Origin of the sequence: Pseudarthrobacter sp. NCCP-2145 (assembly GCF_023708005.1) — a bacterium.
GTDB classification, from domain to species: Bacteria; Actinomycetota; Actinomycetes; order Actinomycetales; family Micrococcaceae; genus Arthrobacter; species Arthrobacter oxydans.
Map to the genome: position 1 here is coordinate 1 of NZ_BRCG01000014.1, position 55,424 is coordinate 55,424.

Sequence of the window (55,424 nt, forward strand, 5' to 3'; positions counted from 1 at the left end):
AATCTTCGGACCCGTCGCCCCCGTCACCACGTTCAGCACCGAAGACGAGGCCATTAAACTGGCCAACGCCAGCGAATACGGCCTCGCGTCCTACCTCTACAGCCGCGACTTCAACCGGCTCCTCCGCGTGGCAGAACAAATCGAATTCGGTATGGTCGGCTTCAACGCCGGCGTCATCTCCAACGCCGCCGCCCCCTTCGGCGGAGTCAAGCAATCAGGGCTCGGCCGCGAAGGCGGCACCGAAGGCATCGCCGAATACACCACCACCCAATACATCGGCATCGCCGACCCCTACGCCGGCTGATACCAGCCGCCCGGCGTGACATCCCGCTAAGCCCGCCTCGCGGGACGCTCCCTGCAGTGAAGAATAAAGAAATGTTCAGCATATTAGCCACCAGCCAGTATAGTGAACGAATGACTTCCACAATCACCCTTGCGATCGCTGTACCGCTCGAAGCAGAGCTGGTGGAACAGATCCGCGCCGTCGATCCGTCAGTTACTGTCCTCTACGAGCCCGAACTCCTGCCGCCCGAGCGTTACCCGGCCGATCACTCCGGCGACCCGGCGTTCAAGCGCACTCCAGCCCAGGAAGAGCGCTACTGGGCCATGCTCAACAGCGCACAGGTGCTGTATGGATTCCCCAACGAAAGCCCCGCCGGCCTGGCCCGCATCGCCCGCGAAAATCCCCGCCTGCAGTGGATCCATGCAATGGCCGCCGGGGCGGGCGGAGCCGCCAAGGCCTCCGGCCTTGACCAGGACATCCTGCAAAAGTTCAAGATCACCACATCGGCCGGCGTCCACGCCCTCCCCCTCGCCGAGTTTGCGGCGCTGGGGATCCTCAACGGCTTCAAACGGAGCGCAGAACTGGCGCAGGACCAGGCTGCCAAAACATGGCCTGAACTCCGGATTCCCACCCGCCTGGTCAACGGCTCCACACTGGTGGTCACGGGCCTAGGTGAGATCGGGCTGGAGACTGCACGGATTGCCACGGCACTGGGAATGAAGGTCAGCGGGACCAAGCGGTCCGTGGAACACATCGACGGCATCGAGGAGGTGGTGGACAACACCGGCCTTCCGGCCCTGCTGGCCACGGCTGATGCGGTGGTGAACACGTTGCCCGGCACCGCCTTCACGGAGAACCTTTTCAACCACGAAACCTTCGCCGCCATGAAGCCCGGGACGGTGTTCATCAACGTGGGACGCGGCACCGTTGTTGACGAAGAAGCCCTGCTGGAAGCCCTCAACAACGGGCAGGTCAGCTACGCCTGCCTGGACGTCTTCGCCGTGGAACCCCTCCCGCAGGACAGCCCTCTCTGGGACCACCCCAGGGTCATGGTCTCCCCGCACACATCGGCCCTCAGCGCAGCCGAGAACCGCCTCATTACCGAGCGCTTCTGCAGCAACCTCCGGACCTTCCTCGACGGCGGCGACCTTCCCCACCTCGTGGATACCGTCCACTTCTACTAAGCCCCGGGGGCACGATCAGGAGACCCATGCGCATCGCAAGAATCAAGACAGCAGAGGGCGCCCGGCACGCGGTGGAACGGAGCGGGACATGGCACCACATTGCCGACCCCTTCGAGGAACCCCTCAGCTACACGGGGCACACCACCCCGGACGCCGACGCCGTGTTCCTTGCCCCGGTCCGGCCTGCGGTGGTGCTCGGCATCGGACACAACAGGACGCTGAACGACCATCCGCTCCCTATCCAGGCATGGCATAAATCCGTGCACACCCTCGCCAATCCCGGCGATCAGGTGGTGGCCGTCCGGGACCGCGGCACGGTCAACGTGGAAGGCGAACTCGCGGTGGTGATCGGGAAACAGGCGAGGGAACTGACGGCGGAGAACGCCCTGGAGCATATCCTCGGGTACACCTGCGTCAACGACGTGACCAACGTGGACCAGGGCCTGGTGGATGAACGGAATTTCCAGGGCAAGGCCGGCGTCAACTACACGCCCCTTGGCCCCTGGATAGAAACCGACCTGCCGGATCCGGACCTTGTGGCAATCGACGTCATCGTCAACGGAGTGGCCCAGGCGAACTCCGGGACATCCAACCTGCCCTCCTCCGTAGTGGAGTGCCTCGTCTACGTCACTTCCTGGCTGACGCTGGAACCCGGAGACGTGCTGATGACCGGGGCTCCCGGCACCGCCGTGGCAGTCCTGCCGGGCGACCAGGTGGACATCGTGATCGAGGGAATCGGAACCCTTAGCAATAGCGTCGCCTGAGCTCCCCTTCAGGAGTACGCCTGGCATAGGGGGCGCGATGTCGCGCGCCCCCTATGATGGATGGTGTTCAGTCAAATGAACACCAGCTCGTCCCGCCGCGGCAACCCGAAGGAGAATCATGGCCGATTCCCGCAACTCAGGTCCTCAACCAGACAACCAGGGCAACGCCTCTCCCGCCCCCGCCGTCACGCGGGCGGCTGCCGTCCTGGATGCGCTGGCTTCCTCCGCCACCGGCCGCCTCACCCTCAGCGACCTCTCGCGGGAAGTAGGCATTCCCAAGTCATCCACGTCGAACCTGCTGCTGGCGCTGGAGGAAGCACGGCTCATCAACCGGCAGGGCAGTGAATTTACCCTTGGCCGCAAACTCGTGGAGCTGGGCGCCGCCTACCTTGGCCGGCTGGATGAAGTGCAGGAGTTCTACCGCTACTGTGAGCAGGCTCCCGTCCTGTCCGGCGAAACGGTTCGCATCGCCATGCTCGACGGCGTGAATGTGATCTACCTCGCCCGCTACGAGGGCCATCCTGCCGTGCGCCTGACATCGAACATCGGCGACAAGATGCCGGTTTCACTCTGTGCGGTGGGCAAAGCGCTGATAGCAAGGCTCCACGACCATGACATCGAGGAGCTTTTCCCTGATGATGCCGAGCTGCCGGTGCTGACGCCGAAGTCGCTGCGCACGGGTGCCGAATTCAAGGCGCAGCTCCAGACCATTCGCGAACAGGGCTACGCCTTTGAGGATGAGGAATCCACCACAGGCGTGGTCTGCCTGGCCGTTGCCGTACCAACCCGGGGAGCCCACGGCCCCAGCCTGGGACTTTCCGTGACGGCCCTCAAGGCCACCTACACGCCCGAGCAGGGTGCCCAGATGGTCAAGGAACTCCAGGAACTCGCCCATTCCCTGGGCAACCCCATGGGTTAGGCGGCGGCACCTCCTTCACAAACGCATTCCCCCTTGTCGTCTGTTCAACTTGCTGTATTGTGTTCAGCATAGTGATCGGCGCAACAGGCGTCTCGCTATCCCACCAGGCCAACGAGGGTCTGGAGTGCGTTTAAGGGAGTTACTGTGACAACTCGTACTAAATCACCGCAGACTGACAGGAACGGCGATGTCGTCGAACCGGAGCAGCTGCGAAGGGCAACGCTTGCCAGCTCTGTGGGATCGGCCCTCGAGTACTACGACTTTTACATTTATGGCCTCGCGTCAGCACTGATCTTTGGTCCACTGTTCTTTTCCCCCCTGGGTGAAAGCGGTGCAGTCATCGCCTCGTTTGCCACGTACGGCGTCGGCTTTGCCGCAAGGCCCTTCGGTGGAGTGGTCTTTGGCTACATCGGAGACCGCTTCGGCCGGAAGATGGTGCTGATCCTCACCATCGGCCTGATGGGAATGGCGAGCTTCGCCATCGGCCTCCTGCCCACCTTTGAACAGGCCGGAATGCTCGGCGCCGTTCTGCTGGTGGCACTCCGCATCCTCCAGGGCCTCGGCGCCGGCGCCGAACAGGCCGGGGCAACCACGCTGATTTCGGAGGTGGCCCCGCGAAGCCGCCGCGGATTCTTCGCCTCCCTGCCCTTCGTGGGCATCCAGCTGGGCACCCTGCTCGGAGCGGGCACGTTCGCCCTGATGGCCCTCGCGGACAGGGATGTCCTGCTGGGCTGGCTGTGGCGGGTACCCTTCCTGGCCAGCGTCATCCTCATTGTCATTGCCGTCTTTATCCGGCTCCGGCTGAAGGAAACTCCGGTCTTCCAGGAGCTTGAGAAGCACAAAGCCGTGGTCAAGAACCCGGTTGGCCAAATTTGGAAGCACTCCAAGAAGAACGTGCTCGTCGGGATCGGCCTGCGCATGGGCGAGAACGGCAACTCGTCGGTTTACTCCGCGCTTCTGGTCTCATTCATCAGCCTTCCGGCCGGCGTCTTTCCGGGCGACAAGTTCATTGGCCCAACAGGCCTGCTGATCGCCGCAGGCTGCGCAGCAGTCATGGTGGTCGTCTTCGGCGCCCTCTCCGACCGGTTCGGCCGGGTTCCCGTGTACCGCTACGGGGCACTTTTCCAGGCCCTCATCGCGCTGCCCGCGTTCTACCTGGTTACGCTGGGCAACGTCACGCTGGTCTGGGCAGTGATGGCGGTGGGCATCGCCCTGGGCGTGCAGTCCATGCTGGGTCCGCAGTGCGCCCTGCTGCCCGAACTCTTCGGCTCGCAGCACCGGTTCACCGGTGTGGCCCTCAGCCGTGAACTCTCGGCAGTCCTCGCCGGCGGTTTCGCACCCATGATCGGCGTTGCCCTGCTCGCAGCAACCAACCACTCCTGGCTGGTTCCCGCGCTGTACTCACTGGTCCTGGCCGCAATCTCCTTTGTCACCACGTTCTTCACTCCCGAACCCAACGGCCGCGACCTGTTGCTCGTGGAGGACGCCAAATAGATGTCCCGGAACCTTGGGGGCGGCCCCTTGCGGGGCCGCCCCCGGGTTCGTTCGCAGCCCAGCACCCCAAGCCCCGCCTGTCCCCCAAAGGTTGAACATGAACAACGCCACCACCTCCGCCGTTCCACCCTCCGGCGCCGAACATACCCGTCCGCGGGCCGGGTTTGTCGGGCTGGGGCTGATGGGCGCACCCATGGCCGCCAACCTGCTGCGGGCGGGATGGTCCGTCACGGGATGGAACCGCTCCCCCGCCGCTGTTGAAGACCTGCTGCGGCTGGGCGGGAGCGGCGCAGCCACGGTGGCAGACCTGAGGGACGAGCCGGTCATCATTTTTATGCTCCCCGATCTTTCCTTCATTGAAGATGCCGCGGCAGGGCTCCTCGACGCATGGCGGTCCTCGCCGCCTGGACCGGGAACGCTCGTTGTGGTCATGAGCAGCGTTTCACCCGTGGGCGTCCAAGACTTCGGCCGCGCGGTTATCGAGGCAAGCGGCGGGAACGCCACGGTGCTGGACGCGCCCGTCAGCGGCGGCACGCACGGCGCACGGCAAGGAACGCTGGCCATCATGGCAGGCGGCCCGGAAGAGGACTTCGCGCGGATCCTGCCGGTACTGCAGGCCATGGGGGCAACAGTCCGGCGGCTCGGCGGCCTCGGGGCGGGCTCCCTGGCCAAAGCATGCAACCAGTTGGTTGTTGGCACCACGACGGCGGCCCTCGCCGAAGCAGCCGAACTTGCGGAACGCTCCGGCCTGGACGTCACAGCCCTCTTCGACGTGCTCTCCGGGGGGCTCGCTGCAAGCCGCGTACTCGAAATCGTGGGCCCCCGCCTGGCAACAAAGGACTACACTCCCACAGGACCGGCCAAGTTCATGCACAAGGACCTGTCCTTTGTTGTGGAGAGCGCACGAAGCGTCGGTGCCGCTGCGCCGATGGCGTCCGCCGGGACTGAACTCTATGCGCAGTTGCTCGCCCAAGGCCTGGGGGACCTCGACCTGGCTGTGGTGCGTCAGACCATTGCGAACCTCAGCACCACAGACGCTTCCCACAGGGAAACCGAAACGGCCAAGGAGGCTGCACAATGACTTCACTTTTCGACCTGACCGGGCGTACGGCCCTTATTACCGGTTCCAGCCGGGGAATCGGCAACGCTCTTGCCCGGGCCTTGGCGGACGCCGGCGCAACGGTGGTGTTGAACGGGATGGATGCGGACCGCCTCAAGGCTGCAGAAACCTCCATGTCCGCCGATTTTCCACCCCGCCGCATCCAAAGCTGCGCCTTCGACGTGACCAAGGACGCAGAAGTGGGCCGTGCGGTGGCGTGGATTGAGGAGAACGTCGGCCCGCTGGAGATCCTGGTCAACAATGCCGGAATCCAGCACCGCGTGGCGATGCTTGACCTGGACGTCGAGGACTGGGAAAGGGTCATCACCACCGACCTCACCAGTGCTTTCCTCGTGGGCCGGGCAGCCGCGCGCTTTATGCTCCCCCGCGGCCGCGGCAAGATCATCAACATCTGCTCCGTCCAGGCCGACCTTGCGCGGCCCACCATCGCCCCCTACATCGCTGCCAAGGGCGGCCTGCGAAACCTCACCCGCGCCATGACGGCGGAATGGGCGGCTTCGGGCCTGCAGATCAATGCCATCGCCCCTGGTTACATCCACACCGAAATGACGCAGAACCTGGTGGACGATGAGCAGTTCAACTCCTGGATCCTGGGGAGAACCCCCGCGCACCGCTGGGGCACCGTCCAGGACCTCGCCGGACCGGCAGTCTGGTTGGCCTCCAGCGGTTCGGATTTTGTCAACGGACAGACCATCTTCATCGATGGCGGAATGACGGTGGTGGTCTGATGCATGGCGCTCCTGATGCTCCTGGAGCCGGCCGGCGCTACCCGTCCGGACTTCCCGCGGCCAGTCCCGCCGTCGTCGCCCATGCTGCAGGCGACCTGCGCATTGAAAGCATTCCGCTCCCGGCACCCCTGCCCCACCAGGCCGTGGTGGAGATTGCCTACGGCGGAATCTGCGGCTCCGACCTGCACTACTGGCTGCACGGTGCCGCCGGGGAATCGGTCCTGAAGGCCCCCATGGTGCTTGGCCACGAGATCGTGGGGACTGTCATCCGCGCGGCAGCGGACGGGTCGGGACCGGCTGAGGGCGCACAGGTCGCCGTGCATCCGGCCACGCCCGGGCCGGGAGAGGGTCCGGACTATGCCAGGTATCCCGAAGACCGGCCCAACCTGTCCCCAGGCTGCACCTATCTTGGGAGTGCCGCACGGTTCCCGCATACGGACGGCGCCTTCAGCAGGTACGTCAACCTGCCGTCGCGGATGCTGCGGGTCCTGCCGCCTGGCCTGGATCTGAGGACAGCGGCGCTGATTGAACCGGCCAGCGTTGCCTGGCACGCCGTGGCCCGCGCCGGTGATATCAGGGGCAAGACCGCCTTGGTGGTGGGGTGCGGTCCCATCGGGGCGCTGGCCGTCGCCGTGCTTAAGCGCGCTGGCGCAGCCCGCCTTGTTGCCACCGATCTGCACCGCAAACCCCTTGAGACAGCCCAGGCACTCGGCGCTGACGACGTGCTGGAAGCAACAGACAGCCAAGCACTGGCAGAAGTCCACGCCGATGTGGTGATCGAGTCCTCCGGCTCCCACCATGGGCTGGCTACGGCCATCAAGGGAACGGTTCGTGGGGGCAAAGTGGTGATGGTGGGTTTGCTGCCGTCCGGACCCCAGCCTGTACTTATTTCGCTGGCCATCACGCGGGAACTCGAACTTCTGGGATCATTCAGGTTCAACGACGAGATCGATGACGTCATTTCCGCACTGGACGACGGGTCACTTTTCGTGGACCCGGTTATCACGCACGTGTTCCCGCTGGAACGCGGGCTCGAGGCCTTTGAGACCGCCAGGAACTCGGCAGAGTCCGGCAAGGTCCTGCTGGACTTCGCTCCGGTCCGCCACTCCTGACGGGGCGAGGAGCTGACGCCGGTTCCAGGCTGTTCCCTCCACGTCAAGGGCCCTGCGCCCAAACACAAGAGGCCCGGACCGGGCGTACAGCACACTGGGAAGCAACCCGCCAGGCCAACCGGCCGGCGTCCTTGCCTACTCGAAGTGGAGTACACCATGGAAACCTACGATGCGCTTCTGGCGTCCGTCTCAGCCGCACCCGGTACCGGCCGGACCATCCTGGACCCCGCCACGGGAGAGCCCGTAGGCGAAGCCCCCGTCCACAGCCTCGAGTACCTCGAGGCGGCAGTCTCCGCCGCACAGGAAGCGCAGCCGGCGTGGGCTGCGCTGGGCCACAGCGGGAGGTCGGCCGCGCTCCTGAAAGCAGCCGACGCCGTCGAACGTTCCGCCGAGGAACTGGCCCAGCTGCTCTCCCGCGAGCAGGGCAAGCCCCTGAACGGCCCCAATGCCCGGTTCGAAGTGGGCGCGTGCGTGGCCTGGCTGCGCGCCACAGCCAACCTCCCGCTTGAGCCTGAAACGATCGTGGACGACGGCCAGACCCGCGCCGAGCTGCACTACAAGCCCATCGGGGTCGTGGCCGCGATCGGCCCGTGGAACTGGCCCATGATGATCGCCATCTGGCAGATTGCCCCCGCCCTGCGCATGGGCAACGCCGTGGTGGTCAAGCCCTCCGGCAACACCCCGCTTTCCGTCCTGGCGCTGGCCACTGTACTGAATGAGGAACTCCCCGAAGGCATCCTCTCCGTGGTCTCCTGCGGCCGGGAAGTAGGTGCCCGGCTCACGGACCACCCCGCCATCGGAAAGATCATGTTCACCGGCTCCACCGCGGCCGGCCGCGCCATCATCAAATCCTCCGCGGACACCATCAAGCGGCTCACCCTGGAACTTGGCGGGAACGACGCCGGGATCGTCCTGCCCGACGCCGACCCCAAGGCCATCGCCGAAGATATTTTCTGGGGCGCCTTCCTGAACACCGGCCAGACCTGCGCGGCCCTCAAGCGCCTCTACGTCCACGATGACATCTACGACGCCGTCTGCGAAGAACTCACCGCCGTCGCCGCCGCGATGCCCATGGGCAACGGCCTCGACGAGGACAACGTCCTGGGGCCCCTGCAGAACAAGGCACAGTACGACGTCGTTGCAGGCCTCGTGGAGGCAGCGAAGGCTTCCGGCGCACGCGTCCTGCTGGGCGGAAACCCGGAGCCGGACCAGCCCGGCTACTTCTACCCCACCACCCTGGTCGCGGACATCGACAACGACAACCCTCTCGTGGCCGAGGAACAGTTCGGCCCCGCCCTGCCCATCATCCGCTACAGCACCATCGATGAAGCCGTGGAAAAGGCCAACGGACTCGACGTCGGACTCGGCGCCTCCGTCTGGTCTTCGGATGTTTCAGCAGCCCGCGGGGTCGCAAGCCGGATCCAGGCCGGCACCGTCTGGATCAACAGGCACGGCGCCGTAGACCCGCGCATCCCCTTCGGCGGCGCCAAACAATCCGGCTACGGACTGGAATTCGGCGTCGAGGGCCTCAAAGCCCTCGGTGTACCGCAGGTCATCAACGGCTGAAACCTGACAACGCAAGAGGGGCACTGCACGCCGACGCGCGCGCAGTGCCCCTCTTGCGTTTGCCCGCAATGGCGGGGATCAGCCAGCCTAAAGGCCCGTTCCGGGTCCAGTTTGGTTACGCGAGGGAAAGGAAGAGCTTCTCCAGCTCTTTCCGGTCCATGGTGCTGTCCTCGCGGACAATGCACTGCTCGAGGCCGCTGGCGATGATCGCGAAGCCAGCCCTGTCCAGCGCCTTGGATACGGCGGCGAGCTGCGTGACGATGTCTTTGCAGTCCCTGCCCTCCTCCAGCATCCGCGTCACAGCGGCGAGCTGGCCCTGGGCGCGCTTGAGGCGGTTGACCACTGGGGCCAGTTCAGTCGAGTCGAGTTCCATGAGGTCTCCGTAAGTGGGGTTCTTGAGTCCAACTATATACCCCTCGGGGTGTTTTGACTACCCCCGGGGGTATCTGTAATACTCGGTGGGGTATTCACCTTCCCCCAACGAGAGGCCAGCAATGACTTCCCCTTCCACCGCACCGGCCGTTACCGCCCTTGCTCCCGAGACCCTGCGCAGCTGGATCGAACAGCACCAGGACCTCGTCGTCATCGACGTGCGCTCCGCCGCAGAATTCGAGTCCATGCACATCCGCGGCTCCTACAACGTGCCCCTGCCGCTGCTGTCCGAGCACACTGACGAGCTCGCCGCCCGCCTGGGCTCCCGCGTGGTCCTGGTCTGCCAGTCCGGAGCCCGCGCCGAGCAGGCACGCCAGCGGCTGGGCAAGTCCGGGATCGACGGCGCCTACGTCCTGACCGGCGGGGCACCGGGCTTCGCCGCCGCCGGCGGGGACGTCGTCAAGGGCAAGAACCGCTGGGACCTGGAGCGCCAGGTCCGCCTCGTGGCCGGATCCCTGGTGGTCCTGGGCCTGGCCGGCGGCAAGTTCGTCTCCCCGAAGATCCGGACGCTTGCCGGGGTGATCGGCACCGGACTGACCTTCTCCGCAGCCACCAACACCTGCGCCATGGGCCAGGCCATCTCGGCCATGCCGTGGAACAAGGCTGCCAAGGAGCCCACCCGCGAAAGCGCCATCCTGACCCTTCCCATCGCTGACGCCCCGGCCCTTGACACCCTGGAGGAGGCCAAAGCCTCATGACCGCCACCCTCATCGTGGTCCTTGCCCTGTCGGTAGTCATCGGACTCTCGCTCGGTGTCCTGGGCGGCGGCGGATCGATCCTGACAGTCCCGATCCTGGTCTACGTGGCCGGATTCGAGGCCAAGGAAGCCATCGCAGCCTCCCTGTTCGTCGTCGGCGTCACCTCCGCGGTGAGCGTGTTCAGCCACGCCCGCGGCGGCAGGGTGATGTGGCGGACCGGCCTGATCTTCGGCGCGGCCGGCATGGCGGGCGCGTTCGTCGGCGGCCTCCTGGGCGGGCATATCCCCGGCCAGATCCTGCTCATCGCCTTCGCGGTGATGATGGTGGCCACCTCGGTGGCCATGCTTCGCGGCCGGAAGAAAAAGTCCGACGGCGGCGCACCGCCGGTCAAGCACGAACTTCCCCTTGGGAGGGTGCTGCTTGACGGCGCCGTGGTCGGGCTCGTGACCGGCCTGGTGGGCGCGGGTGGCGGATTCCTGGTGGTCCCGGCCCTTGCACTCCTGGGCGGCCTGCCGATGTCCGTTGCCGTGGGCACCTCCCTGGTGGTCATCGCCATGAAGTCCTTCGCCGGGCTCGCCGGATACCTCACCACCGTCCAGCTCGACTGGGGCATCACCCTCGGCGTTACCGCAGCTGCCATCGTTGGCACTCTTGCCGGGTCCAAACTGGCCGGCCGCATCCCGGAAGCCGCCTTGCGCAAGGCGTTCGGCTGGTTCGTCCTGGCCATGGGGTCCTTCGTCCTCATCCAGCAGGCCCCCGCCGACCTCCGCTGGTTCATCGCCGCCGGAGTCGCAGCCCTTACCGCAGCCACCGCCGGCATCTGCTGGTTCTTCATCAGCTCCTGCCCCCTGCGCAACCGCACCGGCCGGCGCAGCAACGTCCCCTCACCCGCCTGACCCCGCCACCAGCAGCCAAGGAGAACACCATGGGTTTCATCAGCTCCCTGAAAAATGCCTTCAGCAAGCCCTATAAAACGGTTTCAGTCGCGGAGGCGAAGGACCTCCTGGCCTCAGGTGCGGCGCTGATCGATGTCCGTTCCGCCGAGGAATGGCGTTCCGGACGGGCGCCCCAGGCGAGGCACATTCCGTTGGACCGGCTGCAATCCGGCTTCGCCGGAACCAACACAACCGGAATCAATAAGAACAAGCCCGTGATCGCCGTCTGCGCGTCCGGGGTCCGCTCCGCTTCAGCGGCACGGCTCCTGGCCTCCCAGGGGTACCAGGCGTACTCCCTGCGCGGCGGCATGGGCGCCTGGCGCGCCGCCGGCGAGCCCGTCCGCTAACACCAGCCCACCATCTTTCGAAGGAGAAACACCATGGCTGAAATCACCATCACCGAAGCCGACCAGCGGCGCACTACCGCCCGCATCCTCGATGTCCGCGAGGACTTCGAGGTCGAGGAAGGCATGATCCCGGGCGCCCTGCACATCCCCATGGGCCAGCTGCAGGCACGCCTGTCCGAACTGGACCCCACCGTCCCCGTCATTGCGGTCTGCCGCAGCGGCAACCGTTCAGCCCGCGTGGCCGACGCCCTCAACGGGGCCGGCTTCACCGCGGACACCATGGCCGGCGGAATGATCGCCTGGACCCGCGCCGGCCTCCCCACCGCCTGAGCCCGCAGTTCCTCCACCCTTCACCCCAAACCACGCCCGAAAGGACACGAAAGACGATGGCAACCATCGACGTCACCGAACAGAGCTTCGCCAAGACCCTGGAGAACAGCGAGATCGTCTTCGTTGACTTCTGGGCAGCCTGGTGCGGCCCGTGCCGCATGTTCGCCCCCACCTATGGGAAGGCCGCCGAACGGCACCCGGACATCACCTTCGCCAAGGTGGACACCGAAGCCGAACAGGCCCTCGCCGCCGCCGCGAACATCACCGCCATCCCCACCCTCATGGCCTTCAAGGACAAAACGCTGGTCTTCTCCCAGCCCGGAGCCCTCAACGCCACAGGCCTGGAAGAAGTCATCCAGGACGTAAAGAAGCTGGACATGGACAAGCTCCGGGCTGATGCAGCCCGGCAGCCCGCCTGACCCAGGCACGGATTGCCCGGCGCATACCCCTCGTTGCGGCATACCCCCCGGGGTATTATACTAAAATTAAAGACCTCCCCGAAACACCTACTCCACGAAGGAGAGCACCAGATGCTTATCGAGCGTATTTACGATGAAGACCTCGCCCAGGCCAGCTACCTGATTGGCTGCCAGGCCAAGGGTGAAGCCATAGTGGTGGACGGCCGCCGCGACATCGCCGTGTACCAGGAGCTTGCCGCGAAGAACGGCATGAAGATCGTGGCCGTCACCGAAACCCACATCCACGCCGACTACCTTTCCGGCACCCGCGAACTGGCCGCTGCCACCGGCGCGAAGATCTACGTCTCCGGCGAGGGCGGACCGGACTGGCAGTACGAATTCGACGGCGAACGCCTCTACGACGGCGACGCCATCACCCTGGGCAACATCACCATCAAAGCCCTCCACACCCCGGGCCACACCCCCGAGCACCTGTCCTTCCTGGTGACCGACGGCGCGTTCAGCGACCAGCCCGGCTACCTGCTCTCGGGCGACTTCGTCTTCTCCGGCGACCTGGGCCGGCCGGACCTGCTAGACGAGGCAGCCGGCGGCATCGACACCCGCTTCGAAGGGGCCAAGCAGCTCTTCACCAGCCTGCGGGACAAGTTCCTCATCCTTCCCGACTACGTCCAGGTCCACCCCGCCCACGGTGCCGGCAGCGCCTGCGGCAAAGCCCTCGGCGCCATCCCCTCCTCAACCGTGGGCTACGAGCGCCTCTACGCCTGGTGGGGCCCCTACCTCGCCGCCAACGACGAGCACGGTTTCATCAACGAACTCCTCGACGGCCAGCCCGACGCCCACGCCTACTTCGGCCGGATGAAGCGCGAGAACCGTGAAGGCCCGGCCATCATGGGCGAACGCACCCCGCTGCCCGAGCTCGCACCCGGCATCGTCGCTGCCGGCCTGGCGGAGGACACCCTGACCTTCATCGACACCCGCTCCAACAGCGAGGTCCACGAAGGCACGGTAGCCCGCTCCCTGAACGTGCCGGCAGGCAAATCCGTAGCCAGCTACGGCGCCTGGGTAGTCAGCCCCGAGACGGACAAGAACCCGCTGGTACTGCTGGCACCGGACCAGGAAGCCGCCATGGACATGTGGGACCACCTGGTCCGCGTCGGCATCGACAACGTGGCCGGCTACCTCACCAGCATCGACGGGCTCCCCATGGCAACCCCTAAGCTCATCCAGCCGGAGGAACTCGACGGCTTTGACGCCGCCATGGTCCTGGACGTCCGCAACAAAACCGAGCACACCGCCGGGCACATCCCCGGCTCCCACCAGCTCAGCGGCGGCCGCGTTATGTGGCACCTGGACGAACTCCCCGCCAACGGCACCATCGTCACCTACTGCCAGTCCGGCGTCCGGAACTCCGTAGCAGCCAGCGCCCTGCGCCGGGCCGGGTACGACGTCGTCGAGCTGGACGGCAGCTACGCCGGCTGGAACGCCTGGCAGCAGACGCGACAGAACGCCGTCTCAGCTAAGTAACCCCCCAGACCGCCCGGGCTGGTCCCCCCTCCGGCCCGGGCAGTCCGGGTGCGCGCCCCCGCGCGCACCCGGGCAACCTTATATCCCCCCGAATTCTGTCCCCACGACGAACGGAGCACTCCGTATGCACGGCAGCACACTCCCGCGCCGTGGCCGGGGACCAGCCGGTACCGTGCTGGGGCTTCGGCAAAACCTGGCCCAGTTCATGCTCCTGGTGGCAGTCAACGCCCTGGTGGGCGGCACGCTGGGCCAGGAGCGCACCGTGCTGCCGCTGCTTGCGGACCAGGTCTTTGGCCTGGGCCAGTACACGGCCGCCCTGACGTACATCGTTGCGTTCGGTGTGGCCAAAGCCGCCACCAACTACTTCGCCGGAACACTCTCGGACCGCTACGGCCGGAAACCGGTGCTTGTGGCGGGCTGGCTCGTCGCCCTCCCGGTCCCGTTCCTGCTGATCTTCGGTGATTCCTGGGGCCTGATCGTCGCTGCCAACGTGGTGCTGGGCATCAGTCAGGGCCTCACCTGGTCCACCACCGTGATGATGAAGATGGACCTCGTGGGCCCCGAACGCCGGGGACTGGCCATGGGACTGAACGAAGCCGCCGGCTACCTCGGCGTTGCCGGCACGGCACTGGCCACCGGCTACATCGCCTCAAGCTTCGGCCTGCGCCCGTGGCCGTTCCTGCTCGGCGCAGCCTTCATCGCCATCGGCCTGGGGCTGTCCGTGCTGACCGTGCGCGAGACACACCACCACGCCAAGGCCGAGGCCGCTGGCCATGTCTCCGTCCATGCGGGAGCAGGGGCCGGCCTGCGCACCCGGGAGGTCTTTACACTCACCAGCTTCCGGGACAGGTCCTTGTCCTCCATCAGCCAGGCCGGCCTGGTGAACAACCTCAACGACGGCCTGGCCTGGGGACTGTTTCCTGTCCTCTTCGCCGCGGCGGGGCTGGGCATTGAACGCATCGGCATCCTTGCCGCGGCCTACCCGGCCGTGTGGGGTGCGGGGCAAATGGTCACGGGCCCCCTCTCGGACCGCATCGGCCGCAAACCGCTCATCGCCGGAGGCATGCTGGTCCAGGCCGCGGCACTGGCCATGGTCGCCGTCGGACAGGATTCCGGAACCTGGCTCGCCGCGCTGGTCCTGCTCGGCGCCGGCACGGCCATGGTTTATCCCACGCTCCTCGCGGCGATCGGCGACGTAGCCCATCCGCTCTGGCGGGCACGTTCCGTGGGGATCTACCGGCTATGGCGGGACGGCGGCTTCGCTGTGGGGGCCCTGCTTTCCGGGGTACTGGCTGACGCTTACGGCATCCCGGCGGCTGTGCTTGCGGTTGCTGCCATCACCGCAGCATCCGGCCTCCTGGTGGCCGTTCGGATGCGCCGGACCGACCACCACCGGCGCCACTGAGTTCAGTGCAGTTCATCCGCAGGCGCCGTCACAGCGCGGCAAGGATTCCGGCGATGTCGTCCATCACGCCGGGCACCAGCGAGTAGTAAGCCCAGGTGCCGCGCTTTTCCCGGTGCAAAATGCCGGCCTCCACCAGGATCTTCAGGTGGTGGGAAACGGTGGGCTGCCCAAGGTCCAGCGGCTCCGTCAGATCGCAGACGCAGGACTCCCCCGAGTCCTCCGCCTTGACGATGGACAGCAGGCGCAGGCGGTTGGGATCGGCCAGGGCTTTGAAGACCAGGGCTTTGCGCTGGGCCTCTTCGATGCCCAGCACCGGCTTGTCCGAGGGAACGCAGCAGGAAGCGTCGACGGCGGTACCAGCAGTATGGAGGAGGTTCATGACACCCATTATGCACATAGATTGACATTCATCGATATAGATGGCAATACTTCCTATATCGACTTTCATCAATCTATTACAGAGCAGCGCAGGAGACCCGTGAGCACCCGGACCGAGACACCGCCCACCCGAGGGGACGAGGCCGTCGTCGGCAAACTCTCCACCCTTGACCGCTTCCTCCCTGTATGGATCATTGCCGCAATGGCCTTGGGCCTCCTGCTCGGAAACCTGGTCCCCGGCCTCAACACAGCCCTGGAAGCCGTCAAGGTGGGCGAAGTGTCACTGCCCATCGCCGTCGGCCTGCTGGTCATGATGTACCCGGTCCTGGCGAAGGTCCGCTACGACCAGACCCGCCGCGTGATCGGCGACAGGAAGCTCATGATCTCGTCCCTGGTGATCAACTGGCTGTTGGCCCCGGCGTTTATGTTCGTCTTGGCCTGGCTCTTCCTCGCGGACCTCCCCGAGTACCGGACCGGCCTGATCATCGTGGGCCTTGCCCGCTGCATCGCCATGGTGATGATCTGGAACGACCTCGCCTGCGGGGACAGGGAATCCGCCGCGGTCCTGGTGGCCATCAACTCCGTTTTCCAGGTGGTGGCCTTCGGTGCACTGGGCTGGTTCTACCTGCAGCTCCTGCCGTCCTGGCTTGGCCTGCCCACCACCAGCGCGGACTTCTCCTTCTGGGCCATCACCCTCTCGGCGCTGATCTTCCTGGGCATCCCGCTGCTCGCCGGGTTCCTCACTCGCACCCTCGGCGAAAAAGCCAAGGGCCGCGACTGGTACGAGGGCACGTTCCTTCCCAGGCTCGGCCCGTGGGCGCTTTACGGACTGCTGTTCACCATCACCCTCCTCTTCGCCCTGCAGGGCGAAACCATCGCGGCCCGCCCGCTGGACGTCGCCCGGATCGCACTTCCGCTGCTGGTCTACTTCGTGGTGGTGTTCGGCGCCGGCATGGTGATCGGCAAATGGCTGGACCTCGGCTACGCCAAAACCACCACGCTCGCCTTCACTGCCGCGGGCAACAACTTCGAGCTGGCCATCGCTGTGGCGATTGGCACCTTCGGCGTGACGTCCGGGCAAGCCCTGGCCGGCGTCGTCGGCCCCTTGATTGAAGTGCCGACGCTTGTTGCACTTGTATACGCCGCACTGTGGGCGCGAAAGCGTTTCTTCACCCCCGCCACCGCTTCCTTCTGACCACCGCCACACCCCGGGAGAACACCATGACCACCGAAACCGCCAAGAAGCCCTCCGTCCTGTTCGTCTGCGTCCACAACGCCGGCCGCTCCCAGATGGCCGCCGCCTTCCTCACCAGCCTCTCCAAGGGCGCCATCGAGGTGCGCTCCGCAGGCTCCCAGCCTGCGGACAAGATCAACCCTTCTGCCGTCGAGGCGATGGCGGAGGTGGGCATCGACATGTCCGCGGAGGTCCCCAAGGTCCTGACCACGGAGGCGGTGAAGGAATCCGACGTCGTCATCACCATGGGCTGCGGCGATGAATGCCCGTATTTCCCCGGCAAGCGCTACGAGGACTGGGTCCTGGAGGACCCGGCCGGCAAGGGCGTGGAGTCGGTCCGCCCCATCCGCGACGAGATCAGGGGCCGGATCGAGGACCTGATCGCGTCCCTGACCCCAGCCGCCAAGTAGACCCCCAAGATTCCGACCCCCAGGAGATTCCCGTGAGCGAGACCGCGAACGCAGAGAGCGTAAAGACAGAACAGCTGATCATCATCGGTTCCGGCCCTGCCGGCTACACCGCCGCCATCTACGCCGCCCGCGCCGGGCTGGAGCCCCTGGTCCTGGCCGGCTCGGTCACCGCCGGCGGGGCACTGATGAACACCACGGAAGTAGAGAACTTCCCCGGCTTCCCGGGCGGTATCCAGGGCCCCGAACTGATGGACGGGCTGCAGCAGCAGGCGGAAAAGTTCGGCGCCAAGGTAGTGTTCGACGACGTCACGGAGGTTGCGCTGTCGGGCCACCTCAAGCGTGTGGTCACCGGCGGCGGCGACGTGCACGAGGCCCCCGCCGTCATCCTCGCCACGGGGTCCGCCTACAAGGAGCTCGGACTGCCGGAGGAGAAGAAGCTCAGCGGCCACGGCGTGTCCTGGTGCGCCACCTGCGACGGGTTCTTCTTCCGCGAGCAGGACATCATCGTGGTGGGCGGCGGGGATTCGGCCATGGAGGAGGCGATGTTCCTGACCCGGTTCGGCAAGTCCGTCACCGTCGTCGTCCGCAAGGGTGAACTGCGCGCCTCCCGCATCATGGCGCAGCGGGCCAAGGACAACCCCAAGATCAGCTTCGCGTGGAACTCGGCCATCACCGCCATCCACGGTGACAGCAAAGTCACCGGCGTCACGCTCACCGACACCCGCACCGGGGAAACCCGCGAACAGGCCGCCACCGGCATCTTCGTCGCGATCGGCCACGTGCCCCGCACCGAACTGGTGGCCGGGCAGGTGGACCTGGACGAGGAGGGCTACATCAAGGTGGACTCCCCCACCACCGTCACCAGCCTCTCAGGCGTCTTTGCCTGCGGGGATGCCGTGGATCACCGTTACCGGCAGGCCATCACCGCCGCCGGCACCGGCTGTGCCGCAGCCCTCGACGCGGAACGCTACCTCGCAGCCCTCGAGGACGCGGACAGCATCGCTACCGCCCTGGTGGAAGAACCAACCCACGCCTAGAAGCACTCTCAAGGGAGGGGGTGAGCTGAATGGGTACAGGATGCTGCGGCGACTCCGGCTGCTGCGACGACGATTCCTGCACTGACCAGGACTGCTGCTAAACCAGCCCCTCCCCCAACTAGGTAGCAGCAGGTGTCGTTATGGGCCCTCAAAACGACACTTACTGCTACCTAGTTGGGCCGCCTACCGCACAAGACCTACGGATGAAACAGAGGACAGCATGGATTCAGCGAAGAACCTTCCCGTTGCCGTGATCGGCGCCGGCCCTGTGGGCCTGGCCGCGGCGGCCCACCTGCTGGAGCGCGGCCTTGAGCCGCTCATCCTCGAGGCAGGCACGACGGCGGGAGCGGCCATTGACCAGTGGCGGCACATCCGCCTGTTCTCGCCTTGGCGGTTCAACCTCGATGCCGCCGCGGTGCGCCTGCTGGAATCCGCCGGATGGGAGGCCCCCCGCCCCACCGCACTGCCTTACGGCGGGGAACTCGTGGACAACTACCTCGCACCGCTGGCTGCGCTGCCGGAGATTGCATCCCGGCTGCAGACCGGAGCCCGCGTGGTCGCCGTGACCCGGGCGGGGATGGACAAGACCCACACCCGCAACCGGGACACCACACCCTTCACCGTCCGGGTGGAGCACGCGGACGGCGAAACACGTGACCACACCGTTGCCGCCGTCATCGACGCGTCTGGAACCTGGTCCCGCCGCAACCCGTTGGGCACCTCCGGCCTTCCCGCCATCGGCGAGGACACCGCAGCGGAACGCATCTCCGCTCCGCTGCCGGACGTTACAGGCCGGGACCGGGCGGCGTTTGCCGGACGCCGTGTCCTGGTAGTGGGCGCCGGCCACTCCGCCGCCAACACGCTGACCAGCCTGGCCGACCTCGCCAGGGAAGAGCCGGAGACCCGGATCCTTTGGGCCGTCCGCGGCGCCTCGGCGGCGAAAGTCTACGGCGGCGGCGACGCCGACGGCCTTCCTGCCCGTGGACAGCTCGGCGGCCGCGTGCGGCGCCTGGTGGAGGCAGGAAAAATCGAGCTCCACACCGGCTTCGGCATCAGCTCGCTGAAGTCCCTCGACTCCCATGTGACGGTGGAAGCCGCAGATGGCCGGACCCTTGATGCCGACATCGTGGTCCCCTGCACCGGTTTCCGGCCCGACCTGGACATCCTCCGCGAAATCCGGCTGGAACTCGATCCCGCCGTTGAGGCTCCCCGTGAGCTCGGCCCCCTTATCGACCCGGAATTCCACTCCTGCGGCACCGTCCCTCCGCACGGTGCCAGGCTCCTCGCCCACCCGGACAAGGACTTCTATATCGTGGGCATGAAGTCCTACGGCCGGGCACCCACCTTCCTCCTCGCCACCGGGTACGAGCAGGTCCGCTCGGTGGTGGCCGCCCTGGCCGGGGACCACGAGGCCGCCGACACCGTCCAGCTGGAACTTCCCGAAACCGGCGTCTGCTCCACGGACGCGGGCACCAGCTGCGACGTCCCGGCCGCAGCAACAGCAGCCGGGCCCGATTCCGGCTGCTGCGCAGCCCCCGAGCCCGTCCTGGTGGGCTTTCCCACCGGACTTTCCCACGGCCGCTCCGGCGGCAACTAGATCCCTGAACATCGACCTCCGGAGCACCGCCATGTCCAACCCGAGCCACCAGGCCCCCGCCCCCAACACACCAGCCGTCCTCTTTGTCTGCAGCAAGAACGGCGGCAAATCCCAGCTCGCCGCCGGCCTGATGAACCAGGTGGCCAACGGGAGGGTCACCGTGTACTCGGCCGGCACCAAACCGGGAAAGTCCCTGAACCCCCAGGCCGTGGAGTCGCTCACCGAGCTGGGCATCGACATCAGCGGCGAACACCCCAAGCCTGTTACCGGGGACGTCCTGGACGCCGTGGACGCGGTGATCGTGCTGGGGACGGAAGCGAAACTGGAGCCACGGGAGGGAACGCGTTTCGAAGTGTGGGAAACCGACGAGCCCTCGGAGCGCGGCATCGAGGGGATGGAGCGCATGCGCCTGGTGCGCGACGACATCAAGTCGCGCGTCCGGAAGCTCTATGAAGAGCTGACAGCCGGCTAGGAACAGGACTTCGCCCGCCGCACAGGGGCCCGAGCCGCTGCAGCCTTCCGCGCTACCCCATCGCGGGGGCGGCGGCGGTCCGTCCGGCGAACTGGCGGCGTGCCCAGCGGGCCAGCTTCTTGCCCTTGCCCTTCCACCAGTTGTCCTCGTCCTTGTCGTGGTGCAGGCGGAAGATGATGGCCACCAGCACGAACATGCCCATGACCACGTCGATCCAGGACCACAGCACCAGGGCGATGAGAACCGTCAGCCCGTTGACGATGATGGACGGAATCGCGAGGGTACGGAAGACCGTGCTGGCCAGGTAGCGCCGGTGGGACCTGGGGACGGACAGTGCGCGCACCATGTCAAAGCAGACACACACCACCACCACCGTCTGTCCGATGGCCAGCAGCATCTGGCCGGGAAGCGAGCCGCTGAACGCTGCCACCGACTCCATCCCCGGGCTCATCGGTGCCCCTCAAATGCAGGGCGGCAAGAATCGAAACCACACATGGAAAAACCCCCAGAAACTTTGGAACACTGCTGCTGATCCAGCAGTGGTTCCATTGAAGTTTCCGGGGGCTCCGGTGGTCACGAGTAGTGGGTACTCTAATTCCCGCCCGTACCCGTGGGGTGGTACTTACCTGCCGATGGCACGCGGCCGCCACAGCACCACGGCCTGCGACCGCGGGCGCGGACGCTGGCCACGCGCCAGGCTCACCACGTCGCCCGCAGCGCCCGCTGCGAAGATCCGGGCGTCCAGTGGCTGCCGGCGCCGGCCAAGTTCCTCGGTCAGTTCCGAAACCCTGCTCTGCAGGGCTGCCACCTGGTTCTCCAGCTCCAGGATCCGTTTGATCCCCTCCAGCGATACGCCCTCCTGGGACAACCGCTGGACCTCACGGAGCATGTTGATGTCCCGCTGCGAGTAGCGGCGGGACTTCCCTGGAGCGCGGCTGGGCGAGACGATGCCCAGGCGGTCGTACTGCCGGAGCGTCTGGGGGTGCATGTCCGCGAGTTCAGCCGCGACCGAGATCACGAAGATAGGCTGGTCAGCACTGACGTCCACAGCACACCTCCCCTGCTACAACCGGGCCTTGGCGGCCAGGCCCTCACGGACATCGGCTCCGGCCGTGGCTTCGGCAAACGCCTTGACCGCGGCTTCGGCTTCCTTGTTCAGGTTCTTGGGAACGGCGACGTCGATGGTCACCAGCAGGTCGCCGGTTCCCTTGGACGTCTTCACGCCTTTGCCTTTGACCCGCAAGGTGCGGCCCGACGGCGTACCGGCCGGCACACGGACCCGCACCTTTTCGCCGTCGATGGTGGGCACCTCGATGTCCGCTCCCAAAGCAGCCTCGGGGAAGGTGACGGGGACGTGGATGCGGAGGTTGTCGCCGTCGCGCGTGTAGAACGCATGCGGCTGGACGGCGACGGACACCACCAGGTCTCCATAGCCGGCGGCACCGGGCTGGCCCTTCCCCCGGACGCGGACCTTCTGGCCGTCCTTGATGCCGGCGGGCACGCGGACGTCGATCACTTCGCCGCTGGGTTCCCGCAGGCCGATGGTGGTGCCGCGGATGGCACCGGCGAAGGAAATGCTTGTGGAGGCTGTGCGGTCCGCACCCTTCTGCGGGGTGCGCTGGAATCCGGTCTGGCCGAAGCCGCCGCCGAACAGGTCAGCGAACTCCGGCGGGATGCCGCCCGCGGAGGGGTTGAACCCGCCCGCGTGCCGGCCGGTGTTGCCCGTGAACAGGCCACCGAACATGTCCTCGAACCCGGCGCTGCCAGCCCCGGCGCCGCCGGGGGCGAACCGTGCGCCGCTGCCCATGGCCCGGATGGCGTCATACTGCTGGCGCTCATCGGGATCCGAGAGCACGGAATAGGCCTCGGAGATATCCTTGAACTTCTTCTCCGAAGCAGCATTCCCCGCGTTGGTGTCCGGGTGGTGCTGTCTGGCGAGCTTCCGGTATGCCTTCTTGATGTCGGCGTCGGAAGCGTCCTTGGCGATACCAAGGATCGCGTAAAAGTCCTTGTCCACCCAATCCTGGCTAGCCAATGGCGTTTCCTTTCAAAAAGTTATGAGTCGGTGGTTGAGCCAACCGGAAATCGGCCGGCTCAACCACCGAAGGTAATGCTACGCAGGTACCGCGACGATGACCTGGGCTGCGCGGAGGACGCGTTCTCCTGACTTGTAGCCGGAACGGAGCACCTGGCTGACGGTGTCAACCTCGATGTCCTCGCCGGGCTGCTGGATCAGGGCCTCGTGGATCGTGGGATCGAACTCCACACCGGTCTCGTCGATGCGGACCAGGCCGTACGTCTTCAGCGCGTTCTCCAGCTTGGCGGCGATCGCGGCAAACGGTCCGTCGGCCAGGTCGCCGTGCTGGCGGGCTGCGTCGACGTCGTCCAGGACCGGAAGCAGGGAGTTCAGGACGCCGATGACGGCCATTTCCCCTGCCACGGCGCGGTCGCGTTCAACGCGCTTGCGGTAGTTGACGTACTCGGCCTGCAGCCGGAGGAGGTCGTTCCGCAGCTCGGCCGCCTCAGCGTTGGCCGAACCCGTTCCAGCAGCACCCTGCGCGACGGATTCTTCCGCCGGCACCTCGACGCCATTGAGGATCTCCTCAGCCTGGGCCAGGGCGTCGCCGTCGGAATCCGTGCCGGAAGCCGGACCTGCACCGTGGGAGCTGGTGCCCCCTTCAGGGTGCCGGGCCTGACCGGTCACCGGGTCGACCTTGCGGTTGTCCCGGATGACCGGTTCATGGCTGTCGCCCTGCTGGCCTGCGCGATCGTGGCCGGTGGAAGTGTGCTCTTCCTCGTTACCGTGATGGGGCATGGCTACTTCTTCGCTTCGTCTTCGTCGATGATCTCGGCGTCAACGATGTCCTCGTCGCCAGCTTTGTCACCCGGAGCTGATCCCGCAGCGCCTTCAGCACCTGCAGCGCCGGTGGCACCGTCCGGTGACCCGGCCTGGGCGTAGATGGCTTCGCCCAGCTTGCCCTGGGAAGCCTGCAGCTTCTCGAAGGCGGACTTCACGGCGGCGTCGTCGGTTCCCTCGAGTGCCTTCTTGAGGTTGTCGACGTCGGCCTGGACCTCGGTCTTGACCTCTTCAGGCAGCTTGTCGGCGTTGTCCGCAATCAGCTTGTCCACGGAGTAGGCCAGCTGCTCGGCCGTGTTGCGGGTGTCGGTTGCCTCGCGGCGGGCCTTGTCCTCGGCTGCGTGCTCCTCGGCGTCCCGGACCATGCGGTCGATGTCTTCCTTGGAGAGGCTGGAACCGCCGGTGATGGTCATGGACTGTTCCTTGCCCGTGCCCTTGTCCTTGGCGGACACGTGGACAATGCCGTTGGCGTCGATGTCGAAGGTGACCTCGATCTGCGGAATGCCGCGCGGAGCCGGCGCAATACCGGTCAGCTCGAACGTGCCCAGCGGTTTGTTGTCGCGGGTGAACTCGCGCTCGCCCTGGAAGACCTGGATTGCCACGGACGGCTGGTTGTCGTCGGCCGTGGTGAAGGTCTCGGACCGCTTGGTGGGGATGGCCGTGTTGCGCTCGATCAGGTGCGTCATCACACCGCCCTTGGTTTCGATGCCGAGGGACAGCGGGGTGACGTCGATCAGCAGGACGTCCTTGCGCTCACCCTTCAGGACACCGGCCTGCAGTGCTGCGCCAACAGCCACAACCTCGTCCGGGTTCACGCCCTTGTTCGGTTCCTTGCCGCCGGCGAGTTCCTTGACCAGGTCGTACACGGCGGGCATACGGGTGGAACCGCCCACCAGCACGATGTGGTCGATGTCGGAGAGCTTGATGCCGGCTTCCTTGATGACGTCGTGGAACGGCTTCTTGGTGCGCTCCAGCAGGTCCTTGGTGAGGTCCTGGAACTTGGCGCGGGTCAGCTGCTCGTCCAGGTGGACCGGGCCGTCGGGGGTGACGGACAGGTACTGGAGGGAAACGTTGGTGCTGGTGGAGGAGGAGAGTTCCTTCTTGGCCTGCTCAGCGGCTTCGCGGAGGCGCTGGAGGGCGATCTTGTCCTTGGACAGGTCCATGCCCTTGACCTTGAGTTGGTTGAGCAGGTAGTCGACGACGCGCTGGTCCCAGTCGTCGCCGCCCAGGCGGTTGTCACCGGCGGTGGCGCGGACCTGGATGGTGGAGAAGTTGTCTTCGTCCTTGCCGACTTCCAGCAGCGAGACGTCGAAGGTTCCGCCGCCGAGGTCGAAGACCAGGATGAGTTCGTCTTCCTTGCCCTTGTCCAGGCCGTAGGCCAGGGCTGCGGCAGTGGGCTCGTTGACGATGCGCAGGACGTTCAGGCCTGCAATCTCGCCGGCTTCCTTGGTTGCCTGGCGCTCGGCGTCGTTGAAGTACGCCGGAACGGTGATCACAGCGTCGGTGACCTTTTCACCCAGGTAGGACTCGGCGTCGTTCTTCAGCTTCATGAGGATACGCGCGGAGATTTCCTGCGGGGTGTACTTCTTCTCGTCAATGTTGACGGTCCAGTCCGTGCCCATGTGGCGCTTGACCGAGGCGATGGTGCGCTCGATGTTGTTGACGGCCTGGCGCTTGGCGATTTCGCCCACCAGGACTTCGCCGGACTTGGAGAATGCAACGACGGACGGCGTGGTGCGGCCACCCTCGGCGTTGGCAATAACGGTGGGCTCGCCACCTTCGAGAACGGAGACGACGGAGTTGGTGGTTCCGAGGTCAATACCTACTGCACGTGACATGTGTTGCTTCCTTCTTTCCTTGGCAACTGGTTGGCGCCCTCGTATTGAGCGTTCTGCACTCAACTTTACTCAGCACACGATTGATGTCAATACGAAGTTGAGTGATGTGCGCTCAACTTTGCCTGCCTGCAGCTTCAGGGATCCGCCAGGCTGCCAGCAATCACGCGGCTAACGCCGCTTAAACGCGGACGACGGCGGATCTCCGTTTTCGCTGTTGGAGAACCCGCCGCCGTGCTGCTGCGTGTTGCGGAGCTGCTTTCGCGGCCTCGCTACCTGTCGCTGTCCCGGCCGCCGTGCAGGGGACCGCCTTCCTCCGAGGTGGTGTTCACCTGGCCGTCCGTGACCCCGTCCCGGACTGCATCGGCTTCCCGGGCTGTACCGGACGTCCCGGCGTCGCCGTAGTCCCCGTCCGGGTACTCGCCGTCCTCAAGGTTCCCGGCGGGCTCTCCCACAGTCCCGGCATCACCGTAGTCACCGTCCACGTACTGCCCGCCCTCGCCTTCCAGCCCGGGGGCGGTGCTTCCCTTGCGGGGCTGCTCGGCCGGGGATTCCTGGTTCTCGGTCATGGTGCATCTCTCCTTTGAGTTCCGCGTCCATGCGGGCGCATGTGCAGTCTATCCAGCAGGCGTTTTGGCCAACAGGGCCTCATCCCGGTCCGGGCGTTCCTCAACCTCCTGCCGCCCCAGCTTGCTGGGCCACCAGATGCCGGGGCCGATGTCGTACGCCAGGGCGGGCACCAGCAGGGACCTCACCAGCACGGTGTCCAGCAGCACACCGAAGGCCACAATGAACGCCAGCTGCACCAGGAACATGATGGGGATGACGCCCAGGGCGGCGAAGGTGGCAGCCAGGACCACGCCGGCGGACGTAATCACCCCGCCGGTGACGCCCAGGCCGCGAAGAATGCCCGGACGGGTGCCGTGCTTCAGCGATTCCTCACGGACCCGGCTCATGAGGAAGATGTTGTAATCCACACCGAGTGCCACCAGGAACACGAAACCGAACAGCGGAACAGTGGCATCAGCGCCCGGGAAACCGAGGATGTTGTTGAACACAACGGCCGAAACACCCATTGCTGCCGCGTAGGAGAGCACCACCGAGAGCACCAGCAGCACCGGCGCCAGGACGGAGCGAAGCAGCAGCATCAGGATGAAGAGGATGACCACCAGGACCACGGGGATAATGATCACCAGGTCACGCTGGGCGGTGGTGTTCGTATCCAGCGCCGTCGCGGTCACGCCGCCCACCAGGGCGTCCGGGTCCACGGCCTTCACGTCCTCGCGCAGGGCCTTCACCGCTTCCTCGGCCTCCAGGGAGTCCGCTGCGGAATTCAGGGTGGCGTTGATAAGCACCTTGCCGTCGCGGACGTCGGGAGCGCTGGGAGCGCCGGGAGCCCCGGTGATGGGCACGCTGCCCTGGGCCAGCAGGTAGGCGTCCCCTACGCCGTCGGCCGCCTTCACCGTGTCAAGCACCTCCTGCGCCTTGCCCTGGTCCGCAACCACGACGGCGGGGCTGCCGCTGCCGGCGTCGAAGTGGCGCGCCAGGGCGTCCTGGCCGTCCACGGCGTTGGAGGCGGTGAGGATGACGTCTGTCTGCGGGACGCCGTTGGCTTTGAGCTGCAGGACGCCGGCCGAGGCTACCAGCAACAGCAGGACGGAGGCGATCCACACCGTACGCGGGCGCCGGGAGACCAGGGATCCGGTGGCCCGCCACAGTCCCTTCTGGCCCTCCAGCCCCGTCACCAGTTCGGGTTCGCGGTCTTCCGCCGGGACCAGCTTGGGGCGGAACGGCCAGAATGCCGCCCGGCCCAGGAGCGCCATCAGCGCCGGCAGCAGCGTGAGGGCTGCGAACAGGGAGCAAAGAATGCCGGCAGCAGCCACGGGGCCAAGGGCCTTGTTGGAGTTCAGGTCGGAGAAGAGCAGGCACAGCAGGGCGATGATCACGGTGGCGCCGGAGGCCAGGATCGGCTCGAAGGATGCCTTCCAGGCGGTGATGACGGCTGCGGTGCGGTTGGCGGTGTGGGTCAGGGCCTCGCGGAACCGTGCCACGTAGAGCAGTGCGTAGTCCGTTGCCGCGCCGATGACCAGGATGGACAGGATGCCCTGGCTTTGGCCGTTCAGCTGGATCCACCCGGCCTTGGCCATGCCGAAGACCAGCAGGATGGCCGCGCACAACGCAAAGACGGAGGTCAGGAGCACCATGATGGGCAACAGCAGTGAGCGGTAAACGATCAGGAGGATCACGAACACCGCGGCCAGGGCCACCAGGAGGAGGATTCCGTCAATTCCGGCGAAGGCCGCTGTGAGGTCCGCCGCGAGTCCGGCCGGGCCGGTCACAAAGGTCTGCATTCCTTCCGGCGCAGACTCTGCCACGGTGTCCCGCAGCTCCTGGACGGCCTCCTTGACTTCCACGGACGAATCGATCGGCGCGATGAACTGGACCGCCTTGCCATCCTCGGAAGGAATCGGGCCCACCACTGCGCTGCCAAGCTGCAGCCCTTCCAGCTCCGCCTTGAGGCCTGCCACTTCCCCGAGCTGGGCCGGGGTGAAGGCCTCATCGCTCTCGATCACGATTACGCCGGGCACTTCGTCAGAGTCCCGGAACTTCGCCTGCCAGTCCTGGGCGGCCGTGGCCTCGGCGCTGGCGGGCAGGAAGGAAGCCTGGTCGTTGGATGAAACCTCTTCGAGACGGCCAAAAGTGGGACCCCCGACGCCGGCGAGCGCCAGCCACGTCAGGACCAGGATGACGGGGAGCAGCCAGCGCAGCCAGAACGGGACGCGTTCCGTTCCTGCGGATTTGTGTTTCATGATGCCTTCCGGACGACGGGCGGGGAGTAGAGTTGGTTCCATACTAGAGTATCTCCATCATAGAGATAAGCGGCTGGCTAGCTTTTTATTGATTCCACCGATAGCCAGGGGCCCCAGCCGCTGAAGTAATATCCGTCAGTACGCAACGCGCGGTTGCACTGCGACCAGCCAGGCAAAGAGACAACCGGGAGGTGGACATGGCAGAAGGCACCGGCCCGGCACCGCAGGGCGGCCCTCCCGGGACTGCGGGCGGGCCCCACCCCCTGGTCCGCCTCCTGCAGGAATTCACGCTCGAAGCCAACCGCTACGTGGATACAGCAGGCGGCCGCAAGGACATGCACCGGACAGACCTCAACGCGCTGGCCGTCATCATGCGCCACACCGCCAAGGGGAATGTGGTCACGCCGGGGCTCCTGCGCAAGGAGCTGCACCTCAGCTCCCCCGCCACCACCGCCCTCATTGACCGGCTGGACCATTCCGGACACGTGACACGTGAGCGGCACAGTTCGGACCGCCGTCAGGTCCAGCTCAGGATGACCCCTAAGGCCTTCCAGGAGGGCGGCGCCATCTTCGCTCCGCTGGCCCGCCAGATGGGCAGCGCCATGGCCGGGTTCTCGGCTGACGAGCTGGAGACTGTCACCCGGTTCATGACCGCCATGGTGGAGGCCACGATTGCTGCGCGCGAAGAGTCTTCCGCCGGCCGGCCGGACACCCCCGCCCCACCCAACTAGGTAGCAGCACATGTCGTTTTGAGGGTCAAAAGGACACGTGCTGCTACCTGGTTGGGGGTAGCGTTTGGTTATGAGTGCGCAGCAGCCTGAAGACGACGTTTACACGCACGGCCACCACGAATCCGTGGTCCGCGCCCATGCCGCCCGGACCGCCGAGAATTCGGCAGCGTTCGTCCTGCCGCACCTCACACCCGGAGCCAGCGTGCTCGACGTCGGCTGCGGCCCGGGCACCATTACCTGCGACTTCGCCGTCCTGGTGGCGCCGGGCAAGGTCACGGGCCTGGACCGGTCACCGGACATCATCGCCCAGGCAAAGGCGCTCGCCATGGAACGAGAAGTTTCCAACGTGGAGTTCGTGGCCGGCAATATCTACGACCTGGACTTTGATGATGAGACGTTCGACGTCGTCCACGCCCACCAGGTGCTCCAGCACCTTACGGACCCGGTGGAGGCGCTGCGTGAGATGCGGCGGGTCGCCAAGCCCGGCGGCATCGTTGCCGTGCGCGACGCCGATTTCCACGGCATGAGCTGGTACCCCGCCATTCCGGAACTGGACGAGTGGATGGAGCTCTACCAGCGCATCGCGCGGCGCAACGGGGCGGAACCCGACGCCGGCCGCCGGCTGGTCAGCTGGGCGCAGGCGGCCGGCTTTAGCGACGTGGCACCCTCCAGCAGCAACTGGCTTTATGCCACAAGCCAGCAGCGGCGGTGGCAGGCGCGCGTGTGGGGGGAACGCGTGCTTCATTCCGCCTTCGCGGAGCAGGCGCTGGAATACGGCTTCGCCAATCCCGCTGACCTGGCCCGGATCTCGGCCGGGTGGCACCGCTGGGGTTCCACCGACGACGGCTGGTTCCTGATCCCTAACGGTGAGGTCATCGCCCGGGCTTGAGCCGGTACTTGTCCAGGCGGCCGCACTCGCAGCACGGCAGTTATGGCCCGCAAGCAGGGCAAACAGGTCATGAGGCGGCGTCAACGGCCACTAAACTTGGATGGTGCAATTCTCCCTGTGGCTCGCCCTGGTGGGCGCCGGAACACTGATCAGCTTCACGCCCGGCGCCGGAGCCATCAACACCATGAGCAATTCCCTGAATGCCGGGTTCCGCCGGTCCATCTGGGGCATCCTGGGACAACAGGCAGCACTGGTGATCCACGTGGTGATCGTGGCGCTCGGCGTGGGCGTCCTGGTGGCAAGCTCTCCCGTCGCCTTCAACGTCATCCGCTTTGCCGGCGCCGCCTACCTGGTATACCTGGGCATCAGGCAGTTCCTGAGCAAGCCGAATGTCGAAGAGCAGCAATCCGCCGCCCTCCGGAACGAACCTGCCTGGTCCATCTTCCGCCGGGGGTTGTGGGTAAACCTGCTCAACCCCAAGGCCATCATTTTCTTCCTGGCGTTCATGCCCCAGTTCATCAGGCCTGAACAGCCGCTCCTCGCCCAGTACGCCGTGCTGACGGCCACGATTATCGGCATCGACATCCTGGTGATGTGGTTCTTCTTCGCGGCAGCCGCCCGGTCCTTCCAGCGGTTTACGCATTCGGCGCGTGGACAAATGGTCCTCAGCAAGGTCTTTGGGGTGCTCTTTGTCGGCGTCGGCATCCTCCTGGCCGTAATGCACTAGGGCCCCGTTCAAGTACCTACCGTGACGGAATTAGAAAACCTATTTACAAATCCGTCACGCAATATGAATGTGATCTCTGGCCAATCCGGCCGATAGCGCGCATGCTTAGTTTCATGAACTCAGCGTCGAGCCCATACCGCGTCATCGCCGTCTGCACCGGCAACATCTGCCGGTCCCCAATGGCTGAGCTCATGCTCGCCGCGGCCCTTGAACGCGAGGGGCTGGACGGTTTAGTAAGGGTGGACTCGGCAGGAACCACGGGCTATGAGGCCGGACGCCCCATTGACCCCCGGGCCGCCCGCAGGCTCGCGGCCACCCAGCTTGGATCAGAGCAACACATCGCCCGCGAATGGGAGCTGGACTGGTTCCAGTCCAGGGACCTGATCCTTGCGCTGGATATCGACCACTACGCCTGGCTCAGCCAAGCCGCTCCGGACCAGGAGTCACTGGAAAAGATCCGCATGCTCCGCAGCTTCGATCCCGCCATGGCCGGCCTGGACCTCCTGGACCAGGGCATCGAGGACCCCTGGTACGGCGGACACGCGGACTTCGACGCCGTCTGGCACCAGATCCATGCAGCACTCCCCGGAATCGTGGACCACATCAAGTCCACAGTCCTGGGCAGGGCGGAACTGCAGCGGCAGGACCGCTGACCCAAAGTCCGGCACACGACCTTGGTTTGTAATTGAGAATGATTCTCAACTAGTCTGGGCGCATGGAGCTCATCGTTGTCACTTCCCTGGATGCCCTTTGCCGCCAGCAGGCCTGCGAGGACCTGGCGGCTGCCCGCCCCGGAAGCATCGTGGTCCTTCACGACCTGCTGGAAAACGGGACGGTGGTCCGGCGGACTTTTACCGGGGCCGGCGAGATTGAACGCGGGGAGTCCTTCCTGGAGCACGGATGCCTGAGCTGCGCCGTCCGTCTGGACCTGGTGCCCGGCATTGAACGCCGCATCCAGGACAGCCCGGGCAAGGGAACCCCTGGTCCCATCATCATCGGGCTGGCACCGGCCACCCCTGCGCACGCCGCCATCACTGCGCTCAACGAAAACCTCGCGGACCGTGCCACCGTCTCTTCTGTGATCCTCGCGCTGGCTCCGGATGCCCTGGAGGACCACATCTGGGACGCCCATACCCTGTACGAATCCGGCTTCACGCCGATGGTGGAGGATGAGCGGACGCCCGGCGAATGCCTCATCGGCGAACTGGCCTTTGCGGACACCGTCCTGGTGACCGAACCGGAGATCGTGCCACCGGACCCGGAGGGCCGGGAGCGGGGCCTGCACCTGGTCCGACAGCTTGCGCCCCACGCGGACCTGGCGGCCAGCGCAGGTGAGGTCCGCCCGGGACGTCACCACTACCTGGGCTCACTGGCCCGGACTGCCCCCGGAACAGCGCCCTCCGATACAGTGCCCTCCGGAACGGTGCCTGGGACGGACGCAGAACGGACCGGGGGCGCAGGAACCCGGGATGCTTCGCCGTTCACGACGGTTGTCCAGCGCGTCGAACGGCCTCTGCACCCCGGACGTTTCCGGCAGGCCCTGGCAACCCTGGCAGAAGGCTGCTGCGTGGTGCGCGGCCACCTCTGGATTGCCTCGGCGCCGGAATGCCGCATTGCCATCCAGGGCGTCGGCCCCCGTATCTGGCTCGAGAATACCGGGGCGTGGGACGACGTTCCCGCCACGCGAGTTCCGGCCGGCAACGGAATGCCGGCACCTGCCGGCACGGTTATCACGGCCACCGGCGAGGACCTCGACGCGGCGGAATTCGGGCACCTCCTCACTTCCTGCCAGCTCACGGACGAGGAACTGGCATCAGGCAAGAACCTGCACGACCCCTTCGGCCTTGAACAGGCCGGCTGAGCTCCATTTCCCCAACCAGTACCAACAATCCAACCAACCCACCAGGAGCACATCATGAAAGTCCGCAACTCACTTCGCGCATTGAAGAAGATCCCGGGAGCCCAGATCGTCCGGCGCCGCGGCCGTACGTTCGTGATTAACAAGAAGAACCCGCGGATGAAAGCCCGGCAGGGATAAAGGTACGCTCTACTCCATGAGCCCAGCCCCCGTCATCATCGCCATTGACGGACGTTCCGGCGCTGGGAAGACGACGCTCGCCGTCGAACTGGCCGCCAGGCTGCGCGCCCACCACAAGGTGTCCCTGTTTCATCTCGAGGACATATACCCCGGCTGGAATGGACTCGCGGCAGGCATCGAGAGGTATGTTTCCACGGTGCTCGCGCCCCTGAGCCGCGGGGAGGCCGCCTCCTGGGTCTGCTGGGACTGGGAGAACCATGACGACGGCGAACCCAGGGTGACGCTTCCGGCAGAGATCGTCATTGTGGAGGGCGTGGGGGCGGCGGCAGCCGCAGCCCGCCCCCTGCTGAGCGCGGTGATCTGGGCCGAGGCTCCGGACGACGTGCGCCGGACCCGTGCGCTGGACCGGGATGGCGAAACCTATGAGCCGTTCTGGGACCAGTGGGCGGCGCAGGAAGAGGAATGGCTCGCGGCGGACAAGGTCCCCCTTGATGCCGAAGTCCGCGTGCTGAACCCCGCCGACGGCTCGGCACCGGCTGACGTGCTGCAGGTCCTCCCCTACCTTCCCTCGCTGGCGCCTGCCCTGGCGCCAGAGCTGTCAGCGCGCCGGGGACTGCGCCTCCGCGCGGAACGGCTGAACGTCCGTCCGGACGCCGCGGGACTCTTCGGTTCCCTGTATGGCCGTTCGGCCAACGCCGTCTGGCTGGACTCCTCAAACGCGGGTGCCCCGGACACGGAGGCCGGGGAGGCTGCGGAGCGCAGCCGGTTCAGCATCATGGCTGACGACGGCGGCACGTTCGGCCAGTCGGTAACGCACCGTTCAGGCCACAGCCTGCTGAGCGCGGGGTGCGCCACCGCCACCGTGCAGGGCCCCTTCTTCCGTTGGCTGGACACCGTGTGGGGGCTCTCCGCCGTTGAGATTCCCGAGGCGTACCCCGGCGGCTTCGCGCTCGGCTGGCTCGGCTGCCTGGGCTACGAACTCAAGCGCGAGACCGGCGGCACCGACCTTCCCGCCCCCACCCCCGATGCCGCGCTCATCTTCGCCGGCAGGGCCGTGGTCCTGGACCATGCGGAAGGAGCCGCCTGGCTCCTGGCACTTGACGCCCCCGACGCCGATGACTGGCTGGTCCAGGCGCGGGCCGCCGTGGAAACCGCCGGGCGGGCCGCCGTGGAAACCGCCGGGGCGGCAGCGCAAGCCGGCGGCAGCACCGGCGTCGTGCTCCCGGCGGCGGCGGCGTTCCGCAGCCGGGACACCCGCGCGGAGTACCTGGCCAAAATCTCCGCGGCGCAGCACCAGATCGGCGAGGGGAACTCCTACGAGGTCTGCCTGACCACTGCCCTGTCGGCGGACATTCCGGCAGATGCCCTGGATCCATGGCCCACGTACCTGGCGCTGCGCCGCAGGAATCCCGCACCCTTTGCCAGTTACCTGCGCCTGGGCAGCCTCACGGTGGCCAGCACCTCGCCCGAGCGTTTCCTGAAGATCGCGGCCGACGGCGGGATGCGCGCCGAGCCCATCAAGGGAACCCGCCGCCGGGCTGCCGACCCCGCGGAGGACGCCCGGCTGCGCACGGACCTTGCCACAGCGTTGAAGGACCGCGCCGAAAACATCATGATCGTGGACCTGCTCCGCAATGACCTCAGCCACTTCGCCATCCCCGGCTCGGTGACCGTCAGCAGGCTCTGCGCCATTGAAAGCTACGCCACCGTCCACCAGATGGTGAGCACCATTGACGCGCAGCTGAAGCCCGGTTCCTCCCGGGCCGAGGCCGTGGCCGCCTGCTTCCCCGCCGGATCCATGACCGGCGCACCCAAGATCAGCACCATGGCCATCCTGGACGGCCTGGAAGGCGCCGCCCGCGGGGTTTACTCGGGAGCGATCGGCTACTTTTCGTTGAATGGAGCCACGGACCTCGCCGTTGCGATCCGGACCCTGGTGATCAACGCCCGGGGCGACGGAACGGCGGAACTGACGCTCGGCGTCGGCGGTGCCATCACCGCGGATTCAGATCCGGAGGACGAGTACCAGGAAATCCGCACCAAGGCGTTCGGCGTCCTCTCCACCCTGGGAGCGGACTTCCCGGATGCCTGACCACAGGAGTTCTTACTGGACGGTGGCGGTCAGCCTGGCCACGTTGTCCACGTAGCGGGCCGCCAGGGGCCGGTTGATCCAGTCCGTCAGCTTGAGCTCGTGGGAGATGTCCCGGTACGTGTCCTCCACGGCCCGCATCTTGGTGACGATGTCCTCGCCCAGCAGCATCACGGACACTTCCATGTTCAGGGAGAAGGAGCGCATGTCCATGTTGCTGGAGCCGAGGACCGCCACCTCGTCGTCGATGGTGAAATGCTTGGCATGGAGCACAAACGGGGCCTTGTAGAGGTAGATCCGGACGCCGGCCTCCAGCAGGGCCTCGTAGTAGGACCGCTGGGCGTGGTGCACCAGGAACTGGTCACCCTTCTCGGACACGAACAGCTCCACCTCCACGCCGCGCTGGGCAGCTGTGGTGATGGCATAGAGCAGGGAGTCGTCCGGCACAAAGTAGGGGCTGCAGATGGAAATCCGGTGCTGGGCCGAGTAGATCAGGGTGTTGAACAGGCGCAGGTTGTTCTCGGTGATGAACCCCGGGCCGCTGGGAACCACCTGGGCGGTGACGTTCCCCGGCTCCGGGTTGGCCGGGAGCTGCAGCTGGTGCTCCAGCGATTCGTCCGTTTCGCTGAGCCAGTCGGTGGCAAAAACAACGTTCAGCGTGGTGACGATGGGCCCGCGCAGGCAGGCCATCAGCTCCACCCATTCCCGGCCTGCCTTGCGGTGCCGGGGGTTGTTATAGGAAGGCTCAATCAGGTTTTGCGACCCCGTGAAGGCAATTTCGCCGTCGATCACCATGATCTTCCGGTGGTTGCGGAGGTCCGGCCGGCGCCACTGGCCATGGATGGGCAGCAGCGGCAGCATCCGCTTCCACTGGATCTTGCCGGCGCGCAGCCGCTTCAGCAGTTTCCTGTAGCCCTGCACCCTGAGCGTGCCGATGTGGTCGAACAGCACGCGGACTTCCACGCCCCGTTCCGCTGCTTCCTCCATGGCCGTCAGGAGCTCGTCGGTTATATGGTCCGTGCTCATGATGTAAAACTCGGCGTTGACGAACTTCTTCGCCTTGCGGACGGCGTTGGTCATTTCCAGGATGGAATCCGGATAGCCAGGGATGAGGTCCACCGAGTTGCCGTCCACCATGGGGAGGGACCCCAGCCTGCGGTTCAGTTCCCCGGCGGACTTGACCCACTCGGGGCCCGGGTAGTCGCTTTCGACGTCGGCAAGGGACGAGATCCCGGCCCGCACCCTTTCGTTGACCTGCTGCTGCTGCTCCCGCCGGCGGCTGGACAGTTTGAAGTTGCCGAACAGGAGGAACAGGATGATGCCCACGAACGGGACGAAGAAGATGCCCAGCAGCCAGGCCATGGCCGTGGTGGGCCGCCTGTTGCCTGGAATGATGCCCACAGCCAGCACCCTGATCACCAGGTCGGCGATACCCAGCACCACAACCACCCACCCTGGAGCGGTGCCGGCAAGCGAAAATGGCCACAACACGTGAGATTACCCCCGGAAAAATGAGCTCCGGCGGACGGTTTCCGGCCGGGGCACTCCGCCCAGCTTATCGGTGGGGTGCCGCACTAAGCTGGACCCATGACCTCTCCTGTGCCCGTGGTTCTCGTTTTCCTGGATCCCGCCTTCCCCGGCGGCCGGCTGGCTGACGCCTCGCAGCCGCAGCTGATGGTGACAGACCAGGGGGCCACCCGGGGCGACGGCGTCTTCGAGACCATGCTGGCGGTGGGCGGCAACGTCCGGAAAATCCAGGCCCACCTGGACCGCCTGGCCGGCTCCGCAGACGCGCTTGACCTTGCCATTCCGGGGCAGGACGAGTGGCGCCGCGCCATTGCCACCGCGCTGTCCGAGCACCGGGTCCAGAACCCTGCCCCGGCCGGGTACGAACTGGTGGTAAAACTCGTGGTGACCCGCGGCGCGGAGGGCGCAACCGCCCCCAACTGCTGGGTCCAGGTCTCGCCTGTGGGCGCAGGCGCCCGCCGGCAGCGCGAAACCGGGATCGACGTGATCCTCCTGGACCGCGGCTACGACAGCGACGCCGCCGAGCGTGCACCCTGGCTGCTGCTGGGCGCCAAGACACTCTCCTATGCCGTCAACATGGCCGCCCTGCGCCACGCCCGCAAGCAGGGCGCGGACGACGTCATCTTCATCTCCTCGGACGGCAGGGTCCTGGAGGGCCCCACGTCCACCGTGCTGCTGGCCCACGTGGAAAAGGCCGACGACGGCACGTCAGTGAAGCGCCTGATCACGCCCCAGCTGGACAGCGGGATCCTCCCCGGAACGTCGCAGGGGGCGCTGTTCACCGCAGCCAAGGCAGCCGGCTGGGAACTTGGATACGGCCCGCTGGAGCCCCAGGACCTGCTGGACGCCGACGCTGTGTGGCTGATCTCCAGTGTCCGCCTGCTGGCGCCGGTCAACCACATCGACGGCAAGCCGGTCGGCACTCCGTCCGTGCAGAAGGAGCTCACGGCGGAACTGAACGAGCTGTTCGCGGGCATCCAGTAGGCCGGCCCGTGATTCGGGCCGTTGCACTCTAGGTTCCGCAGGGACAGTGGCCGTAAGGTGTGGTTCATGGACTCGCAGACGCAGCCGGATGGCACCCTGACCTTTGACGAATGCTGGGAACTCCTGGCCAATGACACAGTCGGCCGCCTTGCCGTGGTGGTTGACGGCCACCCCGAGATCTTCCCGATCAACTACGTGGTGCACCGCCGAAGCATCGCCTTCCGGACAGCCGGCGTCACCAAATTGTGGAGCGCCCTGTCCGAACGCCCTGCAGCCCTGGAAATCGACGGCTACGATCCCCACACCGAAGAGGCGTGGAGCGTGGTGCTGCGCGGGGACACCCAGGTCATCGAGGACCAGGCGGACAAGGACGCCGTGGACAGCCTGGGCCTTGAGCCGTGGCAGCCGGGCGAAAAAGCGAACTACATCCGGCTCTCAGCCCGCGCGCTGACGGGCCGCCGCTTCAAGGTGAACCGCCCGGATGTCTGGGCCACCCGCGCGCAGGACAAGCGCCGCGCTTCCTTTGAATAGGTGCTTCCAAGGCTTTCCGGCGGCAGGAAATTTTGCGGCGCCGGATGGGCAGTTGCGGACGGTGGCTGACGGTTGGGGATGGATAATCCAGACGCTTGCTAGATTGGTTGTCTACGGGTAAAGTCTACGTTGTAGATGCGGCAGTGACACCTTCATCCACACTCCATTGCCCCGTGCACGGCATTGAGGTTAGCTGCTGTAGCCGAACGGCAGTACCACCGCACTTAGCGAAGGGAAGCCGTCTTGGCACATTCGCAGTTCGACCTCTTTCTCAAAGAAGCCACCTACCTCGACCAGGCCTCGGAATCCACGCTGGACCGCGACCGCCTGTACGGCCTGTACACAAGCTGGTGCTTCATCAACCAGCAGAAGCCCGGACCGGAATCCGAGTTCTGGGCCGCCATGAGCCACCGCAGGATTGCTACCGGCCACAACGGGCTGCGCATGAAGGGCCCCGCTGCCGCCGATTACATCCTGGCCAGCTACCCCGGGCTCGTGTAAGAAGCCGCAGTAGGCAGGTCACGGCGTGGACCACGTGCTTTCGGGCACGGGGTCCACGCCGCTCCTGTATCCGGGGACTCTGCGGGCCTCTACCTGCCGCCGGATGCCGGGTAGGCCGCGTCCACCTCCACTTCCACGAGCCATCCGTTGACCGGCAGGTTCTCGATTTCCAGGGCAAAGCGTGAGGGCCTTGCAGGGTTCACCACAAAAGGCTCTGCTGGCGCCGCGGAGCCCAGCGGAACCTTCACGGCAGAACCGTCGGCGAGGCTGGTGTTCGCAAAGTACTGCCGGTACGCCCGGTTCCAGCCGTCAAAGTCGGCCTTTTCCGCACCGGCGGGGTTCTGGAGGAAAACGCGCATGGTGATGACGTCGTCGTAATCCAATCCTGCCTGTGCAAGGTTCTCGCCGATCCGGCGGAGGGCGTTGATGCCCTGCGCTTCGGTAATGGTGACGCCGGGCGGAAGGACACCTCCCGGGAACACGCCCGTGTCCACGTAGCGCTGCTCACTGCCGGCGGGGGCGGCTGTGTTCAAGGCAGACGGCCCCAGCCCGCTGCTCTTGTAGATGGCGGTGTTCGCACCGATGGCCACGCCGCTGGCGATCATCGGGTTGTCCTGGCCGGCTGGGAGGTTGGACACTGTGGTTCCGGGTTTTGGTGCGGTGAGGTCCTGGAACACTGCAGGAGCCGCGAAAGCGGCGGTTGCGGTGAGGCTTATGCCGGCGATGCCGGCACCGATCAGGGCGAGTCTGCGGCGGAGCATGGGCTTCTTTTCTGTCGAGGTGCGGGTACTGGCGGGGGTTGCGGCGCTCATCCGGCCACCATTGCCGCTGCCCGGGTGTGCAGGGCGGTGACGGCTGCACGGGCGGAGGTCATGGCACCGTGCTGCCAGGCGATGGCGTGGCTGAGGTGGTCGCCGGCGAAGTAGATGTTGCCGGACGGCTCCAGCAGCCTGGCGTATTTGGCATCGGTCTGTGAGGGCCAGCCCACCCAGGCACCTTCGGAAAAGGCGGTGCTGCCCCAGTCCACCGAGAACGACGCCGCAACGTCCTTCCGGTACACGTCACCATGGATCCGTGCCCCTTGGTCGAGGGCGCGGCCCAGGCGCTTCTCCGGGCTGAGTTCCTTGTAGACGCGCGCGCTGGCACCTGTGTTGTAGTAGCCCACCATGGTGCCGCGCTGCCCGTGGAACCCGGTGGACGGGTACCACATGTTGCCGAGGTCGATGTTGGTGTTGGTGATGCCGCCGTAGATCCGGTGGTCCTCCTCCCACCAGCGGCGTGAGTACTCGATGCCGATCTTGCCGGCGTCGCTGGGGCTGGCAAATTTCAGGGCGTCGATGACGTCCGCGGGGAGGTTGCCCGGGTTGGTGTACTCCACCGAAACGCCGGCTGCAGTGTTGTTCATGGAGAGGACCTGGGCTCCGTACACGAATTTGTCCTTGCCGATGGCTGACTCGAACGCGTACGGGATGCGGTCCATGCCGCCCACGGGCTGGAACATCATCATGGCCTGGTCCCAGCCGAATTCGAAAGAGAAGTAGTTGCCCACACCGCTGGCGAAAACGTCGGACAGGGCATCCGGCGCCAGGGGCGTGCCCGCTTCCAGGCCGGCCCCCGGAGCCACGGAGTATCCCTTGCGGCCGGTGCCGGTGTACTTGAAGCTCGCCGCGGCATCTCCTGGCACTTTATTGCCAATGGCACCGAAGCTCTTCAGGAAGGAGATCAGGTTCTCCTTGTCCGCTGCGCTCATGTAGCTGTCCAGGGCACCCTGGTCGGTGGCTTTGGCCAGCAGCTCGGAGACGTACCCGTAAACGTCAGCCTTGGCAGCGCGGTGCCGGATGGGGGTGTTGGAGAGCTTGCTGCTGCCTCCACGGAAAAGGTAGCCGTCCGCATTCTGGTTGGTGAAGGGCTCGATGGCCACCCCGAGTTCCTTGCAGTAGTCCAAGGTGATGTGGTGCTGCGGGATGCGGCCCGGCCCGGCGTTCATGTACTGGTCCTTCGAGAAGGTGGCCCGCTGCGTGATTCCGCGCAGATCCGTCTCTTCGGTCCCGCCGCGCACTGTCCAGTTGCGCCCGCCCGGACGCATCCGTGCCTCAAGGATCGTGACCTTGTAGCCGGCCTTGCCCAGTTCGTACGCCGTGGTCAGGCCTGCGATTCCCCCGCCCAGGATCACCACGCTCTTGCCCTTGCCCTGCAGGTCGTCGGCGCGGGGCGCGGCGAACGCAGGAGCTGCAGGATCCGGGGCAAGGCCCATGGCCGCCATCGTCTGGTACATCACCCCGGCTCCCCCCACCATTCCCACATAGCGGAGGAAGTTCCTGCGAGTAGCATCTGTCATGTTGTTCCCTTTCACCGGAGTGTTACACGGTGAGCGTAGGGATGAAATGTTTCGTCAAATGCTGTGACGGTATGGGTGTTGTGGCATTTGCATTTCAGTCACGTCAACGCTGCTCCTGCCCAGGGAGCACCTGCCCTGAAAGGTGCCTGGTACATGGCTGGCAGCAGCGCCTACCTGCGCGAAGGACTCCTCATGCGGTTACTCGAAGACTCGGATGCGGCCGCCCTGGCCCGGGCCTATCAGCGCAATCGGGGGCTCCTGGCGCCGTGGGAGCCGAAACGCACTGACAGCTTCTTCACCAGCGGGCACCAGGCGGACACCATCCGCGCCAAGCTCGCCCAGCACGCGTTGGGCACCGAAGTCCCTTGGGTCCTGGTCCAAGAAGAGGACGACGGCGGAGGCAGAGTGCGCGCAGGCCAGCGAACCGGGCGCGTGGTGGGGGCAGTGACGCTGACGGGAATCGTCCGCGGCCCCTTCCTCAGCGCCAACCTGGGCTACTGGGTGGACCACGAACTCACCGGGCAAGGGATCGGCACTGCCGCCGTTCTCCACGCAGCCAGCTACGCCCGGACGGCGCTTGGACTGCACCGAATCCAGGCGGCAACCCTGCTCCACAACACAGCGTCGCGGCGGATCCTGCAGCGGGCAGGGTTCCGGGAGATCGGGGTTGCTCCGGACTACCTGAAGATCGCAGGGCAGTGGCAGGACCACCTGCTCCACCAGCTGATCCTGCCGCACTCCTGAGCACCGCGCGTCAGCCCCCGGCAGGAGCGCACGGGCTGCGGTGGCCGGGGCATCCTCAGGTAGGGATGATCCTGAAGAGAAACCGCGTGCGCACCATCGCCCAGAGGAGTCCCAGCACCACGGCGTAGGCCAGGGTGTTGATGAGGATGTTATCTTGCTGGAGGGCCGGGATGTTGGCGATGACGGCGATGAGAACCACATGCATGATGAACACATAGAGGGTGGCGCGGCCCAACGGGACCAGGAACCAGCCCAGGGCGCGCTGTACCGGTTTCCAGTACGCGGTGAGGAAGGCATAGGCCGCCACCACCAGGACCAGGACGTTGAGCAGCCGGCCCGGGGCAAGGTAGGTGCGCCCGAAGAAGAGGTCGTACATGGCCCGGTATGCGGTGTCCGGAATGATGGCAAGGCGGACGTCATACCCGTTGGCGAGGTACGGGTTGCCCCAGGATACGAAGGCGAACGCGAAGGCCAGGGCGGTGCAGGCCACCACCACCCAGGTGTGCGCTGAAAGCCAGGCCACGATGCTCCGCCGGTGGAACCCGGCCGCCAAGCCGATGACGAACAGCACCTGCCACACCAGCAAGGGGAAGGAATCCTCGAACTGTGACGGCAGGAGCCGGAAACGCGTCACCGTACCCACCGCGTATACGGCCAGCGATGCCGCCAGCACCCAGACAGCCTTGCCGCGGTTGAGGGCGGCCAGGATCAGCGGGCTGGCCAGCAGCAGCACCACATAGAGGCCCATCACGTTGAACTGCCAAGGCCCGAACTGGAGCAGCAGGATGGCGGGAAGCACCTGCGCCGGAACGGGAAACTGGAACAGCGTTTCCATACCCGCGTAAAGGTCGTAGGTGCGTCCTGCCCCTTCGTGCCCCGCTCCGCCGGTGCCCTGGTCCACGAAGGTTGTGAGCGCGTCGGTCCGGAAGGCCGGCAGCAGCGACAGCAGGAAGACGCCCACCAGCACCACCAGCGCCGTTACGTAGAGCTTGCCTGCCCGGCGCGAGGTGAGGTCCACCACCGTTCCAAAATCGTCCTTCGCCCTGGGCCCATACACCATGCCCACCACCAGGCCGGAGAACAGAACGAACAGCTCGGCACCCGAAACGAAGCCCACCGCTTCCTGGGTCAGGAGCTGGAACAGCGACACCATGCCCAGGTGGTTCACCACCACGAACACGATGGCCAGGCCACGGAGCAGGTCCACGCGTGAGTCCCTGCTGGAAGGGTCGCTGTAGCCCCACGCCGTGACCGCACCCAGCCTGGCGGGGAGTTGCCACAGCGCCACCAGGAGGATGATGAGCGCGGCCCCAACGGTCCAGGCGGCAGCAGCCGAAAGCGTGTTGGACCTGACAAACCCGGGACCCGAACTGACATCGGTAACAGGCCCCGTCACGATGGGCGCTTCCTCAAGCCGGCTGTGGGCAGCGTCCGCGATGCCGGCGTTTCCGGTGAGCCGCCAGTCGATGCTGGCCACGCCGGTGTCCCGTGTGCTGGTGCGTTCGTCCCAGACCACTGCCCCGGTCAGTGCGAAGTCGGCTGATCCGGCAACGCCCAGGACCTGGTCCCACCAGCCGTTCTTGATCTCCGCTTCCGCGGCGCCTCCGGAGGACGGGCTGTAGAAGGCCGACGTCTGCAGCATGAAGGGCTTGTCCCGCCCCGCGGCATATGTCCCGTAGAAGCTCTCCCCGCCGGAGGCCGTCAGCATCTCCTGCAGCTCACCGGTTCGGGGCACGGTGTTGACGGCGCCGCCCCCTGCGGTGTCATCGTGGTAGGCAGTCAGGCCCACCCAGTCCACGGCGTCGTCCCCCGGATAGTAGGGTTCATAGGCCTTGTCGGAGCCATTCCAGGTGCCGTCGCCATTGGTATCCAACAGGTTGAAGCCTTCGCTGCCGGGCCCGGGCGCATTCCGGTTCCGGTCAAAGGGGTAGTCCTTGCCCAGATACGGTTCCCACACCATGACAAAGCTGCCACGGGCACCACCATCCCGAAACGCCGCCGCCACCGCCTGGAATGCCTCCCGGTAGCCGCCAGGCTGTTGCCCCCACTCCACCCAGCTGGTATTCATGTCCGGCGCAAAGCGGATAAGCAACTGGCCCTTGAAATCCCCCTGCATCCGGCGCACTTCCCCCGCAAAGGCTGCGGCAGCGCCAGCGGTGACCTGGTCCAGCGGGACGGCAGGCCTCACCGTGAGCATCGCATGGGCACCCTGCCCGGCGGACTGCTCCAGGAACTCGCGGATATCGTTCTCCTCCGAGGCACGGAACGGGAAGGCGATGTCGTGTCCGAAGATTGCGGGGGATGCCCCGAGCCTTTCGGAGAAGCCGCCGGCGGTGTCCTCTCCCCATTCGAGGACTGCGCCCAGCAGCGGCTTGCCTTCCTCCGTGAAGTTTCGGGCGGCCTGCGCTGAGCCGGCGGGCACCACCACCGCCAGGACGGCCATCATCACGGCGGCGAGGAGCGCGGCCACCCTGTGGAGGGGCTGCAGCCGGCGGCTCCGGGCGGGACGTGTGGGCGCGGCGGCGGATGGCGTGATGATGAAGACCCCCAGGGACTGATTTCTCCAGTAGCGGGGCGGCGGCCCCTGCAGAAACTTTATCGGCCCGACCCGGGCGACAGGCACCTGGCGCCCGGGCACCCCAAGTGGTGTCGCCGTCGTCCGTTCCAGGGAGGTGGCGGACGCATCTTCGGCGCGGCGCCTCCGCGCTGCATCCTTCAGTTACGCAACATGACGACGGCGGCGGTGCGGCGCCGGGCGGCAAGTGTTACGTTTTTGGGGAGTAATGAGTACCGGCGCCAAGCCCTGACTGGCCGGTCGGCAACCCTCCTTCCACGGCGGGGTGCCTCAGGTGAATACTCGGCATATCGACCATTCGAGCTGCAAGCGTGAGAGAAGGAGATCCGTCGTGTCTGACGCACCTGCCCCTGAAGAAAAACTGTCCTATCGCCTCATCAGCGGCCCGGACGACCGTGCATTCTGTGAGCGCATCTCGGCCGCCCTGGCGGAGGGCTATGTGCTGCACGGCAGCCCGGCGGCAACCTTCAACGGCAGCAGTGTCATCGTGGCCCAGGCCTTGGTTCTTCCGGCGGCGATCGCTTCCGCGGACGCCGCAGTGGCGGACGCCGTGGACAACCTCGAGTCCGCAGGCGACGACCTTGAGTTCGACGGCGAGGGCCACGCATGAGCTACGCAGGGGACCTGACGCCGCAGGAGGCCTGGGACAAGCTGGAACAGGGCGCCATCCTGGTGGATGTACGCACCGAGGGCGAGTGGGCCCACATTGGTATTCCCGACACCAAGGCAACCGAGAACGATCCGCTGTTCATCCAGTGGACTTTCCCCGGCGGCATCCCCAACCCTGACTTCATCAACGACCTCAGCCAGCAGGCGCCCGAGGACCGTTCAACCGAACTGGTGTTCCTGTGCCGCTCCGGCCAGCGGTCCATCGCGGCAGCCATAGCGGCCACCCAGGCCGGCTTCACCTCCTACAACGTGCTGGAGGGCTTTGAAGGCGACCCGGACCGCTTCGGCGAACGCACCGTCAACGGCTGGAAGAACCGCGGCCTGCCAACCAACCTGGGAAAGATCTAAGTGACCTTCAACGAAGACGCCGCCGGCTGGAGCCCCGACACCCAGGCCGTGCGCGGCGGGCTGGACCGCACCAACTTCCAGGAAACCAGCGAAGCCATCTTCCTGAACTCGGGCTTTGTCTACGAATCCGCCGCTGCCGCCGAGCGCGCGTTCACGGGCGAGGACGAGCGCTTTGTGTACTCCCGCTACGGCAACCCCTCCGTGGCCACGTTCCAGGAACGTCTCCGCCTGCTGGAAGGAACCGAGGCGTGCTTTGCGACGGCGTCCGGGATGTCCGCGGTGTTCACCGCGCTGGGTGCCCTGCTGGCCGCCGGCGACCGCGTGGTTGCTGCCCGCTCGCTGTTCGGGTCCTGCTTTGTGATCCTCAACGAGATCCTGCCGCGGTGGGGCGTGGAAACCGTCTTCGTGGACGGGCCGGACCTGGAGCAGTGGCGCGAGGCCCTGTCCAAGCCCACCACCGCCGTCTTCTTTGAATCGCCATCCAACCCGATGCAGGAGATCGTCGACATTGCCGCGGTCAGCGACCTGGCGCACGCAGCCGGGGCGACCGTCGTCGTCGACAATGTCTTCGCCACTCCCCTGCTGCAGCGCTGCGGGCAGTTCGGCGCGGACGTCATTGTCTACTCGGGCACCAAGCACATCGACGGCCAGGGCAGGGTGCTCGGCGGCGCCATTCTGGGCACCAAGGAGTTCATCGACGGACCGGTGAAGCAGCTGATGCGCCACACCGGACCGGCGTTGTCCGCGTTCAATGCCTGGGTCCTCACCAAGGGCCTTGAGACCATGGCGCTCCGCGTCAACCATTCCTCGGCCACCGCCCTGCGGCTCGCGGAATGGCTGGAGGAGCAGCCCGCCGTCAGCTGGGTGAAGTACCCGCTCCTGAAATCCCACCCACAGTACGAGCTGGCCGCGAAGCAGATGAGCGCGGGTGGCACAGTCCTCACCCTGGAACTTGCGCCCTCCGGGGGCCGCTCTGGGAAGGAAGCGGCGTTCGCGCTGCTGGACGGCCTGCGGATCATCGACATCTCCAACAACCTGGGCGACGCCAAGTCCCTCATCACCCACCCCGCCACCACCACGCACCGCGCCATGGGTCCGGAGGGCAGGGCGGCAATCGGCCTGAGCGACGGTGTGGTGCGGCTTTCCGTCGGCCTGGAGGACGTGGACGACCTGATCGGCGACCTGGAGCAGGCGCTCAAGCAGATCTAGCACTCCGGACGGTGGTGGGCATGCCTGGAACGGTCGCTGCTCCCGGCTGGCGGCTGCTGTCCACCATCCCCTGCCTGAGCAGACCTGCTGGGCATCGCCGCCGGCGCGGCCCTACAGCGCCTGTTTCCGGTACGTCTTTTGGGGATATCCGGCCCCTATTCATCAGGTGCCGATAACGGAGAGGCTGACTTTCACGGCGTCGCCTTCACTGATCCGGGCCCTGGCCCTGATGGCCTTCTTGACTGGCAGGAGGTACGTCCCCTTGTGAGCGTCCGGGAAGAGCGAGGTCTGCCAGGTGTGGCCGGAAATTTCCGCTGTCACCTGGATTGAGCCGAACGCTTTGCTGTGCCCTGCGTTTCGTGCGCGGATATCGTCCGCCACGTCCGGTGGCAGGGTAAGGAAATGCCAGCCGGCCTCGCCCGGGTACAGCCACAGTGCGGCTGTGAAGGAGTACGACGACGTCACGCGCCGAGTATGGCACGCCTGCGGTAGTGCCGCCAGGGTTGTGGATATCCAGCCGGCCACTAGTCATCCACAGCCCCTGCCACACTGCCCTTTTTGTCAGACCCCCGCTGGAGGATGTCTGTATGGAAAGCACGACGGCGGTGGTGGAGGCGGAGGCGGCAGTTGACGCTTCGGTGGCTGCTTTTAGGGCGGTGCTCAGCGGCGCTGCTGTTTCCGGTACGACTGGTTCCGGTACGGATGTTTCTGGTCTTGGTGGCGTTGAGCCTGGCGCTGACGCTGGCGGGGTTGGTGATGATCCGTTGCAGCGGGTTGCTGATAATGCGTTGGATGTTCTTGCGGGGGTGGCGCGGTCGGAGGCGAAGCTGGCAGCGGTGAAGGCGCGGGCGGTTCAGGTGCTCGCTGCCGCCACGAGTGTGGTGAACGGTCCGCCGTCCTCGCCGCAGGAGGCCACCGGCCAGGACCGGAGCCTGGTGGCCGAGGTCGGCTGTGCGCTGGTGATCGGTGACCGTGCCGCCGGTGCCTTGTTGGCCGAGTCCCACGCCCTGGCCACGGCCCTGCCCCGAACCCTCGCCGCGTTGCAGGGCGGTTCAATCTCCTGGCAGCATGCCCGGGAAATGGTGAACCAGACCGTGGGCCTTGACCGGGCCGGAGCCGCCGCGCTGGAGGCTCACTTCCTGGACCCGGACACGCCACGGCCGGCCGGGGCGGCGACGATCGGTGAGATGCCGGCGTACCGGTTCAAAGCCAAGGCCCGCACCTGGCGGGAACGCCACCATCCCGAATCGCTGGAGAAACGCCATACCAAGGCCGCGGCGGACCGGCGGGTCGAATACCGGCCTGACCAGGACGGGATGGCCTGGCTCTCGGCCTGCCTCCCCGCCGACCAGGCCATGGCAGGCTGGAACCGGCTCAACGCCCTCTCCCGCGCCGCACAAGGACCCACCGAACCCCGCACCCTCACCCAACTCAGTGCCGACCACTTCGCCCAAGCCATCCTCACCAGCGGCACCAATGCCAGCATCGGCGACGGGGCAGGAATAGGAACGGATCTCACCCCTTCGTCGCGGATCCGGGCGCAGGTCCTCGTCACCGTGCCGGTCCTCTCCCTCATGGGAGTAACCGACGAGCCAGCCATGCTCGACGGGTACGGACCCATCCCAGCCTCGATGGCACGGGACCTGGTCGCTAACGGAGCTGATTCGTTCCACCGGGTCCTGGTCGATCCGCGGGACGGGGCGCCGTTGGAGATCGGGCGGAGCAGCTACCGGGTCACCAAAGCCATGCGGAACTGGCTCCGGCTGCGGGACGGCCAGTGTCCCTTCCCCGGCTGCAGCAACCCGTCGTTGGATAACGAGGCAGACCACCTCCTCGCCTGGCACCACGGCGGGACCACCGGGATCAGCAACCTCGGACAGCCCTGCCCGAAACATCACAGACTCCGGCACACCAGCGGCTGGACACCGACAGCAGCCACCAAGGACGAACCACCCGGCTGGACCTCACCCACCGGACGCCACTACAAAAGCGAACACCAGGACTGGGAACCACCCCACTGGCCAGACTGGGTTACTGAAACGTGGAGTGCGGCAACGAAACCGGAAGGACAACCGAGTTTGGCGCTCGGAGGCATGCCCGTCCAGGGCTTTGTTGAGCACTTTGGGATGCCCCAGGACCTGGACCTGCCCGATAATGTCGATCCCCCAGACGTGGACGTTCCAGAAGACCCGGGACCCACCGAGGATGAACTCCCCAAGGACCCGTTCCCTGAGTGGCACCTCCTTCTGGAAGCCTCCCTTGCTGTCCTTTAGGAGAGAGCAAACATCGCCCCTGTAGGACAGAGCAAGGTCGCCGGACTCGGAGGTCTGCCCAGCGCCCCCGGGCATAAAGCGGGCCAGCCTCCCATGGCATATGCCGTGCCGTACGCGCAGCCCCTCGTCGGCCCAGGAGGCAGCCCCTGTCTGCTCAAGAGGCAGCCCCTCGTCGGCCCAGGAGTGCCTATGACTGCCGTACGCGCAGCAGGTCCGGGGCTGCTTCCACTTCTGAAAGGTCCATGGCACCACGCATGGTGATATTCACTGCGTGGTTGACCACGGCGCCCAGGCCTAGGTCCTCGGGCGGTGAACCTTCCATGGCCCTGTCCCGGACCCGGCGCTGTTCAGCCGCTCCGGTGCCGCGGGCGATGATGTCCTCCACCCCCTGCCGAACGATGGCGAGCTCCCCTTGTTCGTCCAGGACCGGCGCCAGGTAATCCACCAGCGAACGCACCACATCCGCGGCCCGGGCCGGCCGGAAGGTGCCGAAATCCAACAGCTCCCCGCTAAGCCCGCTGTTGCTCGCCTGCCATGCAGCCATGCGCAACAGCACAGTGGGCACCGGCGCGGGGTCCACCCCGTCCCGCCACTCCCGGCTGGCCGACTCCACCAGTGCACGCACCAGGAGTGCGATGAGCGCGGCATCCTCGGCACGGAGGCAGACATCGGCCACCCGCACTTCCACAGTGGGGTGGTTGCGCGAAAGCCTGGCGTCGAAGTAGAGCATCCCCTCGTCCAGCATCACTCCGCTGTCCAGCAACCGCGTGACCACCCGCCTGTACGCAGGGTAGGTCCCGTAGATCCCCGCGGGTCCTGAGGTGGGCCAGCGGTTCCAGGCCTGGGTCCGGTAACTCTCGAAACCGGTCGGCACACCGTTCCAGAACGGCGAGTTCGCACTCAACGCGGTGAGCACGGCAAGCTTGTCCCGGATCCGGTCCAGGACCGCCACGCCTTCCTCCGGCGATTCAATATAGGTGTGCACATGGAAGCCGCACGTGAGCTGCTCCTGCGCTGTGAGGCCGAAGCGCTCCAGCATCCGGGCATACCGCGGGTCCGGCGTCGTGTGGCTGGTGGAGGCCAAGGGCGAGGTGGCCAGCGCCGCCACCCTGGCACCGTTCTTTTGGGCAGCCCGGTCAGCAAGCGTCCGGCCAGCACGGATCTGGTCCAGCAGGACGCCGTACTCGAGGCAGGGCCGCGTCTGGGTCTCGATCTGCTCAAGCTTAAGCTCGGCACTCAAGCCCATCTCATCGTCGTCGTAAACGGTCTTGTCTTCGGTTTCCAGCGAGCGGGCATCGGGTGCATCATCGGCCGCCATCCTGTGCCCGGACAACAGGGCATCGGCCAGCGCAAGCGGCTCCCCCGTTGTGGGGTCAACAATCAGGAGCTCTTCCTCGACGCCGAATGTACGCATACTGTCATTCTGCGGCAGGCAGGAAGATTTTGGAGGGGCTCCGCCATTCATGACGAACCGTGAATGATCAGTCCTGGAAGTACTCCACCTTCGCGCCAATGGCGTTCAACCGCTCCGCCAGGTCCTCGTAGCCGCGCTCAATGACGTAAATGTTCCGCAGCTCTGACACTCCACGTGCGGCAAGCATCGCAAGCAGCAGGCAGGCGGCAGGGCGCAGTGCAGGCGGGCAGCCCACCTCCGCGGCACGCCATTTCGTGGGCCCGTTGACATAGATCCGGTGCGGATCCAGCAGCTGCACCTGAGCGCCCAGCCGGTTGAGTTCCGTCAGGTAGATCGCCCGGTTTTCGTAGACCCAGTCGTGGATCATGGTCTGGCCCTGGGCATTCGCGGCAATGACGGCGAAGAAGGGCAGGTTGTCTATGTTGAGCCCCGGGAACGGCATGGGATGGATCTTGTCCTCCGGAGCATGCAGCTCCGAAGGCTTGGTGGTGACATCCACCAGGCGCGTCCGGCCATTCCGTGCCATGTACTCGCCCGAGATCTCCAGCTGCTGGCCCATCTGCCCCAGCGTTGCCAGCTCAATTTCCATGAACTCAATGGGCACGCGCCGGATGGTCACCTCGGAATTGGTGACAATGCCCGCGGTGATCAGGCTCATCGCCTCGATGGGGTCCTCCGACGGGAAGTACTCGATGTCGGCGTCGATGGACGGGCGCCCCGTGATCTTCAGGGTGGTGGTGCCGACGCCCTCGATCTCCACGCCCAGCATCTGCAGGTAGAAGCAGAGATCCTGCACCATGTAGTTGGGGCTGGCGTTCCGGATCACGGTTGTTCCCTCGCGGTGGGCGGCTGCCATGATCGCGTTTTCGGTGACGGTGTCGCCGCGTTCGGTCAGCACGAACGAGCGGTCCCGGGTGTCCGCGGGCGGGGCCTGGACACTGTAGAAGCCCGCGGTGGCCTCCACCGAGAGTCCGAACTGGCGGAGCGCCTGCATGTGCGGTTCAACCGTCCGGGTGCCGAGGTCGCAGCCGCCCGCATAGGGGAGCCGGTATTTTGCTGATTCGTCCAGCAGGGGGCCCAGGAGCATGATGACGCTCCGCGTGCGGCGCGCGGCGTCAACATCCATGGCGTCCAGGTCCAGCACGGCCGGACGCCGGAGCTGCAGGTCGGTGTCGTTAAGCCAGGTGCACTCCACGCCGATGCTGGTCAGGACCTCAACAATCCGGTTTACCTCTTCGATGCGCGCCAGGCGGCGAAGGACAGTGGTGCCCCGGTTGATCAGGCTGGCGCAGAGCAGGGCCACTCCGGCGTTCTTGCTGCTGTTGACGTCCACGGAACCGGAAAGGGTATGTCCGCCTTCAACCCGCAGGTGCGTCATCTGCGGCTTGCCCACGTTCACGATGCTCCTGCCAAAGATTGCTTCGAGGCGTTGGATCATTTTGAGGCTCAGGTTTTGCTTGCCCTGCTCCATCCGGGCAACGGCGCTTTGGCTCGTCCCCAGTTCGGAAGCCAGCTGGCCCTGGGTCCAGCCCTTCTCACTGCGGGCGTCCCTCAACATGGCGGCAACGTGTTCGGTGGTTTCCTGCGTCATAGTCAAGTTTATATCATGAATGAGCTATCAGGCCTGCCTTTGGAGCCTCAGTGAGCGGCAATAACGATTCGTTACCCGTTCCATGCGATAGAGTCGCACAGTTGCGGCACCTTGACCTTCCCGTGCCAACGGCGGGACACTGAATCAGGACCTCTTCGTCCAGCGGCAACGGAGGCAGCATGCGCCGCACACCAGCCAGCGAAATTCCGCCAAGGACCACCCAGCGGGGCAGGGCGCAGTCCTGCAGGGCACAGCCCGCCGGAAACAGCTTGGCCGTGCCGGGAATGTTTGGCCTGCTTCTTGCCGCGCTGCTCCTGGTCACCGGCGTCCCCGCCTACGCCGTTCCCTCACCCGGGGAGGGGCAGCAGTCATTTCTGGGTAACGACATCTCCTGGCCGCAATGCAACGGAAATTTTCCCTCGGAACAGGCGTTTGCCATCGTGGGCGTCAACAATGGCCTGGCCAACACCACGAACCCCTGTCTGTCCGAGCAGCTCAGGTGGGCGGAAGATTCTGCCGGCCACCCCGGCCAGCCCACCGTCGCGCTGTACGTCAACACGGCCAATCCCGGCGCCGCCGGCTCCTGGTGGCCGGACAACGACGAGTATCCGGCCGGCCAGGAAGTCCATAACCCCTACGGCCCCTGCAGGGCCGGGGACTACGGCAAGGCCTGCGCCTATATGTACGGCTACGCCAAGGCCTACGACGACGCGTACTTCCGCGGGATCAGCAACCCCTCCTCGTACTTCTGGTGGCTGGACGTCGAAACGGAGAACAGCTGGTCCCGCACCGACAAGGATGCCAACCGGACCGTCCTCGAAGGCATGACCGACTTCTTCCACAGCATCGGAGCCGAGGTGGGGATCTACTCGACCGGCCAGCAGTGGGACCGGATTGTGGGAACAGTCAGCAGCTCGAGCAACCTCTATTCGCTTCCCAGCTGGCTGGCGGGGTCCCTCAACGCCTCTGGCGCGGCGAGCGCCTGCTCACAGGAGCCGCTGACCGGCGGTGGCAAGGTGGTGCTGGCCCAGTTCGTGTCCAGGGGCTTCGACTACAACTATTCCTGCCCCTAGGCCGGCCCAGGCGTCAGCTTCCCAGCCACACCATGTTCCAGGTCCCCAGGGACACTGCCGCAACCACCGCTGTTCCCGCCATCACGACGCCCCCGGCAAGCACCCAGGCATCCAGCGCGCTGAAGGTGGATTCGCGTGCCCACGTCCGGCGTCCGCCGCCGAAACCGCGCGCTTCCATGGTCACTGCCAGCCGTGACGCCCGGCGGATTGCCTGCACCAGGAGCCCGAAGCTCTGCCCCAGCGTCGCCTTCAACCGCTGGACGGCATTGCCACGCGAACCGACGCCCCGGGCCCGGCGCGCCATGCCGATTGTCTGCCACTCTTCCGCCATCAGGCCCACCAGCCTCATGGCCGCAAGGGTCCCCAGCACGAACCGGTGCGGCAGGCGGGCCTTCTGCGCCAGGGCGTCGGCCAGGTCCGTGGGGTCGGTGCAGCTCATCAGCAGCACCGCCGGAAGGGCGATGGCCAGCCCGCGCAGCATGAAGCCGATCCCAAGTTCCAGCGAGCCTTCGCTCATGGTCCAGATGCCGACGTCGATCAGCGTCCTTCCGCTGTCCGCAGCCAGGATTGAGGTACTCCAGCCCCCCACCGCCGCGGCGAGGATCAGCGGCCAGCCGCGCTGCCACAGCAGCGTCAGCGTGAGGCCTGCGAGCGGGAACAGGAGGAATTCGAAGGCCAGCGCCACTGATGCGGAAACCCAGTCGATCGAAAGCGCCAGCACTGCCGTGATGAGGAAGACGGCGGCGAACTTGCTCAGGGGGTTGGCGCGGGCCAGCAGGGCCTGGTTGCCCCGAAGGTTCAATTCCTGCCTCATGGCGCCACCGGTTCCGCGGCAGCCATCCGCAGCTCAGTGCCACCCAGCGCGGCGGTGAACTCGGCGTCGTGGGTCACGGACACCACCGCGGTGCCGGAGTCCAGCAGCTCGGACAGGAACGAGGCCAGCTCCGCCCAGGTGTTGGCGTCCTGGCCGAACGTCGGCTCGTCCAGGACGAGCACCCGGGGATGGGCCGCCAGGACCGTGGCCACGGAGAGCCGCCGCTTCTCGCCGCCAGACAGCGTATAGGGGTTCGCGTCCACGAGGTGGGTCAGCCGCAACCGCTCCAGCAGTTCGTCCACGCGCTCCTCGCCGTGGCCCAGGTGCCGCGGACCGAACAGGAGTTCGTCCAGCACCTTCCCGGTGACGAACTGGTGCTCCGGCTCCTGGAACACGGTGCCAATCCGCTCGATGAGCTGCTCGGCCTTCCACTTATAAGGGTCTATCCCGGCGCCACGGCTGAGGTCCAGGGTGGCCGACACCTTTCCTGCCACCGGTTCCAGGAGTCCCGCGAGGGTCAGCGCAAACGTTGACTTGCCCGCCCCGTTGGGGCCCGTGATGGCCAGCGCCTGCCCTGCCCGGACCTGGGCGGAAATATCGTGTTGGACGGGTACCGGGGGTACCTTCCGGAAGCCGCTGCGGCGCGGACGTTCCCGGGAAACCGCAAGGTTCTCGGCCGCCAGCAGAAGGCCGCCGGAGCCGGCTGCCGGATTGCCCGACCGTGCACGCGTGCCAGGAACATACCCGGGCACCCACACACCGGCCGCCGCCAGCATGGTCCGTGCGTCCGCGAGCACCTGGTCCGGAGGACCGTCAAGCAGCACGGCATCTTCAGTGGCGCTGCCCGGCTGCAGCACCACGATCCGGTCCACCAGGTCCTTCCACACGGACACCCGGTGCTCCACCACAACCAGCGTGGCGCCGGTCTTGTCCACGCAGCGGCCCACGGCGTCCCGGACTTCCAGCACACCGGCAGGGTCCAGGTTCGCCGTTGGCTCGTCGAGCAGGATCAGGCCGGGCCGCATTGCGAGGATTCCCGCAAGCGCGAGGCGCTGTTTTTGCCCGCCGGACAGGGCCGACGTCGGGTGGTCAAGCGGCAGGCGGGAAAGGCCGACGTCGTCCAGCGCCTCGTGCACGCGGGCCCAGATGGCGTCGCGGGGCACGGCGAGGTTCTCGGCGCCAAAGGCGACGTCGTCGCCGACGCGGGAGAGGACCACCTGCGTCTCCGGATCCTGCTGCATCAGCCCGGCCCGGCCGCGCTGCTCGCGGGGCACGGCGCCGTCAACCAGCAGCGAGCCCGTCTCGTCGGACTCGCCGGCGTCGCCGCCGTCGTCGTCCATGTCCCCCAGCACCCCGGCCAGGGCATGCAGGAGCGTGGACTTGCCCGCACCGGAGGGCCCCAAAAGGAGCACCCGCTCCCCCGGGCGGATCTCCAGGTCGAGGCCACGGACAGCCGGCTTGGCGCGCCCCGCATGGCGCCATCCCCAGCCGCGGGCTGTGACGGCAGCCGGACGCACCGCAACTGATGCCTCGTGCCGCGAAGGGGCGCCCATCAGGAGAAGACGGGCTCCGTTGCCGCCTTGCGTGATGCAAAGGAGCTCAGGACCCCTGTCCTGGCCAGGCCGCGGGTGGCGATCCAGGACAGTGCGCCGGCGATGATGGCGCCGGAGATGGCAGTGAAGATGATGTACGCCAGCTTGTCGCCGGCGGCGTAGGCGATGTTCCAGCCCCACGGCGCGAAGGAGTCGTTCAGGCCGCAGAAAAGGCCGGCCGCGGCGCCGGCAAGCAGTGCCACGGGCAGGTTGAACTTCCGGTACACGAAGATGGCGAAGATGATCTCGGCACCCAGGCCTTGGACGAATCCGGAGAACAGTACCGACGCACCGTACTGGGAGCCCATGAGCAGTTCACCCGTGGCGGCCACCGTCTCGCAGAAGAGCGCGGCGCCTGGCTTGCGGATGATGAGCATGCCCAGGACGGCCGGGATCATCCAGCCGCCGGCAATCAGGCCGGTCAGGGGCGGGTAGACGGCGTTCATGGGTCCGGAGACTGCGGCCGCCCCCTGGGACCAGGCCCAGAAAATGACGCCGCCGGCAACGGCGATAAGGGCCGCCACCACGATGTCCACGACGCGCCAGGACTTGCCGGCGGGCTTCTTGATTGCTGTTGTTGCCATGTGGTCCTCCTGAGGAACAGGAGGGGAAAGTGGACGCGGTTGCCGGCACTGCTGCCGCTGCGCGCACTTCGAGAACTCGACTCCCTTGCGCCGGTACTAACCGGATCAGGTTCGAGGGTCTGCGGCTGTCCGCACTCTCAGCGCCCACCTGCGGTCCCTGGCCTGGCCAGTGATGCCGACGGCGGCGCTCCCCTGTCGTTGAATGATTCTATTGGTGAAATATCCGCCCTGTTGGGCGTGGTCCAGTTTACCGCAGGGAGGGGTAGATTGTGGGCCATGACAGCGAATCCACC

At 66.2% G+C, this 55,424-nt stretch carries 57 protein-coding genes and 2 riboswitches (1 of these 59 running past the window's edge); of the genes, 38 read left to right on the plus strand and 19 right to left on the minus strand.

Going from position 1 to position 55,424, the window contains the following annotated elements; all coding sequences use genetic code 11:
* The 9 genes from NFU08_RS13015 to NFU08_RS13055 all read left to right on the plus strand — a co-directional run.
* Positions 1-304, plus strand: a 304-nt coding sequence (locus tag NFU08_RS13015) for an aldehyde dehydrogenase family protein (RefSeq protein ID WP_251423913.1), incomplete at its 5' end; no start/stop codon positions are given.
* Positions 305-414: 110 nt separating this feature from the next.
* Positions 415-1,467: a D-2-hydroxyacid dehydrogenase gene (locus NFU08_RS13020; RefSeq protein WP_251423915.1), complete on the plus strand. Its 1,053-nt coding sequence runs from the start codon at positions 415-417 to the stop codon at positions 1,465-1,467.
* A gap of 26 nt (positions 1,468-1,493) precedes the next feature.
* Positions 1,494-2,231: a fumarylacetoacetate hydrolase family protein gene (locus NFU08_RS13025; RefSeq protein WP_251423918.1), complete on the plus strand. Its 738-nt coding sequence runs from the start codon at positions 1,494-1,496 to the stop codon at positions 2,229-2,231.
* 118 nt (positions 2,232-2,349) lie between these two features.
* Complete coding sequence (locus tag NFU08_RS13030; RefSeq protein WP_174176247.1) at positions 2,350-3,150, plus strand: IclR family transcriptional regulator; 801 nt, start codon at positions 2,350-2,352, stop codon at positions 3,148-3,150.
* A 144-nt stretch (positions 3,151-3,294) separates the two neighbouring features.
* Complete coding sequence (locus tag NFU08_RS13035; RefSeq protein WP_251423921.1) at positions 3,295-4,644, plus strand: MFS transporter; 1,350 nt, start codon at positions 3,295-3,297, stop codon at positions 4,642-4,644.
* Positions 4,645-4,741: 97 nt separating this feature from the next.
* Positions 4,742-5,725 carry an NAD(P)-dependent oxidoreductase gene (locus tag NFU08_RS13040; RefSeq protein WP_251423924.1) on the plus strand — a complete coding sequence of 328 codons (984 nt, stop codon included), beginning with the start codon at positions 4,742-4,744 and terminating at the stop codon, positions 5,723-5,725.
* The gene (locus tag NFU08_RS13045; protein WP_251423927.1) at positions 5,722-6,492 is read left to right on the plus strand and encodes an SDR family oxidoreductase; all 771 of its coding nucleotides are present in this window, start codon (positions 5,722-5,724) and stop codon (positions 6,490-6,492) included. The genes NFU08_RS13040 and NFU08_RS13045 overlap by 4 nt, the downstream gene beginning before the upstream one ends.
* The gene (locus NFU08_RS13050; RefSeq protein WP_251423930.1) at positions 6,492-7,604 is read left to right on the plus strand and encodes an L-idonate 5-dehydrogenase; all 1,113 of its coding nucleotides are present in this window, start codon (positions 6,492-6,494) and stop codon (positions 7,602-7,604) included. The genes NFU08_RS13045 and NFU08_RS13050 overlap by 1 nt, the downstream gene beginning before the upstream one ends.
* Positions 7,605-7,760: 156 nt before the next feature.
* Entirely contained in the window at positions 7,761-9,170 is a 1,410-nt protein-coding gene (locus NFU08_RS13055) for an aldehyde dehydrogenase family protein (protein WP_251423933.1), read from the plus strand.
* 115 nt (positions 9,171-9,285) lie between these two features.
* On the opposite strand, the gene NFU08_RS13060 is transcribed toward NFU08_RS13055, so the two are convergent.
* Positions 9,286-9,543, minus strand: coding sequence for a metal-sensitive transcriptional regulator (locus tag NFU08_RS13060; RefSeq protein ID WP_066279770.1), 258 nt, complete (start codon positions 9,541-9,543; stop codon positions 9,286-9,288).
* 121 nt (positions 9,544-9,664) lie between these two features.
* Here NFU08_RS13060 and NFU08_RS13065 point away from each other — a divergent pair, with 121 nt between their 5' ends.
* The 7 genes from NFU08_RS13065 (at position 9,665) to NFU08_RS13095 (ending at position 15,260) form a co-directional block, all read left to right on the plus strand.
* Positions 9,665-10,300, plus strand: coding sequence for a rhodanese-like domain-containing protein (locus NFU08_RS13065; RefSeq protein WP_174176235.1), 636 nt, complete (start codon positions 9,665-9,667; stop codon positions 10,298-10,300).
* Positions 10,297-11,196: a sulfite exporter TauE/SafE family protein gene (locus NFU08_RS13070; protein ID WP_251423936.1), complete on the plus strand. Its 900-nt coding sequence runs from the start codon at positions 10,297-10,299 to the stop codon at positions 11,194-11,196. The genes NFU08_RS13065 and NFU08_RS13070 overlap by 4 nt, the downstream gene beginning before the upstream one ends.
* 29 nt (positions 11,197-11,225) lie before the next feature.
* Positions 11,226-11,582, plus strand: coding sequence for a rhodanese-like domain-containing protein (locus NFU08_RS13075; protein ID WP_251423938.1), 357 nt, complete (start codon positions 11,226-11,228; stop codon positions 11,580-11,582).
* 33 nt (positions 11,583-11,615) lie between these two features.
* A complete protein-coding gene (locus NFU08_RS13080; protein ID WP_251423941.1) occupies positions 11,616-11,912 on the plus strand; it encodes a rhodanese-like domain-containing protein in 297 nt (98 codons plus the stop codon).
* Positions 11,913-11,968: 56 nt separating this feature from the next.
* The gene (gene trxA, locus NFU08_RS13085) at positions 11,969-12,331 is read left to right on the plus strand and encodes a thioredoxin (RefSeq protein WP_251423943.1); all 363 of its coding nucleotides are present in this window, start codon (positions 11,969-11,971) and stop codon (positions 12,329-12,331) included.
* 111 nt (positions 12,332-12,442) lie between these two features.
* Entirely contained in the window at positions 12,443-13,855 is a 1,413-nt protein-coding gene (locus tag NFU08_RS13090; protein WP_251423946.1) for a rhodanese-like domain-containing protein, read from the plus strand.
* Positions 13,856-13,979: 124 nt separating this feature from the next.
* A complete protein-coding gene (locus NFU08_RS13095) occupies positions 13,980-15,260 on the plus strand; it encodes an MFS transporter (protein ID WP_251423949.1) in 1,281 nt (426 codons plus the stop codon).
* 28 nt (positions 15,261-15,288) lie between these two features.
* Here NFU08_RS13095 and NFU08_RS13100 read toward each other — a convergent pair whose 3' ends face one another.
* The gene (locus NFU08_RS13100) at positions 15,289-15,639 is read right to left on the minus strand and encodes a helix-turn-helix transcriptional regulator (protein WP_251423952.1); all 351 of its coding nucleotides are present in this window, start codon (positions 15,637-15,639) and stop codon (positions 15,289-15,291) included.
* 99 nt (positions 15,640-15,738) lie between these two features.
* Between NFU08_RS13100 and arsB the strand changes: the two genes are divergently transcribed.
* The 5 genes from arsB to NFU08_RS13125 all read left to right on the plus strand — a co-directional run bounded on the left by arsB (position 15,739) and on the right by NFU08_RS13125 (position 20,388).
* Positions 15,739-16,833 carry an ACR3 family arsenite efflux transporter gene (gene arsB / locus NFU08_RS13105; RefSeq protein WP_285835596.1) on the plus strand — a complete coding sequence of 365 codons (1,095 nt, stop codon included), beginning with the start codon at positions 15,739-15,741 and terminating at the stop codon, positions 16,831-16,833.
* Between the two features lie 26 nt (positions 16,834-16,859).
* Positions 16,860-17,282: an arsenate reductase ArsC gene (locus NFU08_RS13110; protein ID WP_174176217.1), complete on the plus strand. Its 423-nt coding sequence runs from the start codon at positions 16,860-16,862 to the stop codon at positions 17,280-17,282.
* A 32-nt stretch (positions 17,283-17,314) separates the two neighbouring features.
* Positions 17,315-18,319 (plus strand): thioredoxin-disulfide reductase, encoded by a 1,005-nt coding sequence (gene trxB / locus NFU08_RS13115; RefSeq protein ID WP_251423955.1) that lies wholly within the window; start codon positions 17,315-17,317, stop codon positions 18,317-18,319.
* A 220-nt stretch (positions 18,320-18,539) separates the two neighbouring features.
* Positions 18,540-19,916 carry an FAD-dependent oxidoreductase gene (locus NFU08_RS13120; RefSeq protein ID WP_251423958.1) on the plus strand — a complete coding sequence of 459 codons (1,377 nt, stop codon included), beginning with the start codon at positions 18,540-18,542 and terminating at the stop codon, positions 19,914-19,916.
* Between the two features lie 31 nt (positions 19,917-19,947).
* Positions 19,948-20,388 carry a low molecular weight phosphatase family protein gene (locus NFU08_RS13125; RefSeq protein WP_251423961.1) on the plus strand — a complete coding sequence of 147 codons (441 nt, stop codon included), beginning with the start codon at positions 19,948-19,950 and terminating at the stop codon, positions 20,386-20,388.
* A gap of 52 nt (positions 20,389-20,440) precedes the next feature.
* On the opposite strand, the gene NFU08_RS13130 is transcribed toward NFU08_RS13125, so the two are convergent.
* The 7 genes from NFU08_RS13130 to NFU08_RS13160 all read right to left on the minus strand — a co-directional run bounded on the left by NFU08_RS13130 (position 20,441) and on the right by NFU08_RS13160 (position 27,890).
* Positions 20,441-20,827 (minus strand): hypothetical protein, encoded by a 387-nt coding sequence (locus NFU08_RS13130; protein WP_174176355.1) that lies wholly within the window; start codon positions 20,825-20,827, stop codon positions 20,441-20,443.
* Positions 20,828-21,010: 183 nt separating this feature from the next.
* On the minus strand, positions 21,011-21,436 hold the full coding sequence (locus NFU08_RS13135; protein WP_066279799.1) for a heat shock protein transcriptional repressor HspR: 426 nt from the start codon (positions 21,434-21,436) through the stop codon (positions 21,011-21,013).
* Positions 21,437-21,451: 15 nt separating this feature from the next.
* Positions 21,452-22,423: a DnaJ C-terminal domain-containing protein gene (locus NFU08_RS13140; RefSeq protein ID WP_174176209.1), complete on the minus strand. Its 972-nt coding sequence runs from the start codon at positions 22,421-22,423 to the stop codon at positions 21,452-21,454.
* A gap of 78 nt (positions 22,424-22,501) precedes the next feature.
* Positions 22,502-23,203 carry a nucleotide exchange factor GrpE gene (locus NFU08_RS13145; protein ID WP_251423964.1) on the minus strand — a complete coding sequence of 234 codons (702 nt, stop codon included), beginning with the start codon at positions 23,201-23,203 and terminating at the stop codon, positions 22,502-22,504.
* 2 nt (positions 23,204-23,205) lie between these two features.
* The gene (dnaK, locus tag NFU08_RS13150; protein WP_251423968.1) at positions 23,206-25,083 is read right to left on the minus strand and encodes a molecular chaperone DnaK; all 1,878 of its coding nucleotides are present in this window, start codon (positions 25,081-25,083) and stop codon (positions 23,206-23,208) included.
* A 269-nt stretch (positions 25,084-25,352) separates the two neighbouring features.
* A complete protein-coding gene (locus NFU08_RS13155) occupies positions 25,353-25,649 on the minus strand; it encodes a hypothetical protein (protein WP_251423971.1) in 297 nt (98 codons plus the stop codon).
* A 48-nt stretch (positions 25,650-25,697) separates the two neighbouring features.
* The gene (locus NFU08_RS13160; protein WP_251423974.1) at positions 25,698-27,890 is read right to left on the minus strand and encodes an efflux RND transporter permease subunit; all 2,193 of its coding nucleotides are present in this window, start codon (positions 27,888-27,890) and stop codon (positions 25,698-25,700) included.
* 197 nt (positions 27,891-28,087) lie between these two features.
* Between NFU08_RS13160 and NFU08_RS13165 the strand changes: the two genes are divergently transcribed.
* The 7 genes from NFU08_RS13165 (at position 28,088) to pabB (ending at position 34,367) form a co-directional block, all read left to right on the plus strand.
* On the plus strand, positions 28,088-28,621 hold the full coding sequence (locus NFU08_RS13165) for a MarR family winged helix-turn-helix transcriptional regulator (protein ID WP_251423977.1): 534 nt from the start codon (positions 28,088-28,090) through the stop codon (positions 28,619-28,621).
* A 70-nt stretch (positions 28,622-28,691) separates the two neighbouring features.
* A complete protein-coding gene (locus NFU08_RS13170) occupies positions 28,692-29,510 on the plus strand; it encodes a methyltransferase domain-containing protein (RefSeq protein WP_251423980.1) in 819 nt (272 codons plus the stop codon).
* Positions 29,511-29,613: 103 nt separating this feature from the next.
* Positions 29,614-30,237, plus strand: a complete 624-nt coding sequence (locus NFU08_RS13175; RefSeq protein WP_174176196.1) for a LysE family transporter — start codon at positions 29,614-29,616, stop codon at positions 30,235-30,237.
* A 113-nt stretch (positions 30,238-30,350) separates the two neighbouring features.
* Complete coding sequence (locus NFU08_RS13180; RefSeq protein ID WP_251423982.1) at positions 30,351-30,890, plus strand: low molecular weight protein-tyrosine-phosphatase; 540 nt, start codon at positions 30,351-30,353, stop codon at positions 30,888-30,890.
* A 62-nt stretch (positions 30,891-30,952) separates the two neighbouring features.
* Positions 30,953-32,098: a GTP-binding protein gene (locus NFU08_RS13185; protein ID WP_251423985.1), complete on the plus strand. Its 1,146-nt coding sequence runs from the start codon at positions 30,953-30,955 to the stop codon at positions 32,096-32,098.
* A gap of 54 nt (positions 32,099-32,152) precedes the next feature.
* Positions 32,153-32,275, plus strand: a complete 123-nt coding sequence (gene ykgO, locus NFU08_RS13190) for a type B 50S ribosomal protein L36 (protein ID WP_011693081.1) — start codon at positions 32,153-32,155, stop codon at positions 32,273-32,275.
* Positions 32,276-32,291: 16 nt separating this feature from the next.
* Positions 32,292-34,367 carry an aminodeoxychorismate synthase component I gene (gene pabB, locus NFU08_RS13195; RefSeq protein WP_251423996.1) on the plus strand — a complete coding sequence of 692 codons (2,076 nt, stop codon included), beginning with the start codon at positions 32,292-32,294 and terminating at the stop codon, positions 34,365-34,367.
* Positions 34,368-34,379: 12 nt separating this feature from the next.
* On the opposite strand, the gene cls is transcribed toward pabB, so the two are convergent.
* The gene (gene cls / locus NFU08_RS13200) at positions 34,380-35,852 is read right to left on the minus strand and encodes a cardiolipin synthase (RefSeq protein WP_174176351.1); all 1,473 of its coding nucleotides are present in this window, start codon (positions 35,850-35,852) and stop codon (positions 34,380-34,382) included.
* Between the two features lie 99 nt (positions 35,853-35,951).
* Between cls and NFU08_RS13205 the strand changes: the two genes are divergently transcribed.
* The 3 genes from NFU08_RS13205 (at position 35,952) to NFU08_RS13215 (ending at position 37,907) form a co-directional block, all read left to right on the plus strand.
* Positions 35,952-36,875, plus strand: coding sequence for an aminodeoxychorismate lyase (locus NFU08_RS13205; protein WP_251423998.1), 924 nt, complete (start codon positions 35,952-35,954; stop codon positions 36,873-36,875).
* Positions 36,876-36,941: 66 nt separating this feature from the next.
* Complete coding sequence (locus NFU08_RS13210; RefSeq protein WP_251424000.1) at positions 36,942-37,406, plus strand: pyridoxamine 5'-phosphate oxidase family protein; 465 nt, start codon at positions 36,942-36,944, stop codon at positions 37,404-37,406.
* A gap of 243 nt (positions 37,407-37,649) precedes the next feature.
* The gene (locus NFU08_RS13215) at positions 37,650-37,907 is read left to right on the plus strand and encodes a hypothetical protein (protein WP_174176183.1); all 258 of its coding nucleotides are present in this window, start codon (positions 37,650-37,652) and stop codon (positions 37,905-37,907) included.
* A gap of 89 nt (positions 37,908-37,996) precedes the next feature.
* On the opposite strand, the gene NFU08_RS13220 is transcribed toward NFU08_RS13215, so the two are convergent.
* Positions 37,997-38,719, minus strand: coding sequence for a Rid family hydrolase (locus tag NFU08_RS13220; protein ID WP_251424001.1), 723 nt, complete (start codon positions 38,717-38,719; stop codon positions 37,997-37,999).
* Positions 38,716-40,245: an FAD-dependent oxidoreductase gene (locus NFU08_RS13225; RefSeq protein ID WP_251424003.1), complete on the minus strand. Its 1,530-nt coding sequence runs from the start codon at positions 40,243-40,245 to the stop codon at positions 38,716-38,718. The genes NFU08_RS13220 and NFU08_RS13225 overlap by 4 nt, the downstream gene beginning before the upstream one ends.
* A 153-nt stretch (positions 40,246-40,398) precedes the next feature.
* On the opposite strand from NFU08_RS13225, the gene NFU08_RS13230 reads away from it, so the two are divergent.
* Positions 40,399-40,989: a GNAT family N-acetyltransferase gene (locus NFU08_RS13230; RefSeq protein WP_251424005.1), complete on the plus strand. Its 591-nt coding sequence runs from the start codon at positions 40,399-40,401 to the stop codon at positions 40,987-40,989.
* Between the two features lie 55 nt (positions 40,990-41,044).
* Here NFU08_RS13230 and opgC read toward each other — a convergent pair whose 3' ends face one another.
* Positions 41,045-43,435 (minus strand): OpgC domain-containing protein, encoded by a 2,391-nt coding sequence (gene opgC / locus NFU08_RS13235; protein ID WP_251424077.1) that lies wholly within the window; start codon positions 43,433-43,435, stop codon positions 41,045-41,047.
* A 333-nt stretch (positions 43,436-43,768) separates the two neighbouring features.
* Positions 43,769-43,882: riboswitch (SAM riboswitch) on the plus strand.
* A 13-nt stretch (positions 43,883-43,895) separates the two neighbouring features.
* Between opgC and NFU08_RS13240 the strand changes: the two genes are divergently transcribed.
* Genes NFU08_RS13240 through NFU08_RS13250 form a run of 3 tightly spaced genes read left to right on the plus strand, consistent with a single transcriptional unit; the run spans position 43,896 to position 45,790 of the window.
* Positions 43,896-44,174 carry a DUF1737 domain-containing protein gene (locus NFU08_RS13240; RefSeq protein WP_251424007.1) on the plus strand — a complete coding sequence of 93 codons (279 nt, stop codon included), beginning with the start codon at positions 43,896-43,898 and terminating at the stop codon, positions 44,172-44,174.
* Positions 44,171-44,581 carry a rhodanese-like domain-containing protein gene (locus NFU08_RS13245; RefSeq protein ID WP_174176175.1) on the plus strand — a complete coding sequence of 137 codons (411 nt, stop codon included), beginning with the start codon at positions 44,171-44,173 and terminating at the stop codon, positions 44,579-44,581. The genes NFU08_RS13240 and NFU08_RS13245 overlap by 4 nt, the downstream gene beginning before the upstream one ends.
* A complete protein-coding gene (locus tag NFU08_RS13250; RefSeq protein WP_251424009.1) occupies positions 44,582-45,790 on the plus strand; it encodes an O-succinylhomoserine sulfhydrylase in 1,209 nt (402 codons plus the stop codon).
* 162 nt (positions 45,791-45,952) lie between these two features.
* On the opposite strand, the gene NFU08_RS13255 is transcribed toward NFU08_RS13250, so the two are convergent.
* On the minus strand, positions 45,953-46,255 hold the full coding sequence (locus NFU08_RS13255) for a DUF1905 domain-containing protein (RefSeq protein ID WP_251424011.1): 303 nt from the start codon (positions 46,253-46,255) through the stop codon (positions 45,953-45,955).
* Positions 46,256-46,377: 122 nt separating this feature from the next.
* On the opposite strand from NFU08_RS13255, the gene NFU08_RS13260 reads away from it, so the two are divergent.
* Positions 46,378-48,063, plus strand: a complete 1,686-nt coding sequence (locus NFU08_RS13260; RefSeq protein ID WP_251424013.1) for an HNH endonuclease signature motif containing protein — start codon at positions 46,378-46,380, stop codon at positions 48,061-48,063.
* A 187-nt stretch (positions 48,064-48,250) separates the two neighbouring features.
* Here NFU08_RS13260 and NFU08_RS13265 read toward each other — a convergent pair whose 3' ends face one another.
* Both NFU08_RS13265 and NFU08_RS13270 read right to left on the minus strand, forming a co-directional pair.
* Positions 48,251-49,477 (minus strand): glutamate--cysteine ligase, encoded by a 1,227-nt coding sequence (locus NFU08_RS13265; RefSeq protein WP_251424015.1) that lies wholly within the window; start codon positions 49,475-49,477, stop codon positions 48,251-48,253.
* A 67-nt stretch (positions 49,478-49,544) separates the two neighbouring features.
* Positions 49,545-51,068, minus strand: coding sequence for a UDP-N-acetylglucosamine 1-carboxyvinyltransferase (locus tag NFU08_RS13270; protein WP_251424017.1), 1,524 nt, complete (start codon positions 51,066-51,068; stop codon positions 49,545-49,547).
* Between the two features lie 284 nt (positions 51,069-51,352).
* On the opposite strand from NFU08_RS13270, the gene NFU08_RS13275 reads away from it, so the two are divergent.
* Entirely contained in the window at positions 51,353-52,141 is a 789-nt protein-coding gene (locus NFU08_RS13275; RefSeq protein WP_174176345.1) for a hypothetical protein, read from the plus strand.
* Positions 52,142-52,154: 13 nt separating this feature from the next.
* On the opposite strand, the gene NFU08_RS13280 is transcribed toward NFU08_RS13275, so the two are convergent.
* The 3 genes from NFU08_RS13280 to NFU08_RS13290 are packed head-to-tail and all read right to left on the minus strand — an operon-like array spanning position 52,155 to position 55,131.
* Complete coding sequence (locus tag NFU08_RS13280; RefSeq protein ID WP_251424020.1) at positions 52,155-52,955, minus strand: energy-coupling factor transporter transmembrane protein EcfT; 801 nt, start codon at positions 52,953-52,955, stop codon at positions 52,155-52,157.
* Positions 52,952-54,508 carry an ABC transporter ATP-binding protein gene (locus tag NFU08_RS13285; protein WP_251424023.1) on the minus strand — a complete coding sequence of 519 codons (1,557 nt, stop codon included), beginning with the start codon at positions 54,506-54,508 and terminating at the stop codon, positions 52,952-52,954. Before NFU08_RS13285 ends, NFU08_RS13280 begins: the two co-directional genes overlap by 4 nt.
* Positions 54,508-55,131, minus strand: coding sequence for an ECF transporter S component (locus NFU08_RS13290; protein ID WP_174176159.1), 624 nt, complete (start codon positions 55,129-55,131; stop codon positions 54,508-54,510). Before NFU08_RS13290 ends, NFU08_RS13285 begins: the two co-directional genes overlap by 1 nt.
* Before the next feature lie 64 nt (positions 55,132-55,195).
* Positions 55,196-55,335: riboswitch (TPP riboswitch) on the minus strand.
* A gap of 72 nt (positions 55,336-55,407) precedes the next feature.
* Between NFU08_RS13290 and NFU08_RS13295 the strand changes: the two genes are divergently transcribed.
* Positions 55,408-55,424, plus strand: partial view of a heme-degrading domain-containing protein gene (locus NFU08_RS13295; protein ID WP_251424024.1) — the 5' end (the start) only. 526 nt of this gene lie beyond the right edge of the window; 17 of the gene's 543 nt are visible here — the first part of the coding sequence; the start codon lies at positions 55,408-55,410; its stop codon lies off the right edge, out of view.

Bases quoted from the DNA above. Each gene is read 5' to 3' on its own strand.
- dnaK (WP_251423968.1), bottom strand. From the start codon at position 25,083: ATGTCACGTGCAGTAGGTATTGACCTCGGAACCACCAACTCCGTCGTC.
- NFU08_RS13095 (WP_251423949.1), top strand. From the start codon at position 13,980: ATGCACGGCAGCACACTCCCGCGCCGTGGCCGGGGACCAGCCGGTACC.
- trxA (WP_251423943.1), top strand. From the start codon at position 11,969: ATGGCAACCATCGACGTCACCGAACAGAGCTTCGCCAAGACCCTGGAG.
- NFU08_RS13160 (WP_251423974.1), bottom strand. From the start codon at position 27,890: ATGAAACACAAATCCGCAGGAACGGAACGCGTCCCGTTCTGGCTGCGC.
- NFU08_RS13070 (WP_251423936.1), top strand. From the start codon at position 10,297: ATGACCGCCACCCTCATCGTGGTCCTTGCCCTGTCGGTAGTCATCGGA.
- NFU08_RS13265 (WP_251424015.1), bottom strand. From the start codon at position 49,477: ATGCGTACATTCGGCGTCGAGGAAGAGCTCCTGATTGTTGACCCCACA.
- NFU08_RS13030 (WP_174176247.1), top strand. From the start codon at position 2,350: ATGGCCGATTCCCGCAACTCAGGTCCTCAACCAGACAACCAGGGCAAC.
- NFU08_RS13260 (WP_251424013.1), top strand. From the start codon at position 46,378: ATGGAAAGCACGACGGCGGTGGTGGAGGCGGAGGCGGCAGTTGACGCT.
- NFU08_RS13280 (WP_251424020.1), bottom strand. From the start codon at position 52,955: ATGAGGCAGGAATTGAACCTTCGGGGCAACCAGGCCCTGCTGGCCCGC.
- NFU08_RS13120 (WP_251423958.1), top strand. From the start codon at position 18,540: ATGGATTCAGCGAAGAACCTTCCCGTTGCCGTGATCGGCGCCGGCCCT.
- NFU08_RS13075 (WP_251423938.1), top strand. From the start codon at position 11,226: ATGGGTTTCATCAGCTCCCTGAAAAATGCCTTCAGCAAGCCCTATAAA.
- NFU08_RS13165 (WP_251423977.1), top strand. From the start codon at position 28,088: ATGGCAGAAGGCACCGGCCCGGCACCGCAGGGCGGCCCTCCCGGGACT.
- NFU08_RS13245 (WP_174176175.1), top strand. From the start codon at position 44,171: ATGAGCTACGCAGGGGACCTGACGCCGCAGGAGGCCTGGGACAAGCTG.
- opgC (WP_251424077.1), bottom strand. From the start codon at position 43,435: ATGATGGCCGTCCTGGCGGTGGTGGTGCCCGCCGGCTCAGCGCAGGCC.
- NFU08_RS13285 (WP_251424023.1), bottom strand. From the start codon at position 54,508: ATGGGCGCCCCTTCGCGGCACGAGGCATCAGTTGCGGTGCGTCCGGCT.
- NFU08_RS13040 (WP_251423924.1), top strand. From the start codon at position 4,742: ATGAACAACGCCACCACCTCCGCCGTTCCACCCTCCGGCGCCGAACAT.
- ykgO (WP_011693081.1), top strand. From the start codon at position 32,153: ATGAAAGTCCGCAACTCACTTCGCGCATTGAAGAAGATCCCGGGAGCC.
- NFU08_RS13210 (WP_251424000.1), top strand. From the start codon at position 36,942: ATGGACTCGCAGACGCAGCCGGATGGCACCCTGACCTTTGACGAATGC.
- NFU08_RS13145 (WP_251423964.1), bottom strand. From the start codon at position 23,203: ATGCCCCATCACGGTAACGAGGAAGAGCACACTTCCACCGGCCACGAT.
- NFU08_RS13100 (WP_251423952.1), bottom strand. From the start codon at position 15,639: ATGAACCTCCTCCATACTGCTGGTACCGCCGTCGACGCTTCCTGCTGC.
- NFU08_RS13270 (WP_251424017.1), bottom strand. From the start codon at position 51,068: ATGACGCAGGAAACCACCGAACACGTTGCCGCCATGTTGAGGGACGCC.
- NFU08_RS13290 (WP_174176159.1), bottom strand. From the start codon at position 55,131: ATGGCAACAACAGCAATCAAGAAGCCCGCCGGCAAGTCCTGGCGCGTC.
- NFU08_RS13185 (WP_251423985.1), top strand. From the start codon at position 30,953: ATGGAGCTCATCGTTGTCACTTCCCTGGATGCCCTTTGCCGCCAGCAG.
- NFU08_RS13275 (WP_174176345.1), top strand. From the start codon at position 51,353: ATGTTTGGCCTGCTTCTTGCCGCGCTGCTCCTGGTCACCGGCGTCCCC.
- NFU08_RS13230 (WP_251424005.1), top strand. From the start codon at position 40,399: ATGGCTGGCAGCAGCGCCTACCTGCGCGAAGGACTCCTCATGCGGTTA.
- pabB (WP_251423996.1), top strand. From the start codon at position 32,292: ATGAGCCCAGCCCCCGTCATCATCGCCATTGACGGACGTTCCGGCGCT.
- NFU08_RS13055 (WP_251423933.1), top strand. From the start codon at position 7,761: ATGGAAACCTACGATGCGCTTCTGGCGTCCGTCTCAGCCGCACCCGGT.
- NFU08_RS13050 (WP_251423930.1), top strand. From the start codon at position 6,492: ATGCATGGCGCTCCTGATGCTCCTGGAGCCGGCCGGCGCTACCCGTCC.
- NFU08_RS13225 (WP_251424003.1), bottom strand. From the start codon at position 40,245: ATGACAGATGCTACTCGCAGGAACTTCCTCCGCTATGTGGGAATGGTG.
- NFU08_RS13220 (WP_251424001.1), bottom strand. From the start codon at position 38,719: ATGAGCGCCGCAACCCCCGCCAGTACCCGCACCTCGACAGAAAAGAAG.
- NFU08_RS13065 (WP_174176235.1), top strand. From the start codon at position 9,665: ATGACTTCCCCTTCCACCGCACCGGCCGTTACCGCCCTTGCTCCCGAG.
- NFU08_RS13130 (WP_174176355.1), bottom strand. From the start codon at position 20,827: ATGGAGTCGGTGGCAGCGTTCAGCGGCTCGCTTCCCGGCCAGATGCTG.
- NFU08_RS13205 (WP_251423998.1), top strand. From the start codon at position 35,952: ATGACCTCTCCTGTGCCCGTGGTTCTCGTTTTCCTGGATCCCGCCTTC.
- NFU08_RS13045 (WP_251423927.1), top strand. From the start codon at position 5,722: ATGACTTCACTTTTCGACCTGACCGGGCGTACGGCCCTTATTACCGGT.
- NFU08_RS13060 (WP_066279770.1), bottom strand. From the start codon at position 9,543: ATGGAACTCGACTCGACTGAACTGGCCCCAGTGGTCAACCGCCTCAAG.
- NFU08_RS13080 (WP_251423941.1), top strand. From the start codon at position 11,616: ATGGCTGAAATCACCATCACCGAAGCCGACCAGCGGCGCACTACCGCC.
- NFU08_RS13170 (WP_251423980.1), top strand. From the start codon at position 28,692: ATGAGTGCGCAGCAGCCTGAAGACGACGTTTACACGCACGGCCACCAC.
- NFU08_RS13110 (WP_174176217.1), top strand. From the start codon at position 16,860: ATGACCACCGAAACCGCCAAGAAGCCCTCCGTCCTGTTCGTCTGCGTC.
- NFU08_RS13020 (WP_251423915.1), top strand. From the start codon at position 415: ATGACTTCCACAATCACCCTTGCGATCGCTGTACCGCTCGAAGCAGAG.
- NFU08_RS13155 (WP_251423971.1), bottom strand. From the start codon at position 25,649: ATGACCGAGAACCAGGAATCCCCGGCCGAGCAGCCCCGCAAGGGAAGC.
- NFU08_RS13180 (WP_251423982.1), top strand. From the start codon at position 30,351: ATGAACTCAGCGTCGAGCCCATACCGCGTCATCGCCGTCTGCACCGGC.
- NFU08_RS13090 (WP_251423946.1), top strand. From the start codon at position 12,443: ATGCTTATCGAGCGTATTTACGATGAAGACCTCGCCCAGGCCAGCTAC.
- NFU08_RS13125 (WP_251423961.1), top strand. From the start codon at position 19,948: ATGTCCAACCCGAGCCACCAGGCCCCCGCCCCCAACACACCAGCCGTC.
- NFU08_RS13025 (WP_251423918.1), top strand. From the start codon at position 1,494: ATGCGCATCGCAAGAATCAAGACAGCAGAGGGCGCCCGGCACGCGGTG.